General features: G+C 69.0%; 52 protein-coding genes and 9 pseudogenes (1 of these 61 only partly in view). 29 read left to right on the top strand and 32 right to left on the bottom strand.

Annotation, left to right across the window (positions count from 1 at the left end; genetic code table 11):
• Positions 1 to 1,382: 1,382 nt before the first annotated feature.
• Positions 1,383 to 1,658: a hypothetical protein gene (locus tag ACFY0D_RS28455; protein ID WP_390800878.1), complete on the bottom strand. Its 276-nt coding sequence runs from the start codon at positions 1,656 to 1,658 to the stop codon at positions 1,383 to 1,385.
• Between the two features lie 121 nt (positions 1,659 to 1,779).
• Between ACFY0D_RS28455 and ACFY0D_RS28460 the strand changes: the two genes are divergently transcribed.
• Entirely contained in the window at positions 1,780 to 1,986 is a 207-nt protein-coding gene (locus ACFY0D_RS28460; protein ID WP_390800879.1) for a hypothetical protein, read from the top strand.
• Between the two features lie 142 nt (positions 1,987 to 2,128).
• Here the strand turns inward: ACFY0D_RS28460 and ACFY0D_RS28465 are convergent, their stop codons facing one another.
• Complete coding sequence (locus tag ACFY0D_RS28465) at positions 2,129 to 2,566, bottom strand: hypothetical protein (protein WP_390800880.1); 438 nt, start codon at positions 2,564 to 2,566, stop codon at positions 2,129 to 2,131.
• A gap of 427 nt (positions 2,567 to 2,993) precedes the next feature.
• Between ACFY0D_RS28465 and ACFY0D_RS28470 the strand changes: the two genes are divergently transcribed.
• A complete protein-coding gene (locus ACFY0D_RS28470) occupies positions 2,994 to 3,344 on the top strand; it encodes a VOC family protein (protein WP_390800881.1) in 351 nt (116 codons plus the stop codon).
• Between the two features lie 165 nt (positions 3,345 to 3,509).
• Here the strand turns inward: ACFY0D_RS28470 and ACFY0D_RS28475 are convergent, their stop codons facing one another.
• Positions 3,510 to 3,734 carry a hypothetical protein gene (locus ACFY0D_RS28475; protein ID WP_390800882.1) on the bottom strand — a complete coding sequence of 75 codons (225 nt, stop codon included), beginning with the start codon at positions 3,732 to 3,734 and terminating at the stop codon, positions 3,510 to 3,512.
• Between the two features lie 255 nt (positions 3,735 to 3,989).
• Between ACFY0D_RS28475 and ACFY0D_RS28480 the strand changes: the two genes are divergently transcribed.
• A complete protein-coding gene (locus ACFY0D_RS28480; RefSeq protein WP_390800883.1) occupies positions 3,990 to 6,506 on the top strand; it encodes a Helicase associated domain protein in 2,517 nt (838 codons plus the stop codon).
• Positions 6,507 to 7,012: 506 nt separating this feature from the next.
• Here ACFY0D_RS28480 and ACFY0D_RS28485 read toward each other — a convergent pair.
• Both ACFY0D_RS28485 and ACFY0D_RS28490 read right to left on the bottom strand, forming a co-directional pair.
• Positions 7,013 to 7,888 carry a hypothetical protein gene (locus tag ACFY0D_RS28485; protein ID WP_390800884.1) on the bottom strand — a complete coding sequence of 292 codons (876 nt, stop codon included), beginning with the start codon at positions 7,886 to 7,888 and terminating at the stop codon, positions 7,013 to 7,015.
• A gap of 303 nt (positions 7,889 to 8,191) precedes the next feature.
• Positions 8,192 to 9,136, bottom strand: a complete 945-nt coding sequence (locus ACFY0D_RS28490; RefSeq protein WP_390800885.1) for a hypothetical protein — start codon at positions 9,134 to 9,136, stop codon at positions 8,192 to 8,194.
• Between the two features lie 259 nt (positions 9,137 to 9,395).
• On the opposite strand from ACFY0D_RS28490, the gene ACFY0D_RS28495 reads away from it, so the two are divergent.
• A complete protein-coding gene (locus ACFY0D_RS28495) occupies positions 9,396 to 9,854 on the top strand; it encodes a hypothetical protein (RefSeq protein WP_390800886.1) in 459 nt (152 codons plus the stop codon).
• Between the two features lie 99 nt (positions 9,855 to 9,953).
• Here ACFY0D_RS28495 and ACFY0D_RS28500 read toward each other — a convergent pair whose 3' ends face one another.
• Together ACFY0D_RS28500 and ACFY0D_RS28505 are read right to left on the bottom strand one after the other, a co-directional pair.
• A complete protein-coding gene (locus ACFY0D_RS28500; protein ID WP_390800887.1) occupies positions 9,954 to 10,340 on the bottom strand; it encodes a hypothetical protein in 387 nt (128 codons plus the stop codon).
• Positions 10,341 to 10,682: 342 nt separating this feature from the next.
• On the bottom strand, positions 10,683 to 11,135 hold the full coding sequence (locus ACFY0D_RS28505; protein WP_390800888.1) for a hypothetical protein: 453 nt from the start codon (positions 11,133 to 11,135) through the stop codon (positions 10,683 to 10,685).
• 399 nt (positions 11,136 to 11,534) lie between these two features.
• On the opposite strand from ACFY0D_RS28505, the gene ACFY0D_RS28510 reads away from it, so the two are divergent.
• The 4 genes and pseudogenes from ACFY0D_RS28510 to ACFY0D_RS28525 form a co-directional block, all read left to right on the top strand.
• The gene (locus tag ACFY0D_RS28510) at positions 11,535 to 11,801 is read left to right on the top strand and encodes a hypothetical protein (protein ID WP_390800889.1); all 267 of its coding nucleotides are present in this window, start codon (positions 11,535 to 11,537) and stop codon (positions 11,799 to 11,801) included.
• A gap of 45 nt (positions 11,802 to 11,846) precedes the next feature.
• Positions 11,847 to 12,532, top strand: a pseudogene (locus ACFY0D_RS28515) (DUF6192 family protein).
• A gap of 2 nt (positions 12,533 to 12,534) precedes the next feature.
• The gene (locus ACFY0D_RS28520; RefSeq protein ID WP_390800890.1) at positions 12,535 to 12,951 is read left to right on the top strand and encodes a RacP protein; all 417 of its coding nucleotides are present in this window, start codon (positions 12,535 to 12,537) and stop codon (positions 12,949 to 12,951) included.
• A 68-nt stretch (positions 12,952 to 13,019) separates the two neighbouring features.
• A pseudogene (locus ACFY0D_RS28525) lies at positions 13,020 to 13,821 on the top strand (IS5 family transposase); the annotation flags it as partial.
• A 724-nt stretch (positions 13,822 to 14,545) separates the two neighbouring features.
• On the opposite strand, the gene ACFY0D_RS28530 reads toward ACFY0D_RS28525, so the two are convergent.
• The 4 genes and pseudogenes from ACFY0D_RS28530 to ACFY0D_RS28545 form a co-directional block, all read right to left on the bottom strand.
• The gene (locus ACFY0D_RS28530) at positions 14,546 to 14,803 is read right to left on the bottom strand and encodes a hypothetical protein (RefSeq protein WP_390800891.1); all 258 of its coding nucleotides are present in this window, start codon (positions 14,801 to 14,803) and stop codon (positions 14,546 to 14,548) included.
• Between the two features lie 109 nt (positions 14,804 to 14,912).
• A complete protein-coding gene (locus ACFY0D_RS28535; protein ID WP_390800892.1) occupies positions 14,913 to 16,406 on the bottom strand; it encodes an NF041680 family putative transposase in 1,494 nt (497 codons plus the stop codon).
• A 272-nt stretch (positions 16,407 to 16,678) separates the two neighbouring features.
• The gene (locus ACFY0D_RS28540; protein WP_390800893.1) at positions 16,679 to 16,945 is read right to left on the bottom strand and encodes a hypothetical protein; all 267 of its coding nucleotides are present in this window, start codon (positions 16,943 to 16,945) and stop codon (positions 16,679 to 16,681) included.
• Positions 16,946 to 17,893: 948 nt separating this feature from the next.
• Positions 17,894 to 18,166 (bottom strand): annotated as a pseudogene (locus ACFY0D_RS28545) (hypothetical protein); the annotation flags it as partial.
• Positions 18,167 to 18,389: 223 nt separating this feature from the next.
• Here ACFY0D_RS28545 and ACFY0D_RS28550 point away from each other — a divergent pair.
• Positions 18,390 to 18,977 (top strand): hypothetical protein, encoded by a 588-nt coding sequence (locus ACFY0D_RS28550; protein ID WP_390800894.1) that lies wholly within the window; start codon positions 18,390 to 18,392, stop codon positions 18,975 to 18,977.
• A gap of 292 nt (positions 18,978 to 19,269) precedes the next feature.
• On the opposite strand, the gene ACFY0D_RS28555 is transcribed toward ACFY0D_RS28550, so the two are convergent.
• The gene (locus ACFY0D_RS28555) at positions 19,270 to 19,419 is read right to left on the bottom strand and encodes a hypothetical protein (RefSeq protein WP_390800895.1); all 150 of its coding nucleotides are present in this window, start codon (positions 19,417 to 19,419) and stop codon (positions 19,270 to 19,272) included.
• A 287-nt stretch (positions 19,420 to 19,706) separates the two neighbouring features.
• Between ACFY0D_RS28555 and ACFY0D_RS28560 the strand changes: the two genes are divergently transcribed.
• Entirely contained in the window at positions 19,707 to 19,898 is a 192-nt protein-coding gene (locus tag ACFY0D_RS28560; RefSeq protein WP_390800896.1) for a hypothetical protein, read from the top strand.
• Positions 19,899 to 20,244: 346 nt separating this feature from the next.
• On the opposite strand, the gene ACFY0D_RS28565 is transcribed toward ACFY0D_RS28560, so the two are convergent.
• Positions 20,245 to 20,550 (bottom strand): DUF6247 family protein, encoded by a 306-nt coding sequence (locus tag ACFY0D_RS28565; protein ID WP_390800897.1) that lies wholly within the window; start codon positions 20,548 to 20,550, stop codon positions 20,245 to 20,247.
• A gap of 249 nt (positions 20,551 to 20,799) precedes the next feature.
• On the opposite strand from ACFY0D_RS28565, the gene ACFY0D_RS28570 reads away from it, so the two are divergent.
• Positions 20,800 to 21,030 carry a hypothetical protein gene (locus tag ACFY0D_RS28570; protein ID WP_390800898.1) on the top strand — a complete coding sequence of 77 codons (231 nt, stop codon included), beginning with the start codon at positions 20,800 to 20,802 and terminating at the stop codon, positions 21,028 to 21,030.
• Positions 21,031 to 21,208: 178 nt separating this feature from the next.
• Here ACFY0D_RS28570 and ACFY0D_RS28575 read toward each other — a convergent pair whose 3' ends face one another.
• Complete coding sequence (locus ACFY0D_RS28575) at positions 21,209 to 21,505, bottom strand: DUF6233 domain-containing protein (protein ID WP_390800899.1); 297 nt, start codon at positions 21,503 to 21,505, stop codon at positions 21,209 to 21,211.
• A 124-nt stretch (positions 21,506 to 21,629) separates the two neighbouring features.
• Positions 21,630 to 22,451 (bottom strand): pentapeptide repeat-containing protein, encoded by an 822-nt coding sequence (locus ACFY0D_RS28580; protein ID WP_390800900.1) that lies wholly within the window; start codon positions 22,449 to 22,451, stop codon positions 21,630 to 21,632.
• Between the two features lie 607 nt (positions 22,452 to 23,058).
• Here ACFY0D_RS28580 and ACFY0D_RS28585 point away from each other — a divergent pair.
• The 3 genes from ACFY0D_RS28585 to ACFY0D_RS28595 all read left to right on the top strand — a co-directional run bounded on the left by ACFY0D_RS28585 (position 23,059) and on the right by ACFY0D_RS28595 (position 26,179).
• Positions 23,059 to 24,138, top strand: coding sequence for a tyrosine-type recombinase/integrase (locus tag ACFY0D_RS28585; RefSeq protein WP_390800901.1), 1,080 nt, complete (start codon positions 23,059 to 23,061; stop codon positions 24,136 to 24,138).
• Complete coding sequence (locus tag ACFY0D_RS28590; protein ID WP_390800902.1) at positions 24,135 to 24,461, top strand: helix-turn-helix domain-containing protein; 327 nt, start codon at positions 24,135 to 24,137, stop codon at positions 24,459 to 24,461. The genes ACFY0D_RS28585 and ACFY0D_RS28590 overlap by 4 nt, the downstream gene beginning before the upstream one ends.
• A gap of 293 nt (positions 24,462 to 24,754) precedes the next feature.
• Positions 24,755 to 26,179 carry a hypothetical protein gene (locus ACFY0D_RS28595; protein WP_390800903.1) on the top strand — a complete coding sequence of 475 codons (1,425 nt, stop codon included), beginning with the start codon at positions 24,755 to 24,757 and terminating at the stop codon, positions 26,177 to 26,179.
• A gap of 104 nt (positions 26,180 to 26,283) precedes the next feature.
• Here ACFY0D_RS28595 and ACFY0D_RS28600 read toward each other — a convergent pair whose 3' ends face one another.
• Positions 26,284 to 27,294: a quinone oxidoreductase family protein gene (locus tag ACFY0D_RS28600; RefSeq protein ID WP_390800904.1), complete on the bottom strand. Its 1,011-nt coding sequence runs from the start codon at positions 27,292 to 27,294 to the stop codon at positions 26,284 to 26,286.
• Between the two features lie 182 nt (positions 27,295 to 27,476).
• On the opposite strand from ACFY0D_RS28600, the pseudogene ACFY0D_RS28605 reads away from it, so the two are divergent.
• Positions 27,477 to 27,899: pseudogene (locus ACFY0D_RS28605) on the top strand (integrase core domain-containing protein); the annotation flags it as partial.
• 127 nt (positions 27,900 to 28,026) lie between these two features.
• Here ACFY0D_RS28605 and ACFY0D_RS28610 read toward each other — a convergent pair.
• From ACFY0D_RS28610 to ACFY0D_RS28630, 5 genes are all read right to left on the bottom strand, one after another.
• Positions 28,027 to 28,818 (bottom strand): DUF3052 family protein, encoded by a 792-nt coding sequence (locus ACFY0D_RS28610; RefSeq protein ID WP_390800905.1) that lies wholly within the window; start codon positions 28,816 to 28,818, stop codon positions 28,027 to 28,029.
• A gap of 483 nt (positions 28,819 to 29,301) precedes the next feature.
• Positions 29,302 to 30,726 (bottom strand): DUF6056 family protein, encoded by a 1,425-nt coding sequence (locus ACFY0D_RS28615; protein ID WP_390800906.1) that lies wholly within the window; start codon positions 30,724 to 30,726, stop codon positions 29,302 to 29,304.
• Positions 30,727 to 31,016: 290 nt separating this feature from the next.
• Positions 31,017 to 31,277, bottom strand: a complete 261-nt coding sequence (locus tag ACFY0D_RS28620; protein ID WP_390800907.1) for a hypothetical protein — start codon at positions 31,275 to 31,277, stop codon at positions 31,017 to 31,019.
• 543 nt (positions 31,278 to 31,820) lie between these two features.
• A complete protein-coding gene (locus tag ACFY0D_RS28625) occupies positions 31,821 to 32,078 on the bottom strand; it encodes a hypothetical protein (RefSeq protein WP_355414658.1) in 258 nt (85 codons plus the stop codon).
• Positions 32,079 to 32,116: 38 nt separating this feature from the next.
• A complete protein-coding gene (locus ACFY0D_RS28630; protein ID WP_390800908.1) occupies positions 32,117 to 32,458 on the bottom strand; it encodes a hypothetical protein in 342 nt (113 codons plus the stop codon).
• Positions 32,459 to 32,639: 181 nt separating this feature from the next.
• On the opposite strand from ACFY0D_RS28630, the gene ACFY0D_RS28635 reads away from it, so the two are divergent.
• On the top strand, positions 32,640 to 32,996 hold the full coding sequence (locus ACFY0D_RS28635) for a hypothetical protein (RefSeq protein WP_390800909.1): 357 nt from the start codon (positions 32,640 to 32,642) through the stop codon (positions 32,994 to 32,996).
• Between the two features lie 91 nt (positions 32,997 to 33,087).
• Positions 33,088 to 33,876, top strand: a complete 789-nt coding sequence (locus ACFY0D_RS28640; RefSeq protein WP_390800910.1) for a hypothetical protein — start codon at positions 33,088 to 33,090, stop codon at positions 33,874 to 33,876.
• A 72-nt stretch (positions 33,877 to 33,948) separates the two neighbouring features.
• Here ACFY0D_RS28640 and ACFY0D_RS28645 read toward each other — a convergent pair.
• Positions 33,949 to 35,113: pseudogene (locus ACFY0D_RS28645) on the bottom strand (IS110 family transposase).
• A gap of 715 nt (positions 35,114 to 35,828) precedes the next feature.
• Between ACFY0D_RS28645 and ACFY0D_RS28650 the strand changes: the two are divergent.
• Positions 35,829 to 36,272 carry a hypothetical protein gene (locus tag ACFY0D_RS28650; RefSeq protein ID WP_390800911.1) on the top strand — a complete coding sequence of 148 codons (444 nt, stop codon included), beginning with the start codon at positions 35,829 to 35,831 and terminating at the stop codon, positions 36,270 to 36,272.
• 165 nt (positions 36,273 to 36,437) lie between these two features.
• Here ACFY0D_RS28650 and tpg read toward each other — a convergent pair whose 3' ends face one another.
• Both tpg and ACFY0D_RS28660 read right to left on the bottom strand, forming a co-directional pair.
• Positions 36,438 to 36,992, bottom strand: a complete 555-nt coding sequence (gene tpg / locus ACFY0D_RS28655; RefSeq protein ID WP_390800912.1) for a telomere-protecting terminal protein Tpg — start codon at positions 36,990 to 36,992, stop codon at positions 36,438 to 36,440.
• 87 nt (positions 36,993 to 37,079) lie between these two features.
• A pseudogene (locus ACFY0D_RS28660) lies at positions 37,080 to 37,403 on the bottom strand (transcriptional regulator); the annotation flags it as partial.
• 55 nt (positions 37,404 to 37,458) lie between these two features.
• Between ACFY0D_RS28660 and ACFY0D_RS28665 the strand changes: the two are divergent.
• The 4 genes and pseudogenes from ACFY0D_RS28665 to ACFY0D_RS28680 all read left to right on the top strand — a co-directional run bounded on the left by ACFY0D_RS28665 (position 37,459) and on the right by ACFY0D_RS28680 (position 40,818).
• Positions 37,459 to 37,617: a transposase gene (locus ACFY0D_RS28665; protein WP_390800913.1), complete on the top strand. Its 159-nt coding sequence runs from the start codon at positions 37,459 to 37,461 to the stop codon at positions 37,615 to 37,617.
• Positions 37,608 to 37,946: pseudogene (locus ACFY0D_RS28670) on the top strand (transposase); the annotation flags it as partial. The gene ACFY0D_RS28665 and the pseudogene ACFY0D_RS28670, both read left to right, overlap by 10 nt.
• 457 nt (positions 37,947 to 38,403) lie before the next feature.
• Positions 38,404 to 39,765: a hypothetical protein gene (locus ACFY0D_RS28675; RefSeq protein ID WP_390800914.1), complete on the top strand. Its 1,362-nt coding sequence runs from the start codon at positions 38,404 to 38,406 to the stop codon at positions 39,763 to 39,765.
• A gap of 753 nt (positions 39,766 to 40,518) precedes the next feature.
• Positions 40,519 to 40,818 carry a hypothetical protein gene (locus ACFY0D_RS28680; RefSeq protein ID WP_390800915.1) on the top strand — a complete coding sequence of 100 codons (300 nt, stop codon included), beginning with the start codon at positions 40,519 to 40,521 and terminating at the stop codon, positions 40,816 to 40,818.
• Between the two features lie 369 nt (positions 40,819 to 41,187).
• Here ACFY0D_RS28680 and ACFY0D_RS28685 read toward each other — a convergent pair whose 3' ends face one another.
• Positions 41,188 to 41,616, bottom strand: coding sequence for a DUF4240 domain-containing protein (locus tag ACFY0D_RS28685; RefSeq protein WP_390800916.1), 429 nt, complete (start codon positions 41,614 to 41,616; stop codon positions 41,188 to 41,190).
• A gap of 870 nt (positions 41,617 to 42,486) precedes the next feature.
• Positions 42,487 to 42,891 carry a hypothetical protein gene (locus ACFY0D_RS28690; protein WP_390800917.1) on the bottom strand — a complete coding sequence of 135 codons (405 nt, stop codon included), beginning with the start codon at positions 42,889 to 42,891 and terminating at the stop codon, positions 42,487 to 42,489.
• Between the two features lie 305 nt (positions 42,892 to 43,196).
• On the opposite strand from ACFY0D_RS28690, the gene ACFY0D_RS28695 reads away from it, so the two are divergent.
• The gene (locus tag ACFY0D_RS28695) at positions 43,197 to 44,462 is read left to right on the top strand and encodes a hypothetical protein (protein ID WP_390800918.1); all 1,266 of its coding nucleotides are present in this window, start codon (positions 43,197 to 43,199) and stop codon (positions 44,460 to 44,462) included.
• Between the two features lie 227 nt (positions 44,463 to 44,689).
• Positions 44,690 to 46,273: an ISL3 family transposase gene (locus ACFY0D_RS28700; protein WP_390800919.1), complete on the top strand. Its 1,584-nt coding sequence runs from the start codon at positions 44,690 to 44,692 to the stop codon at positions 46,271 to 46,273.
• Between the two features lie 33 nt (positions 46,274 to 46,306).
• Here the strand turns inward: ACFY0D_RS28700 and ACFY0D_RS28705 are convergent, their stop codons facing one another.
• Positions 46,307 to 47,032: a DUF4241 domain-containing protein gene (locus ACFY0D_RS28705; RefSeq protein WP_390800920.1), complete on the bottom strand. Its 726-nt coding sequence runs from the start codon at positions 47,030 to 47,032 to the stop codon at positions 46,307 to 46,309.
• 604 nt (positions 47,033 to 47,636) lie between these two features.
• Here ACFY0D_RS28705 and ACFY0D_RS28710 point away from each other — a divergent pair.
• Positions 47,637 to 48,730, top strand: a pseudogene (locus ACFY0D_RS28710) (transposase).
• 98 nt (positions 48,731 to 48,828) lie between these two features.
• Here the strand turns inward: ACFY0D_RS28710 and ACFY0D_RS28715 are convergent.
• From ACFY0D_RS28715 to ACFY0D_RS28725, 3 genes are all read right to left on the bottom strand, one after another.
• Complete coding sequence (locus tag ACFY0D_RS28715; RefSeq protein WP_390800921.1) at positions 48,829 to 49,326, bottom strand: hypothetical protein; 498 nt, start codon at positions 49,324 to 49,326, stop codon at positions 48,829 to 48,831.
• Between the two features lie 272 nt (positions 49,327 to 49,598).
• Positions 49,599 to 50,492, bottom strand: a complete 894-nt coding sequence (locus ACFY0D_RS28720; RefSeq protein ID WP_390800922.1) for an IS982 family transposase — start codon at positions 50,490 to 50,492, stop codon at positions 49,599 to 49,601.
• 55 nt (positions 50,493 to 50,547) lie between these two features.
• A complete protein-coding gene (locus tag ACFY0D_RS28725; RefSeq protein WP_390800923.1) occupies positions 50,548 to 51,306 on the bottom strand; it encodes an alpha/beta fold hydrolase in 759 nt (252 codons plus the stop codon).
• Positions 51,307 to 51,407: 101 nt separating this feature from the next.
• Between ACFY0D_RS28725 and ACFY0D_RS28730 the strand changes: the two genes are divergently transcribed.
• Both ACFY0D_RS28730 and ACFY0D_RS28735 read left to right on the top strand, forming a co-directional pair.
• Positions 51,408 to 51,827, top strand: a complete 420-nt coding sequence (locus ACFY0D_RS28730) for a MarR family winged helix-turn-helix transcriptional regulator (RefSeq protein WP_390800924.1) — start codon at positions 51,408 to 51,410, stop codon at positions 51,825 to 51,827.
• Positions 51,828 to 51,864: 37 nt separating this feature from the next.
• A pseudogene (locus ACFY0D_RS28735) lies at positions 51,865 to 51,993 on the top strand (IS5/IS1182 family transposase); the annotation flags it as partial.
• 84 nt (positions 51,994 to 52,077) lie between these two features.
• Here ACFY0D_RS28735 and ACFY0D_RS28740 read toward each other — a convergent pair.
• Both ACFY0D_RS28740 and ACFY0D_RS28745 read right to left on the bottom strand, forming a co-directional pair.
• The gene (locus tag ACFY0D_RS28740; protein ID WP_390800925.1) at positions 52,078 to 53,070 is read right to left on the bottom strand and encodes a 3-oxoacyl-ACP synthase III family protein; all 993 of its coding nucleotides are present in this window, start codon (positions 53,068 to 53,070) and stop codon (positions 52,078 to 52,080) included.
• On the bottom strand, positions 53,067 to 53,978 hold the full coding sequence (locus tag ACFY0D_RS28745; protein ID WP_390800926.1) for an SDR family oxidoreductase: 912 nt from the start codon (positions 53,976 to 53,978) through the stop codon (positions 53,067 to 53,069). The genes ACFY0D_RS28740 and ACFY0D_RS28745 overlap by 4 nt, the downstream gene beginning before the upstream one ends.
• A 562-nt stretch (positions 53,979 to 54,540) precedes the next feature.
• On the opposite strand from ACFY0D_RS28745, the gene ACFY0D_RS28750 reads away from it, so the two are divergent.
• Both ACFY0D_RS28750 and ACFY0D_RS28755 read left to right on the top strand, forming a co-directional pair.
• Positions 54,541 to 54,741, top strand: a complete 201-nt coding sequence (locus ACFY0D_RS28750; protein ID WP_390801028.1) for a hypothetical protein — start codon at positions 54,541 to 54,543, stop codon at positions 54,739 to 54,741.
• 351 nt (positions 54,742 to 55,092) lie between these two features.
• Positions 55,093 to 55,161: the beginning of a hypothetical protein gene (locus tag ACFY0D_RS28755; protein ID WP_390800927.1), read on the top strand. The gene runs 435 nt beyond the window's last position; the window shows 69 of its 504 coding nt (coding positions 1-69); it begins with the start codon at positions 55,093 to 55,095; its stop codon lies beyond the right edge, outside the window.

Consider the following 55,161-nt stretch of genomic DNA (forward strand, 5'->3'; position numbering starts at 1 on the left):
CCCGCGGAGCGGGTACCTGAGCGCTGGCGCGCTCAGGAGTGACGCCCTCCGCTGCGCTCCGGGCGGGCTTCGCTGACGCTTCGCCAGATTCCCGCGCGAGCGCGGGAATCGACGTCCGCAAGCGAACGTCCAGGGAAGAGGCCGGCGCAAGCGCCGGCCCGGTGGTGCTGATGCGCCACCAGATGTCCGCGCAAGCGCGGACATCGAAGGGGTCTCCGCTGACGCTCCCACCCCTTCAGGTCCTTCCGGCTCCGCCTCCAGGACCAGGCCCGCTACCGCGGGCCGGCCAGCAGCCGAGAGCGCCTGGGGTCGGTTGTCGGGTGCAGGTCCCGGGGCTCTTCGCTGCCCCGGGAGGGGTGTTCGGTGTCGTCATGTCCGGGTTGGCTGAGCAGGACTCGGGAGGTGCCGGCTGAAGGACTGGGCTATAAATTGAACACGTTCGATATATGCTGTGGCGCGTACCGATCACAGGGGGCTTTCATTGAGTACGCCAGCAGGCCACGTTCCCAAGAGCCGGAGACCGGCACTGCTCAGCATTCGGCGCGTATCACCTGGCAGACACATCCACGGCGGTCCCGTGCAAGGAAGCCATAGAGTTCGCGATGGCCGAACTCCCCGAACGCGCCACCAACGCGAAGTGCGAAAGCTACAGCGCGACGGACCGCTCCCACAGGGGAACCTGGCAGATGCCACGCGCTGACGTGGACGCCTGGGTAACTCGATACTTCTCCGACCGCAAGCCCTCGCGAACTGCACGCACGCTCTGCGAAGCCGACCTCTGCGTGCTAGTGCAACGAGACCCCATGGCCCCAACCACAAAAGGTGCCTACAGCATCGGAATGGACATTCACTTCAAATCCGACGGAACCGCACACGTCAGCTACTCATCCACCGACTACTGAAAAGACAAGCACCAGCACACACTCCGCCGCGCGTAGGACTCCAGCCCTTCCCGGAGTTCACGCCCGCAGTCCGCTGGGCCCCCAGATCCTTCCAGCGCCACCTCCTCTGCCACCTCCGTCGGCTGCCCGCGGAGGGGGCAGCCGACGGAGGAGGCAGAGGCCGTCGCACCCCCTGGCTGTGAGGAATCACCCCGGTTCGAATCCGGTCCGCCCCGCCGCACGCCTTCAAAGAGTTGCTCCCCGTCCGCGTCCGCCCGCAGGGTCAACGGACCGGAGTTTCTGCACCAGCTGTTCGAGACTCACGTGCCCCCGAACCCGTCCCGCCTTGCTGTCAGCCGGCCCGGGGCAACTGTGGCAGTAGCCGAGAGTGCCCAGGGCGGCTGTCGAGTGCACGCCCCGGGTGCTGTCCTACACAGGGGGATGTTGGTGCTTCCCTCAGCGAGGACTCCCGGAGTGGTATCCGCTCCCTGGACTGAGGGCCTAACTGTTTCTGCCGCTGCGCACCAGCGCGGCGATAGCACCAGGCGCCACAACGATCGCTGCCCCGAGCGTCGCCAGCAACACAGGCGATGGCCCCTCATAGCCGATACCCACATCCGCCGAAGCACCGAAAAGAGCCGCGACCAGCACGATCAGAACAGAGACACCCAGGACACCCCTCCCCCACGCCCTACGGGCGGCAGGACTCCGCATCGGAACCAGCGCGATCAGTAACCACACCACCGCGAAACCCAGTACCACGGGCAGACTGCCCATTGACCCTCCCCAAGTCACCTACAAACAAGCTAGATGACGATGTCACGCTCCCCGCCCAACGTCACCACCACCGCTTAGGGGCTGAGCAGGCCCACCCCGGCTGGGAACGTATCGTGCCCCCATGAATAACGATCAGAGGGAAACCGCGGATGGACGCCTGACAGATGAGGAGGTGGAGCAGCTCAATGCTCTCCTTCGGCGCTTCTGCACATACGACCTCGACCAATTCGCACTCATCAAGACACAGACCCCCTACGGAGAGGCGTACATCGTGATGTCCAGAGCGCTGATCGCGGACACTGTGTCCGAGCAGTACTACGCCATCTGACCCACCGACAGCCCCGCCGGCCCGGTTGAGATCTCCACTCACTCTCCTGGGCTGCCCGCGCTCGCAGGCCGGCTGGCAGTGATGAGAGGGGTGCAACGCCCTTGGGCCGGACTTCCCCCACCAGGGATCCCACCATCTGAGTTCAGGGGGCAAAGTACCAGCAGTACAAGCCGCGTCCAGCCCTGACCGCCTCCCGGGCGAGCGCCCCAACTGCCTCAAGAATGCCCGCAGCCTCCATGTTCGAGACCTCGTCGTCCGCGCGTGACTCCAAAGCCGCCCACCGGTCGGCGATCTCCCCCAGTCGCAGCGCGCCAGCCCCGGCCAACAGGGTGCGCAGCGGCGGGCCCACCTCGAACACCTCGAAACCATCGTTCGCCATGGGAACCACCCTCCGCGGCTCCCCCTCGGCAATCCGGTCAATGGGCCTACCGGTGAACAGGGCCTCCCACTCCAGTACAGCCTCATCCGGGAAGAATCCCTCGACCACGACAGCCGGGAGGCCGTGATCCCGATACCGGGGACCCATCCCGGCTGCCGTCACATCATCCGGAGCAACGAAGAACGTGACGGTGATAGACATGACGAGATCATGCCAGGCATCAACGTGAGAGGACTCGGGTCAATCAGCCTGCCAGGACCCCAGACGCCGGCGCGCTCAGGAGAGACGCCCTCCACTGCGCTCCGGGCAGGCTTCCCTAACGCTTCGCCAGATTCCGCGCGAGCGCGGGAATCGACGTCCGTAAGCGGACGCCCAGCGCCACCAGATGTCCGCGTAAGCGCGGACATCGAAGGGGTGTCCGCTGACACTCCCACCCCTTCAAGTCCTTAAGGCTCCGCCTTCAGGACTGGGCCCGCTGCCGCGGGCCAGCTGGCAGCAGTGAGGGCCGGGGGGCCTGTCGGGTGCGGGCGGTCGTGCATCCGATGGAGTCGAAGGTCTTCTTGAGCCTGAGCGTGCCAGGATGCCGGGGAGCACGACCGTTAGCACGTCGACGGGACAGGAGCCAGCCATGATCAGCGGTGCACATGTCATCCTCTACAGCCAGGACGCCGAGGCGGACCGCGTCTTTCTCCGCGACGTCCTCGGTTTTCCCGGCGTCGACGCGGGCGGGGGCTGGCTCATCTTCAAGCTGCCCCCGGCCGAGGTGGCCGTGCACCCGACCGACGGCCCGCCGCAGCACGAGTTCTTCCTGATGTGCGGCGACCTTGATGCCCAGCTCGGCGAGTTCCGTGCGCAGGGTGTCGAGATCACCCGTCCGGTCAGCGAGCAGCGCTGGGGCAAACTGACTGCGATCCGGCTCCCCAGCGGTGCCGAACTCCCGCTGTACGAACCGCTGCATCCCGTCGCCCACAGTCTGTGACCCCCCAGCACTCGGCTCAGGGTGACGATTCTCAGGCTGGTGCTCGACGCTGGGACGGCTGCAGGTCAAAGCGCCGCAACCGGCTGACTTCGATGACACCGGACTACGCCTTCAGGACCTGGGGCCGCTGGCGCGGCCGCAGCAAGGAGGAGGGGGGCTTCCTGGCTACTCCCAGTAGGCAGTTTCGCCGATCCATATGCTTGACAGGGTGACGGTCCGTTCGTCGAGTGGCACGTCCCACCGTCCCGAGGCTGCTGTGTACGCGGCCTTCACCTCTTCGGACGGGCGGCAGCAGTGGGTTGTGGCCACCTCTTCCCAGACCATGCGGATCTTCGCCGCCTGCTCCACCATGTGCAGGAGGCCTGCCTGATCCTGTGCGCTGCGTTCCATGTCAGTCCTCCATCGGCGGGTTCGGCACTGCCATCGTCCACGGTGAGACCGCAGGGGTGGTAGAGGTCGCTCGTGTCCGGGTCAGGACTGGGCGTGCGCACGTGATGCGGTCCTTCCTGGGGTGCCTTCATGGTGGGTGTCGGGCGCGGTACGGTTGTCAGTGTGCATCACTCTGATGATGCGGTGTGTAGCATCCCGAGAATATTGCCACCCCTCCGGCTGGTTTTCCGCCGCTTGATTTCCGTGGAGTTCCGAATGCAGAAGACCGGGGATCTCGTGCTGCGGCCTCACCAGGAGGAGGCGGTCGAGGCGATTATCCGTGGGCTGGACATTCCGCCGGGGAAGCGAATTCCAGAGGCCGGTCTGCGCGCCACGGTGGTGGCGGCGTGCGGGACCGGGAAGACCTTCATGGCGGCCGCGGCCGCGCTCCGGCTCGCCCGGCACGGGCGGGTCCTGGTGCTCCTGCCGACCCTGGATCTCCTGACGCAGACGGTGCGGGAATGGCGGCTCGCCGGGCACACCGGGCCCGCGGTCGCGGTCTGCTCCCTGGAAGACGACCCGCAACTGTGGCAGCTCGGTGTCCGGACGACGACGTCAGCGCCGCAGTTGGGGCTGTGGCACGGGTACGGCCCGGTCACCGTGTACGCCACCTACGCGTCGCTGCCGGTCATCGCCGAGGCCCACGAAGGCGCCTACGGGCTGCCGATGGACATCTTCGACCTTGTCGTCGTCGACGAGGCGCACCGCACCTCGGGGTCGACTGGGAAGGCGTGGGCGGATGTCCACCGCCAGGAGGTGATTCCGGCGATGCGTCGGCTGTACATGACCGCCACACCACGGATCTGGATGGAACGCCCGCCGCGCACGCGGGCCCAGGAGGCGGAGATGGAGGAGGCGCGCCGGCTCGCAGAGGAGGAGCGTGAGGAGGCGGAGGCCGAGGGGCGGGTCTACGTCGGCAGGCCGCGCTGGGACCGGCTGCCGAAGGAGCTGGCGTGCTCGATGGACGACGAGAAGGTGTTCGGGCCTGTCGTCTACGAGCTGTCGCTCGCAGACGCCATCTCCCGCGGGCTCCTGGCGAAGTACCAGATCGTCGTCGCCGAGCTCACCGACCCCGTCGTCACCCCGGACCGGCTGGTGGGTGGAGGGCGGTACGAGGAGCAGCTCCGCGGTGAGCGGCTCGCCGCGATGCAGACCGCCCTCCTGGAGACCATGGCCGCGCACGGGCTGCAGACCACCATCACGTTCCACCACCGCACGATCGAGGCCGAGGCCTTCGCCGCCGGCCTGCACCGCGTCGCCGCCCGGCTTCACCAGGTGGATCCGGTCCGGCATCCCGAGCGGGTGTGGTCGGGATGGCTGTGCGGGGAGCACGAGGGAGCCCACCGGCAGTCGGTGCTCGCCGACTTCGGGCGCCGGGCCGGCCGCGCCGTACTCAGCAACTGTCGGGTTCTCGGTGAGGGCGTCGACATCAGAAGCGTGGACTCAGTCGCCCTCGTCGACCCCAAAGGCTCGGCCGTCGACATCGTCCAGGCAATCGGCCGCGCCCTGCGGCAACACCCCGGCCAGGGCAAGACCGCCACCTTGATCGTCCCCGTTTTTCTGGGTGCGGACGAAAAGCCCGAGGACATGCTCTCCTCGAACTCGTACCGCCCTCTCATTCGGGTACTGGAAGGGCTTCGGGCACACGACGAAAATGCCGTGGAAATGCTAGCTATTCCACAGGAGAACCAGAAAAGGGTCGTTAACCCGTCTCTGCCGGTCGGGAAGGCACCGGAGGAGGGCGAGGAGGAGTCCCGGCTCCTGCTCCGCTTCGCGACGCCGCGGGACCCGGCGCTCATCGCGAAGTGGATCACCTACCAGGTCATCAACACCGAACGCCAGGACTGGCGCCGCGGCGCCGAAGCCGCACTGCGCTACCGGCAGCGCGAGGGGCACCTCGACGTCCCCTACGACCATGTCGAGGCCGCAGGGGCGTTCCCGCTGGGGCGGTGGCTGTCCGACCAGCGGCGCACCTACCGGGCCGGGACCATGACCGGCGAACGCGCCGCCGAGCTCGAAGGCCTCGGAATCGTCTGGGACACCGCCGACGCCGGCTTCGAACAAAACCTCGCCGCCGCCCGCGCCTACTACGAGCTCCACGGGACCATCGCGGCCCCACGGGGCGCGACCATCCTCGACATCGCGATCGGGCAGTGGCTGACCAACGTCCGCCGGCCCGGCGGACTCGGGAAGGACGCTGTGCGCGCGGAGCGGCGGGCCGCCGCGATCGCCGCGATCGACCCCGACTGGAACCCGGGGACGCTGGGGTGGACGGTGGACTGGCAGCGGCACTACGCCTACCTCGCCCAGGTCCTCGCCGAGGGTGCGCGGCTGACCGCGATCGTGCCGGGGGTGACCCGGCACGGCGAAGACATCGGACGCTGGCTCACCACCCAACGACGCAACTGGGACCGGCTGAACACCGAGCAACAGGACCGGCTCGCCACGCTCGGCGTGACCCATGCCCCACGGGACCGCACGGCGGCGGCGAAGACCGCCACGGCTGTCGGGGCGCGCGCGGGCGGTACAGCGTTCCAGAAAGGCCTGGAAGCCCTCCAGCAGTACAAGGCGCGGGAGGGCGCCCTGCCGGGGCGGGCCGGTGTGCAGGAGATGCCGGACGGGGACATCCACCGCGTCGGAGTGTGGCTGGCCAACCAGAAGCAGCGCCGCGACAAGCTCGGCCAGGCGCAGCGCGCCGCCCTCGGCGAGCTGGGCGTGGACTGGGCCGGGTAGCGGGGCCGGGCGGCTGTTCCAGAATTCTGGAACAGCCGCTCCCGTCCGGGGCCGGACGCCCTGTCAGCGCCCGCGCCCGGCTCCCTTGGTGGGCGCGGTCTGCTGTCGGTGGGCGGGGACGGCGGCTTCGGCCGGGGCCGGCCCGCCGGGGGACGCGGTGGGGGTGGGGGTGGAGTGGGAGCGGGCCGCCATCGGGGAGACCACAGTCGGGACGCGGACGCGTGCGACGCGGAGGGCGGCGTGGTCAGGGCGTTCAGGGTCGCGTCCACGAGGCGGCCCACCAGGGCCGTGCCCGTGGCCTGCTTCCAGGAGGTGTCGACTGTCAGGCGGTTCAGGTGCCGGGCCACAACGTGTGTGCCCTCGCTCTCACCGATCTTGCGCATGCGGGCGGCCAGCAGCGGCCACTGACGTAAGCCGACCAGGAGACCGCCTCCCGCCGACGCACGTGACCGCGTCGTTGTCGTTGTCGACCCCGGCCTCATCCGGGGCTGCCCTGTGACAGATCCTCAGCCAGTGCCGCGGCCGGCCTGGACAATGTGAGTCCAGCCTGCGTCGAGCGTGTCGGGCTTGCTTGCAAGATTGGGGTCCTGCCAAATGGCGATCTCTGCTCGCCCTGAAGCTCTGTCGTAGAAGAGCCAGCTCTTCTGAGAGCCCACCACGTGCGACCAGGATGAGAATTCGCCAGGGCCCCACGTGCGGAGAGTTTTGAAGTCGGCACCGAACCCGAGTGCGGCGATGGCACCCGATCTATTGCTCCGGTTGTAGAACAGAAGGGTGTCTTTTCCTCCGACACCGGGGCCCACTGCCACGTGCGTCCAACCTTTGGCGAAAGTGCCTGCAGGCCAGACCTTGTCCGGCGGATCGAAACTTACAGCTCCGGCACCAGTATCAGAGTTGTAGAAGAATTCCTGCCCCGTGGCACGCCCGTAGACGATATGCGTCCATCCGGTACTGAAGGAGTCGCTGGAATCATCTGGGAATGTCTTTCTCGGCGGGTCGAAGCAGAGCGCTCCGGCACCGGAAATCTTGTCGTAGAAGAGAGTGCATCCCACCGTGGACCCCACGAGGGACAGAGCTTGGCGAGCAACGATATGCGTCCAGCTGCTGAAACTGCCGGGAGGGAATGACTTCTCTACGCCCAGGGCAAGGGTCGAAATTCCGCCGGGAAATATCTCGGTCTTGGCGCGCCCCTGCTCTGCTGCGCGTGTCGCGGGGTCGTAGAGGAGGAACTTCGGAGCGGAGCCAGACAGCGCCCACAGACCCCATCCGGTCGGGAAGAAGCCCGTATCATTGAAACTGTCCATACTGAATGAGTCCGAAGACAGAGTTCCGAGCCCACCCGAGCCGTCGTTGGAATTATAGAAGAGCAAACGATCAGGCATGGCTACCTCCGAGCGGGATAGCGCCCCGAGTTACGCCGTGATGGTTCCCCCTATTCAGGCATACCTCCGATCCGGCAAATTCGCCACCGGAGCGTCCACCTCCGACTACCAGCCACCTCAAGCACAGTGCAGTGGTGGTTCCAGCTCTCCCGGCTCCGTACCACGCCGGGACTGCCAGCGCCCCGGACCGCACACGCCACGCGGCCCGGGTGCGGGAGATCAGCTCTCGTCGCGGATGCGTACTGCACCAAGGTGACGCGGGATCACATCTACTTGTGATCAGCCCAGGGCATATGTGGACGTCTACCCTTGCCGCCACTTCGCCCTATCACGCTCATGGCGTCCCGGCGATGAACTGGTGAGCCTATCGGCCTTCCGGGCCACCGCCTCCGCCCGCCGCCGCGCCTTCGCGGCCGCCCGCCCCACATCCCGCAGCGCGGTCGCCGCGTCCGCACGCGCCGCACGCGCCGCACGCGCAGCCTCCAGCCTCTCCGTCGCGGCCCGTACGTCTTCCTCGGCTTCCGCTACCGCCGCACCAGCCCGGTCTGCCCGCTCCTGCGCGGCGGCGTGCTCCTCCTCCAGACGCTCCGCCTCCCCTTGGGCCTCGGCCAACGCCGTGCGGGCCGCCTCCACCCGCCCGTGCCGCGCCCGTCCCGCAGCGGCGTCCGCGTCCGGCGCCGGTTCCGGCTCTGCTGGTGGCACCTTCTCCGACCGGGATCCGGCCGGGCCGGGCTGCTTCCACCGTGGCGGTGCGGCGCCCGGCTCCGGTTCCAGGCCAGAGAAGCCCAGCACCGTGTCTGGGGCCTTCACCAGCCGGCCCTCCACCCACCGCTCGGCAACGTCAGGGTCGGAGAGGACCGCGTGGAGGATCTGCTCGACCTCGTGCAGCACCGGCTCACTCACCACCTGACCGGCCTCGGCGGCCAGAGCACGCGCCGTACGCGCAAGGTCGCCGATCATCACATGCTGATCATGCGACAGCTTCCGCAACTGTCCTGCGTCCAGCGTCCGGTGCGCGGCACGGAGCGCCTCGCCGAGCTGGATGAGGCTGTGCGCCTCCTTCGGTCGGCGGCGCGCCAGGAGACCGGCTGTCCACGCCGCGACCGTCGGCTTCCGCAACGCTCCGATCGCCGCGGCGAGCTGCCGGTCCCCGGCCTTGCGGGCCCTGGCCACGTACGCGTCCCGGACCTTGGTGAACTCCGACGGCCGCAGCCCGTACAACTCCACCGCCACCGACTCCACATCCATGCCCGGAAGTCTCCCGCCCGCTCCCCGGACCGCCCGGCACCTGCCAGGACACCGCGCGTCGACCGGCCTCACGGCGCCGCCGCCACGGACCCTGTTCCGTCTGGAGTCCGTGTCGTCGCCGTCCTTGTGCGTTCGAGTCGGTGCACAGCGGGGGTCGAGCGGCGTAGCGTGGTGGGGTATGAGCGAGGTCGTCGAAGCCAGGGGTCCGAAGGTTCCGCCGAGTTTTCCTCCGAAGTCGCCGCCTCCGCAGAATGAGCCGGTGGAGCCGCCGCGGCCGCAGCCCGTGACGAAGCCGAAATCGCTCACCGGGGTGCCGCCCCGGCTGGTCGTCACCAGCCGACGGGCAAGGGTGCTGGCCTTCCGCGCTGACCAGTGGGCGGCCAAGAAGGCTGCCGGGCAAGCCGCGCTCGCTGTTGCCGAGTGGGACTACCCGCTGCTCGACGAGCACGACTTCCTCAAGACGGTCCACGGCCTCGTCCACACGGCCGTGGCGGCCGGCGGGAAACGCGTCAGCGTCCACCTCGCCGACCAGGACGACAAGATCCTCGTCATGGTCCTCAACCACCAGACCGGCGAACAGAACGATGTGGGACCCGTTCCGGCGGAGGTCGCGGTACTGCGCACCGTCGACGCCTGCGGCACCCACACCGACCACGACGGCCACACCTGGTGGGCACTCCTCGACGCCCAACCCCGACCGAAGAAGCACCTGGCATAGCACCGGAAGTGGAGCTCACGCTGGCGTGGGCGCAGCAGCGGCGGCGGGAACCGGGCCGCAGGACAACGCCTTCTCCGCCTTCCCGTCCGTCCACCAGGCCTACTCGTACATGCCCTCCAGCCGCTCGTGCCCGCCTGGGATCTCGTTGCCATCGGCGTCGGAGACCGTAGCGAACCACGAAGTGGCCCAGACGGTGATGCGGTTCGACTCGTGGATCGTCTCGAAGGGGTGGTCGTCCCAGTGCCCGTACGACGTGACGATGAATGCGTCGCCGGGCCTCAGCCAGTAGTCCTGCCCGAACGGCTCCAGCCACAGCTCCAGCAACTCGTCCCCGTCGTTCGTCACGAGCATCGGCACGGGGTTTCCCAGCTTCTGGATGGCCTCATAGCTGAAGTCCCCGGCTTCTGGCATGTTCTTCATCAGCGGCGCGGTGAACCGCTCGGCCGGGGTGCGATCGGGCTTGTCCTGCTTCTTTCTCCTCCACATGGCAACGATTGTGCTCCCGACCCCGGACGGAACCCTGGGCAGGTTCATCTGCGCCGACAGGCGGCTGGTGCACTCCGACGCCGCTCCTTGCTCACCGTCGGCACCACCGGGAGCCGCAGGCCCGCATCCCGTGCGCCCGGGTGTTGTACTGCGCAACCCATCCGGCAACCTCGCAATAGCCGGCCGGCAGCATGGCGGTGCCGCGCACGAGGCATGCGGACCGGTAGCAGGACGAGATCGCGCGGCCGGTCCGGTGTCGTAGTCAGGCCAGCTGCTCCGACTGGGGCAACCGCACCACCTCGGTCAGTGAAGCTGTTGCTGAAGCGCAAGAAGAAGCAGGGCTCACTTCTTGCAGGGGAACGTCACCTGCTCGCTGCGGACGCTCTTCTTTTGGTCCGGCAGGTGGAGCGTGACGTACCCGGTCACCGCCTTGGCGTTCCTGGGTGCCGGCATGTCCACGACCTGAAGGGCGACTTTGGTAGAGGTGCCCGCGCCGAAGGCGAAGGATCCCGGGGAGACCCGGGCGCGGCTTGCGTTCACGGTCCAGTGGTAGCGGACCGTGCCCGGCCCGGTCGCCGTGATCTTTCCGTCGAAGGCCATGGCCACGGGGGTGCCGTTGCACTCGACGGTCTCCCCCGGCTTCAGCAGGGTGACCACTTCGACTTTGGTGACCTTCACCGCCTGCTTGACCCCGCTCGTCCCGGCGGTTCCGGCCTGCGCCACGTGGGCGGGGGCGAGGGCCACCGAGGAGGCGAGGAGGGGGGCTGCGAGGAGCACGAGGTATCGACGCCGCATTGTGCTGCCTTCCGGATGAGGAAAGCCCCCGATCTCGGTCCCAGGATATCGGCGGCCCGCCCGGGCGGCCCGGCAGCCGGCGGTCAGCCTTGCGAAGGGATCGGCGCTCCCGACACGGGTACCTCGCCGGGGTCTACGCCACCGACCCTCCGCAGGTTGGCCGGAGTGGGTCACTGAGGGGTTCGTCGCCCTGCCGCAGCGGTTGCCTCGGACCCTGGCCTACTACAAGATCCCCCACCCCCGGCACGTCCGTGCAGGCCTCCGGCCATTCTCGCTTTGGCCAGGTCTGTCGTCATCGCGCACAACGTCCACGGGGCTGTCAGGGTGTGCTGGGCAGACAGCGTTCCGTCACGGCAGGAAGATGGCCGTGCCATGGCCCGTGCTGGATGGTGACACACCATGCCCGAGGACAACGAGAAGATCGGAAGCGTCAGCCCGTCACGATACGAACAGATCGTGGCCGAGCTCCGCGAAGTCGTCGACCAGCAATCCCGAGGCCAGTTCACGATTGGTGACCGCGCCCTGGAGATCGAACCCTCCCGCCCCCGCGAAGGCTCCCTGCCCGAGGCCGGATGGACCGTCAAGGAGTCGCTGACACGGCTCGCCGAGGACATCGGCCTCAAATACAGCACCATCAACAACGCCCGCTGGGTCTCGTCCCGCTGACCGAAGGAGCATCGCAAGGCCGGCGTCTCCTTCACCGTCTACCGTATCCCGGCCAGCGTCGAGGACGAGAACGAACGATTCGCTGCCGTGAAACAGCCACCGGAGGGCAAGACCCGGTGGACCGCCGACGATGCCAGCCGCGTGCTCGGCCGGCAGGTCGAGAACCCGGTATCCAAGCAGGAGAAGATCAGCGCGATCCACGCCCTGGCCCAGGACGAAGAGGTCGCCGCAGTGGTCACCACCGACCTGCTGCGCCGGCCCACAATCTCGGCACACGTCGCCGTCGAGGACCGGGTCAGGGTGGTCGAGGAGTTCACCCGCGACGAGACCGTCGCCGCGACCGTGACCACCGGCCTGCTGCGGCGCCCGGACGTCGCCTTCAAGGCCATGAGCGACGACATCGCCTGCCACCAGGTCAACCACGCCCAGTCGAACGCGGCCGCCAGGCCCGCGAGAACTTCGAGCGGACCAGCCCCGTTGCGCCGGCGGTCAAGCAGATCAACCGCACGGTCGAGTTCCTCGACCTGGTCACCGCCTGCCACTCTTTCGTCGCCGCGGCCGGCCGCGCGGTCCCGGGCCTGCGGGACCGGCAGCTGACCGAGGACGAACAGGCCATCGTCCACCAGAACATCGCCAAGGTCAGGGCCACCCTCGACTGGATCGAGAACGCCGTCGACACCGGCAAGGTCGACTTGGACGACGAGCTCGCCGCCCTGCTCCGAGGCCAGTAGCCATGCCCCGCGCCTCACGGCGCCGGGGCGACGCCGCTCTGCGGCACGCCGACACGGTCCGCTTCGTGCTCTTCGAAGCACGCCCGGCCGGACTCCTCTTCCATCAGCTCACCCGCGCCAGCGACCTCACCCCCAACCAGGTGAGGTCCGGACTGGCCGCCCTCAGAGATGTCATCGCGGACCAGGGATGGCCCCCGCTGATCTGGACGCGGACCGACGGCTACCAGCTGGCTGAACGAGCCACCCTGGAGGCTTACGAACGAAAGGTGATCAAGGAGAAACTCACCGAGTTCCGCCGGTTCATCACCGGCACCGTCGCACCCCACGCCGCCGCCCACCCGGGCGACAAGTGGGTCCGCCACATCACCGCTCAGCTCAACTCGATCGAATCCACCCTCGACCTCGTCAACAGCTACTGACGCTCTCGCTGCCCGGGGCCCGGCCCTCGGCCGGGCCCCGGGCAGCACCGGCTTGAAGGCCCACCACCATGCGCCGACACCGCTACCCATCCGACACCACCGACGCCGAATGGGCCCTGCTCGAACCCCTTCTCCCCGTCCCGGCCTGCGAGACAACCACCGGCGGCCGACCTGAGAAGCACCACCGCCGAGAAATCGTCGACGCAATCCGCTATGTGGTCGACACCGGCTGCAAATGGCGGGCCTTGCCCGCGGACTACCCGCCCTGGCGGACCGTCTGGGGGTTCAGGGCCCGCTGGGCAGCCACCGGAACAGTCGGGCAGATCCGCGATGCCCTCTCCCAGCGGATCCGCCGCGAGATGGGCAAAGGCCCCCGCGCGGTCGCCACCGTCATCGACTCCCAGTCCGTGAAGGCAGCCGAGACCGTCGGCCGTGACTCGCGCGGCTACGACGCCGGCAAGAAAATCAACGGCCGCAAACGCCACCTCGTGGTCGACACCCGCGGCCTCCCCTGGCTCGTCATGGTCACCCCCGCCGATCTTCACGACAGCCATGCCGCCAAGGAAGTCCTCTTTCCGCCTCCGCCTCATGCACCCCGAGATCACGATCGTCTGGGCGGACTCGGCCTACGCGGGCAAGCTTGTGACCTGGGCAAAGAAGTACCTGAACCTGACGATCAAGACCGTCAGCCGGCCCAGGGACTCCTCCGGCTTCATCGTCCTGCCCCGCCGCTGGGTCGTGGAACGGACTTGGTCCCGGATGATGCGGGCCCGCAGACACGCACGCGACTACGAACGACTCGTTCAGCACTCCGAAACCCTCATCACCTGGGCAGCCATCACCCTGATGACCCGCCGCATCACCAAGTCCCGCAAGGCCCCCGAGCGGTTTCCACCCATGCTCTGACCAAGCACCTCAAGCTTCGGACTCCGCCTACCCAACGTCAGCGCCGCACCGCACCATCACGGCACTTGTCCTGGCGGCCTCACAAAGAGCCGCTTAAGTCGACAAGGAACGGCTGACCAGGCGCCCATTGAGGACGACCTCCAGCCAGGTGTAGCAGTCACCGATCCACAGCCCGACCTCCGCCCCACATCCCGCGCAGGCCAGATTCGGCCCCTGATGCCCGGCTGGCCCGCAGCAGCCGCCCCAGCGGCTCAGAATCTTCGTGGCACCGACCAGGTCGCCTGGACTCAACAGTAGGTCCACTCCTGGCCCGTGCCCCGCCCGGGACATCCCGAAGCCCTTGGGCAGTGCGCCCCAGGTGATCCGTCCCGGCTGCGGGTCGCGAGCGAAGGTGCCGGCCGCCATCCTGGGTGGGCAGGGATCCACGGGAGAGTCGAGCGGCGTCCAGGCCTCGTCCTCCGCCGGCGGGTTCACCTCGCGCACCGGCGCGGACAACCGGGCGCTGCACACAGTGCAAGAGAAGACCTCGGCACCAGCAATCCGCATGTCATCTCCCTTGCCTTTCGGTGCCAACGAAGCTACCCGACCTCGCTGACACACTCCCGCCGCTTCCGATCCGATTGCAAACAGGCACTAAGCTTGACGTTTATCGTCTGGCTCCGGCGGAGGGGATCGCGGCGAAGGACGTTCAGATCCAGTTGCCCCAGCCGAAGGTGGCGATGTAGGCCCGGCGGACGGCGTCCCAGCCACGGCCGCTGCCGATGTGGATCACCGCCAGTGCAAGAAGGAACCAGGCCGTGAAGGCGCCAGCAATGATCAAGGTCCATCGAGGGCCGGAGAAGTTGGCCACCACGATCAAGGCGATGACGGTCACGCCCATGCCCATGTGGGCGGCGGGCAGATCTGAGCGCAGTGCCTCACGCACAGACTGGCGTTCTTCCTGCATGTCCCGGGTGTACCGAGAAGCCGAGCCTTCGCCGTTCTCCCGCTCAGAGCTGTGCTCCATGAATGAGTAGCCCCCCTGTAGATCCAGCTACGACCGCAACCCGAGCAGCCTATTCCGTGCCGTGATCACGGCCATCATCGACCGTCCGGCGGGGCTTCGTCCCCTTCTTGTGGTGTGCGGGTCGGGTGTAGGACTCGCCGGTGGCGAGGACCCGTCCGACGTCGTAGCGGGTGGCGGGTTGCCGGTTCTTCGAGCCGAGCGGGCGGCCGGGGCCGGGGCGGGTGGGTTTTGGTGCACGGGCTGGCGTGCCCGTCTTCGCGTGCAGGTTCCTGAACCCTCGGCGAACCCGTGCGGGGGTGAGTCTGTTCGGTTCGGCCGGCCGTTCCCATGGCCGGCGCAGATCCCGCGCAAGCGGGCGGGCGAGGCGGAGTTGGGCGTGTGCGGCGAGCACGAGCCAGGTCCAGCGGTCGGCGGCCTGGGAGTCCCGCAGCTTCGGTCGGGTCCAGCCGAGTGTCTGCTTGAGGAGTCGGAAGGTGTGCTCCACGTCGAAGCGGCGGAGGAAAGCCTGCCAGCACCGGTTGACGTCACCCGTGGCGGCGCCGGTGCCTGACCACCACAGCCAGACGGGCTTGTTCACCCCGCCGCTGGGCAGCTTCTCAACCGTCAGCCGGATCACGGTGCCCTCGATGATTGGTAGTGGGCCCTCGTGGTCGAGCCAGGCGGCCCGGCGGGTCAAGCGGGGATGGAGCCGGTCCCACGCCTGCGCGGTCGCCGTCCCGTACCGGTCGGTGTTGGTGACGGTCACCGCGGTGACCTCGCCCCAGGTCTCGGGCCGGCCGAAGACGAACTCACCGCCGTGTTTGGGCGGGCGGCCGCCCTGCGGCGGGCAAATCCACGGCACCGGGACCGGTTTGCGCATGACCCGGTCCGAGCGCAGCCGGCCCAGCACTTCGACCGGCAGATCACTCAGGAGGTGGGCGATGCGGGGCGCGTCGTAGCCGGCGTCGAGGACGACCAAGATGGTCGGGGCCTCGGCCTGCCATTGGCCGGCTTCCATGAGGCGTTCGACGACGTCGCGGACTTGGTCGGCGGTGACCGCGGCCAAGTCGGCGCCGGGCTCCAGCCGGATCGCGTCCAGCAGTGCAGTCCACGAGGTGCGGCCGGTCTCCAGGGCGGCAACGATCGAGTAGGGCCAGCCGGGGACCATCTGGTGCTTGCCCAGGCCCCGGCCGAAGGTGTGACAGAAGGAGCGGTCCGAGCAGGTGTCGGCGTCCGGCCTCAGCCACGGGGAGACATCCACTGCCAGCACCAGGCGGCCGTCGCTCGCCCGGGGCAACGGCACACCCGCCAGTGCGCGACGGAGCCGAGCGACGTCGATCCGGCCCCGGTTGATCCCGGAGTACAGGGCGCCGTGCCCGCGTCGGTGTTCCGGCGCGAGCGCCAGGTCCACAAGGGTGCGAACCGGTCCGTCGGTGCACAGCAGCGAGTCACACAGGTCGAACAAGGCGTCCGCTCGCGACGTCAGGCACGCATACAGGTCGGTCCGGAACTCCGACACCTTCGTCAACGCGTCTCGTTGGACGCTGTGCTCGACCAGTCCCACGATCCCGGCCTCCGTACTGCATCAACCCTGAGCACAGGATCGGGGCCCGTCCTCTCACACGTCCGGTGAACTGGGGAATCTCCGAACAAGTTCGAGCCCAGTTCGACATCAGTGGATAAACGTCAAGCTAAGAGGGGTTGGTGCTCCTCGCGCTAGCGCTACCGGAGTATGGCTGGCCAGTCCGCCCCTGCATCAGCGTGGCCTGGCCGTCATCACACCGCGACCACACCCTCCCTCCGGCAACCGGAACGCCAGGCGCAGGCCGGACTCGGCTACCAGGGCGGCAGCGGCAGCCCCGCTGCGCGCCTCGGCTCCAGGAAGTCCGTGCGGAAGATCTCCAGGGAGGCCCTGAGCAACGGAATGCCTACCTCCGCGCCGAGGTGGACCAGCGTGGCCGTCTCCTCGTCCATCCGGAACTCCAACAAAAGGGCGCCACGCCCGGCCGCAGTCATCTCCACCACTTCCAGAGCGTCGAAGTCGTCGCTCCCGAGCACGGTGAGGGCGACGTACTCCCGGCCCTCCACGGAGAAAGCCCGCATGTCCGTCCCCCTCCCGTGACCGAACTCCGTCAGTGCCTCGTCCCCCGGGCATCGTACGGGCTGCTCACCGGCCGGGGGCCGCGCCCCTGACAGGGGCGGTCTGTTGCCTGTGGGCGGGGACGGCGGCAAGGGTAGTGGAGGGGGAGCGAGCCGCCATCGGGGAGACCCGGGGCCGGAAGGCGGCCGGTACTCCCGGCCAGGGAGGCTGGCGAGGACGATCCGATCGACGCGGCCGCACCCCCAGGCACTCGGACCGGCCTGTCCCCCGTGTCCCGCCCGACAGGAAAACCCCGACGAGACGGCGACCACATGTCGAAAGTGCCAGAGGTGTACCGCACATCAGACACCACACACCAGAGACCCCCACCACCAACCCGGCCAACCACCACCCCAGCCCGAAGACCACGGCCGCAATGCCCGCCGCCCGGCCTGCGCACACAGCAACGGGCACCAACCGGCCGCCCCCCGTCATGGCCTGAACGGCCTGCCGCCGTGGAGGAGATGGGGGCGCAGGACGGTCCGGCGGGTGACGGCCAGGGCGGTCGCCCACTCGGCGGCGGGCGGCGGTGCGGGATGCGGCCGGGAGGCGGGCCGGTTTGCCCAGGGCCTGGATCAGGTCGGAGGCGAGGGTGGTGTCGCTGGTCGTGCCCGGGCCGGGGCGGAGGGTGATGTGGCCGCTCTGCGGGGCATGGGCGGCCAGGTAGTGTCCCACGGAACTATGAGTGGATCATCGAACGAGGGGGCTGATCAGGATGGTAGACAGGCAGCTCAAGCAGCGAAGTCGCCGAGGTTGGTGGTGGCTCCTGCTCCTAGGCGCCGCAATCGTTGTCTGCGGGTTTCTCGGGGGGACCCGGTACTACGGGGATGCTGAAACGGAGGGCCTCGCAGACCTGGCCTTCTGGGGAATGCTTGCCGGCGGTTGCCTGGCCCTCGGCGCGGCCATGGAGCTCATCCAGCCCGCTCTGCGGCGTGGCCTGGCGCGACTCTTCGCCGGCATTGCGCGACGGAGCCGGGACAGGCAGTCAGCAACACAGAACGCGAACCCCGGTCGACGGAATGCCGCCTGACCTCAACGACCAATCGGAACCGACACCTTCGTCTCCGCTGCCGGACCAGCCACTTCCCGACCTCCATCCCGAGGACGGTGACCCCGGGCAGGACCTCCGCCGGGCCTTCCTCGTCGCGTACGAGCTCACGCAGCGCAGCGTAGGACCGCTGCCACTCCGCCGGCCACGACTCCGAAGTTCACCGTCTGAACCAAGGACCGTGCACTGCTTACGGGAGAGGCCAGGCTCTCCACCCGAGAGTCCGGTGAACCGGTCATCCTCCGGCCCGTCCCCGGCAGTTGAGACGCACCGCCGAAGCGTACAAGCGTGCGTAGGATCGCAAATGATCATTCTGTAGAGACACAATGCTGCACAGCGAGGATGGAGACAGCGTGCTGATGGCTACGCGATCACAGGTTGCGGCGATCGTCTTGTTGGCGGCCTCCCTGACACTCACCGGCTGCACGAAGGACGGCGACCAGGCCAAGCCCGGCTCCCAGGACACCGCCTCCGCCTCGCCGTCCCCGTCGGCCGCACCGTACGCGAACGCGCCCTGGCGCCTGCAGGTCGTCAACCTCCTGGAGGCCCTGCGCACCCCGCAGGACGGCACCTACCGGACCTGGATGTCGGACGACGCGACCTACTGGACCCAGACCTTCATCTACACGCCGCGCAGCGCGAGCGAGCCGGGCTGGGACAAGCGCGACTACGAGGGCACGGTCGTGACTTACCCGGGCAAACTCACGCCGGCGGAGAAGGACGCGTTCTTCAAGTCCCTCACCCGGGACAACCGGACCATCGCCTCCACCCTCACGGTGGTCCGCGCCGAGCAGCAGCCGGACGGGACCCGTCAGGACTACAAGTTCACCTTCAAGGTGCAGACCAGCGATGGTGACTGGCTCACCGGCATGGCCATGGGCGCCCAGCGCGACGAGGCCGGCAACGGGAAGGTCACCCGCCTCACTTACGACGTCAAGCCGTCGTAACCGAACAGCGCTGCCGTTCGGCACGGGATCGCCCTCCCCCTGCCGACGGCACCGATGTGCTGCGCTGGTGAGCCTCCGCTGGCCGGCCGGGACGGGACGCCCTTTCCCGGCGCCCGGAACGCGCAGCGCGGTCAGGATGCCGGGGTCTGGCATCACCCGCCCGAGGTTCCTGGCGGTCAGCATGAGAATGACGTGGCCTTTCGTCACCCATCTCAGCAACAGGTGAGCAGTCACTGTCAGTGGCAACCACCAGGTCGCTGAGCCTGCGCCCCTGACACTCAGATGACGATGTTCAACTGACACGCCCCCGCAAACCATCAAGGATGTCCATGACCAGCGACACCATCTGCGAGTGCGCGGCCGGGTGCACCTTCAGCTGCTCCAGAGCGCGGGCCCGGTCACCGAGGCCGAGGTAGCGGGGGACGTCCAGACCTTCGGTCAAAGGTCCCCAGGAGTGCTTCGCGTCCGTACTCGCGGGCGCAGCCCACAGATCGGCGGCGTCCCGCACCCGCGGCGCAGCAGCGGGAACGGCGGGCGCGGGCGCAGCAGCCGGAGCGGGCGCCGGAGCGGGGACTCCGCGGGCAGGCGCGGCCCAGGAAGCGTCGGCCGCACCCATGCGCTCGGCGAGCGCGTCCCTCCCCGGTGCCGCGGTACCGGGGACCGGAGCGGGCGCGGCGCCGGGGCATCCGGCACACGATCCCGGAGAAGACCAACAGCCAGGCCGCCCGCGTGCGCAAAGGCTCACGCGGCGGACGACCACCCGGCTTCGACGAGGACCGGTACAAGAAGCGCAACACCGTCGAACGGGCCATCAACCGGCTCAAGCAGCACCGAGCCGTCGCCACCCGCTACGACAAACGCCGTTGCGTCTACCTCGGCACCACGACCGCCGCGGCCCTGACCATCTGGCTCCGAACGTGACCGACCAGACAAGCCCTGGCGACGGACTCCGCGTGCGGAAGGAGCCCCGACGGCTCCGGGCCCCAAACCGATTGCCCTCGGCACCCGGCACGGTGTGACATGTGGGCATGAGCAGAATGGCGCAGGTCATCGTGTTGGCGCGATACGAGGACGAGGTGATGGAGCCGCTGACGCGGCCGGACGAGGCTCGCACCTGGCACGGCTGCTTCGTGCAGATCCCCTGGTTCGTAGGCGGCTGGCACATCGAGTTTGAGCGGTGGAACCGGCGCCGCGGCGTGCTCAAGGACCTGGAGTCCCTGCCGTGGAACGAGCCCGCCTGCGTGCAGGTCCCACGGCTGTTCTTCCGTCACGGGCGGCCGCCGAGCACGTCGTCCAGGTCCACGAAGTCGGCGTCGTCCTGGCCGGAGTCCATGAAGGCGTCGACGTCCGGGGCCGCGGCGACGCGCAGCTGCCAGGTGCGCACCACCTCGTGCAGAGGGGTGAGGCTGAAGGCGTGGCGGGCGTCCTCCAGGGCCTTGGCCCAGTCCCGCTCGAACGCCGGCACCCACTGCTCGGCACGGCGGTCGGCCCGGAGCCGGGCGAGGAGTTCGGCCGCAGCGCCGGGCGCGGGCGCGTACGGGGCGGCGGGGGTGTGGTCGGGCCGGGCGCTCATCGGCTCCTCCTCGGCGGGGTTCTACCGGACACGGTAGAACGACAGGAGACGGGCCGTGGAGGTTCGGGCGGACGAGGAAGCCCGAACCGCCGTCCCGGGCAGCCGCAGCGCAGCGGCCCCCTTCGCCGGGTACAGCGGGCACCGCGGTATCACGCGTTCCGGCGAGCCCGGCGTGCGCGCTGTACGAACCGGGCGCAGTCTGTCCGCGCCGGGCAGCCACAGCGGCAGCCCACGGACGCTGGAGGCGTCATGGCCGACAAACCGGATGAGAGATCACGCAAGAGCATCGAGGAGATGTACGACTACACCACGAGCATCCTGGCCGGCTCGGAGGACTACACCCTCATGCACAAGGGCGTCTTCCCGGGCTGGTACGACGCCGACGGGAAGCCGTACACCATGCGGAAGTACAAGTTCGGCCCGGGCGACGCACCCGTACCCCGCGACCCCAACGAGCCCCCGCCCGTCCACCGACCCTAGATGTTCTGTCCCAGGAGGTTGTGGACGGGTGAGCCAGGTCTCGGCTGAGGGATCTTGTGTGCGACATCCCGTGAGTTCTCCTGAGCCCCGCCGAGTCGCTACCTCCGTGGCCAGGGGGTTCTTCCTCCTTCGTGTGCTCTGCGACCTTGTGACGTAACTTCAGGATCCTGAAGCGTTCTCATCTCGTCCGACCAATCCACAGTCGGGCCGAAGGCGAGGAGGCTCGGATTGGCGGCGCTGGCAGTCGTGCCAGCGCCCGGCGCGCCTGCTGCTCATCGATCGGGGCGCAGCGCTTTCCCGTGTCCCAGCACTGCCCCGCATGGACGCGGACCGGCAGCCGCCCCACCCCAATCCCCCGCTCGACCAGCCAGGCTGGCGAATCCGGCCGCGGCCGCCGACTCGCCGCCAGAGCTTTCCCCTCCCCCCGCCCGCGGACCCGCCCATGAGCACTCCCGCCCCGCCCCGAGCCCGTCACCTGGCCGTCGAGTCAGACCGGCTCCTGTGCACGGTGACGTGTTGACTGCACGTTTCTGGTGAATGGGTTGCCGCGCAGGCTGCCCAGCAGACTGCGGCTTTCCACCCGGCCACTCGGGCAGTAGTCATAATTGCTTGCACGAGGGGTTGTTTCCCCAACCCATTTCCTGCACCTTAGGATCCTTTGCTAGATGTTCGGGAAGCGTTGCACCGTCGATGTTCAGGGCAGACAAGACTTGATCCAAGGTGATACTCCCCGCTGTCCCCCGGTTTTTGAGGTGCGCGCTGTGGAGATCCGCGCAGGTGAAGTCTGCGGAGTCAAGCAATGCGTCGCTCAGGTCCGCGTATGACAGGTCTGCATTTCTCAGGGATGCCTCTTGCAGATTTGCGTCCCTGAGGTCAGCGTTGTTCAGGTCAGCGTCGTGCAGGTCCGCAGCTGCCAGGACTGCGCCACTCAGATTGGCGCTGCTCAGATTGGCGCTGCTCAGCTGTGCGCGATCCAGCGGGAGGTCGTGCAAGTCAGCGCCCTGCAGGTCCACGATCCGCCGCAGATTCCGCAGGTAGCGGTCAAAGTACGCGTCGCCCTGAAAAGCCGGGCTCCCGATGCCGTCGTTGCGGCTGTTTCTGGAGATGAGAACTTTGACCGCTGCGAAGACGTCGTTCGACACAAGAGCCTCGCCGCCCTTCGGCTTCGGTTCATTGCTGTGGCCTCGAATGAAGGAAGTAAGCACGTTGATTACAGTAGGCTGGTCACGCGGCGAGTCCTGCATGATCCGTTGGAGCGCATAGATTCCACCGAGACGCACATCTTCAGAGCCCTTGTTGCCGAGGTTTCCCACGGCGGCGTTATAACGATCGGTGATCTGCCCTTCTCGGGCAATGTCCTGTTCACTGGATACCTGCGTGATCGATTTCCAGGTGAAGGCGGCAACAGCGATCGCACTCAAGGTTGCGAGGAGAGTGACGGATCGCTCCAGCCGCGTCCACAAGCTCGTACGGTCGCTCGGGGCGACACTGGTGCCAGGTGCGCCAGAGGGGCCCTGCGACCGTTCGGCTGCCCGATGACGTTGTCCCCGCTGTCGCGACCCCAACGGAGCCCGCACTCGGCACCGAAATGGCTGCCCCTTACGTTGTGCGATCCGCTTCAGCTGGTTGCTGCGCACCCCCGCACGGGGTGTCCCGGTCGAAGCCATAAGGCAATCTTGCCGAGGCGATGTCAGCGGCGCGCGCCAAGGCAGCCCAGCCGGGTGCAGAAGGCCGCCAGTCGTGCAGAAGGTACAGACATGGGGGAGCCCCCTCTGCAGTGCCTGCCAGCTTGACCTGCAGGCCCGCCGAGGCGAGACGGCGACCAAGCGCGCGTGAGGGCACACCCCCGTCCGTCTGAAGAGGCGGCGCGTGAGTTCCCCTGAGCCCTGCTGAGCTCCCGCCCCCGTGGCCAGTGGGTTCTTCCTCCTTCGAGTGGCCTGCGGCCCTGTGACGTAACTTCGGGATTCTTGAAGCATTCTCACCTCGTCCGGCCGATCCGCAGTCGGGCTGAAGGTGAGGAGGCTCGGGTTGGCGGCGCTGGCAGTCGTACGGGACCTGCGTGAGCACTGGGCGCCCGCGTCGGCGGAGGAGCTGGAGCGGTTCGAGACCGACGTGCTGTCCGGGTTCGTCCTCGCGCGGGCCTCGGCAGGGCTGGCGGACGGCACTATCCGCGGCGACGTCGGGCACCTGGAGCAGATCCGGACCTGGTTCGGCCGGCCCTTGTGGGACATGGAGCCCGCCGACGCCGACGCGTACTTCGGGATGGTGCTGAGGAGCTCACCCAGCGGCACCCGGCTGGCCCGGTCCCAGGCGCTGACCACGTACTTCATGTTCCTGGAGCTGCGGCACAAGGTCGAGCTCCACCGGATGACCGGCCGTGTGGCCGAGTGCCCGATCGACGAGATGAACCGGCCGCGCGGAGCCAAGGACGCAGCTCTACGGATCCCGCCGAGTGAGCCGGAGGTCGGGGTCCTGTTCACCGGTTGGGGCAGCGAGCTGGCGACCTGCCGCAAGTTCGCCCCGACGGCCCGGAACTACACCGCGGCGAAGCTGATGTCCCAGGTCGGACTGCGGGTCAGCGGGGCCTGCAAGCTCGACCTTGACGACATCAAGTGGAACCTGGGCCGCTTCGGCAAGATCCACGTCCGCCACGGCAAGGGCGCCCGCGGCTCCGGGCCGCGCGAGCGGATGGTGCCGCTGATCAACGGCGCCGACCGCACGCTGCGGTGGTTCATCGAGGATGTCTGGGGCCAGTTCGACGACGACCACGCCCGGCCCGGCGCCCCGCTGTTCCCCTCCGAGCGCAGGAACACAGACGGAACAGCCCACCGAGTGGGCGACGATGCCCTGCGGGGCGGGCTCAGGAACGCGGCCAAGGCGCATCTGCCGGGCTGGGGCGAGCGGCTGACGCCGCATGTCCTGCCGCATTTTTGCGCGTCCCAGCTCTATGAGAACAGGCTGGACCTGCTGGCAATTCAGGAGGTTTTGGGACATTCCTGGATCGCCACAACGATGCGGTACGTCCACGTCCAGCAGACCCGGGTCGAGGATGCCTGGGCCGCCGGGACCGAGCGGGCCGCGAAGCGGCTGGAAGGGCTGATCCGATGAGGTGGAACCTGCGGCTGACCGCCGCGAACAAGGGTATCTGGAAGGTGTCCGAGCTCCAACGGGACCTGGCTGAGCACGGGTTGGTGATCTCGGCGGGGAAGATGTCCGGGCTGTGGTCCGGCCAGCCGGTCTCCCTCAAGCTGGAGGACCTGGATGTCATCTGCGTCGTCCTCGGCTGCGAGATCGGCGACCTGTTGATCCCCGAGCCGGACAAGGTCGCCCGCCCTGGCGAGGAGGCCGGCCAGCAGGCTGCCGCTGTCGGCGCCCCCGCCCCGGCGGTGGTCCCGCGGCGGCGGGACGGCCGGTCGTTGCCGCCGCAGTGACGATGCGCTTGGTGCGAGGGCGGTGACTCCATGCTGGAGCCGAAGAGCTGTCCGCACTGCCTGAGCTGGGGACTGCTGTTCATGCGGCGCTGCGGAGGGTGCTCCTCCTTCGCCCGTCCCGGTTCGGACGGCCGGTGCGTCGGCTGTTCTGGATACGGCCCTCTGCGGAAGGGGTACTGCCGGCTGTGCTGGTGCCGGGCACGTAGGGATGCCGCGGCCACCGGGGCCAGGGCGGAGTCGTTACTGCCGGAACTGCGGCATCACCAGCTGTTCTTCGCGCACATGGCTCCGTTGTGGGAGCGGGTCCCGCGGCCCCGGCCGTCGAAGTACGAGCGGCGGGGACGCCCCCGCAAGCTCGACCCGTTCCCGCGTCACCACCCGGCGGCTGGCTCCAGCCCGCTCTGTTCGAAGTCTGCCGCGACTTCACCCGCGTCGACCCCGACCAGCACACAGGCCCGGACAACCCGTGGCTCGCCTGGGCGAGGCACACCGCCCACCGCCTCGGCGAGGCCCGCGGCTGGCCCCGCAAGGTCCGCTTCAGCGTCGACCGAGCTCTGATCATCCTGATGTCCCGGCACATCGGGGGCGATGCCGTGCGCCATTCCGAGCTCTATCCAGCCCTGCGGCCACGTCGGCTGAACATGGAGCTGACCATCGAGGTCCTCGACCACATCGGCGTCTTCCTCGACGACCGGACACCGTCCTTCGAGCACTGGCTCCAGCGCAAGCTCGACGGCATCGCCCCCGGCATCCGCCGCGACGTCGAACACTGGATCCGGCTCCTGCACGACGGTGGCCCTCGATCCCAACCCCGCGACGAGGCCACGGTCTGGAACTACCTCAACCGCATCCGGCCTGTGCTGATCGACTGGTCCAGCCGCTACGACCACTTGCGCGAGGTGACCCGAGACGATGTCCTCGCCCAGCTCGACGCCCTGCACGGCAGTCAGCGTCAGCACACCCTCATCGTGCTGCGGTCCTTGTTCGGCCGGGCCAAGAAGAACGGCACCATCTTCAAGAACCCGACCGGCCGCATCCGCGTCGGCCAGCGCGAGAGCGGCATCATCCAGTCCCTGGATCCCGAGCACATCGACAACTCGGTCGCCTCGGTCACCAAGCCGGCGGACCGCCTGGTCCTCGCCCTCGCCGCAGTGCACGCGGCACGGTCCGGCGCCATCCGCCGCCTCCAGCTCGACGACCTCGACCTCGGCAACCGGAAGCTCACCATCGACGGCCGTTCCCGACGGCTGGACGACCTCACACTGCGCGTCGCCCGCGAGTGGCTGGAGTTCCGGCGCCACCGCTGGCCCGACACCGCCAACCCGCACCTGCTGATCAACAAGATCACCGCCCTGGCGCCGGCCCGGTCAGCCAGGTCTCCCTCACCGCACCGCTTCGTGGCCAGGCCGCCACCCTGGAACAGCTCCGCGTCGACCGACAGCTCGAAGAAGCTCTCACCCACGGTCCCGACGCCCTCCACCTCGCCGAGGTCTTCGGCCTGGACGAGAAGACCGCGATCCGCTACGCGAACTCCGCCCGCGCTCTCCTGGAACAGCCCCTGGAAAGTGACCCCGCGACTTCACCACGAACCCGCGGGTCCACCCCCCAACGTCAGGGCACCAGACCCTCGGGTTCCCGCTGAAGCACCTTCAGTTTTCACGAACTCGCGGGGGTCAAGGGGTGTGACCCAGATACGCCAGAAACCCGCCAGAACTTGATCTTGGCCTGCTGAGTGCCTGACGCTGTCGGGGATCTTGGCGATGGCGGTCGGCCATGCCCTCGACATCTCAGTCTCCAAGATCCCCGACCTCGTCACCCGCGATCAGCTCTGCGTCTCCTCGCGGCGTCCAATAGCGGCCGCATCGGGTACGACGAGCAGCTTGCCGGTGGTACGCCGAGCCTCCAGATCGCTGTGGGCCTGGGCGGCCTCGGACAATGCGTAGCGGCCCGTTACGGTGACCTCAAGCGCCTTGGAGCGCACCCACTCGAACACATCGGCGGCCCGTCGGAGCAGTTCGGACCGATCGGCGATGAAGTCCCCGAGGCTGGGCCGGATCAGGGTCAGCGAACCGCCGTGGGCGAGCCGAATCGGATCAAACGGAGGCACGGCACCACTTGCCGCGCCGAAGAGCACGAGATGGCCGCGGGTTCGCAGGCTGGCGAGGCTCGCATCGAAGGTGTGCGCGCCGACGCCGTCGAAGACAACCGGCAGTCCCTGACCGCCGTTGAGCCGCCTCACCTCGGCTGCGAGATCGTCGACTGCGGAGGAAAGGATCACCTCAGCGGCCCCGGCACGCTTCGCCAGCTCGGCCTTCGCCGTGGTCGACGTCGTGCCGATCACCCTGCCGCCGAGATGGGTGATGAGCTGGGTCAAAAGCAGCCCCATGCCACCAGCAGCCGCATGCACGAGCACCGTGTCGCCCCCCTGAACCGGGTAGGCGTCCTTGACGAGATAGTGCGCGGTCATACCTTGCAGGAGCACGGCGGCGGCGGTCTCGAAGCCGATATCGTCGGGCAGCGGCACCAGCCGGGAGGAGTCCACGACGGCCCGCTCGGCATACGTGCCGGGAATCTCCACCCAACCGACCCGGTCCCCGACTGCGACGTCAGCGACGCCGGGTCCCACTTCGACGACCGTGCCGGCGCCCTCAGCGCCCGGGGTGAAGGGCAGCGGGAGGCTGTACCGGCCTTCGCGGTGGTAGACGTCGAGGAAGTTGACCCCGGATGCGGCGACCTCCACGACCGCCTCGCCCGGACCCGGCCGCGGCTGGTCCACCTTGGCCTCCTGCAGCACCTCGGGACCGCCCACTTCGTACACCTGAATCGCTCGCATGGCTCTCCAATAACGGCTCATCCCCCACCAACCCCGTTGATGGCGATTAACGGCTCATCCCCCACCAACCCCGTTGATGACGATCCAATTCCCGGCGAGCAGACCAGCCCGCCGCCCCCGCCGAGAGCTGAGACGCCTGCTTTGCACCCCGGTCTGGGACAGGAGACCGAGGCCGTCAAGGGGTCGACGACCACTCCCGCCTCGCCTACAGCGAGATCCACGCGGACGAGAAGAAGGAGACCGCCACCGCCTTCTGGCAACGGGCCCACGCCTTCTTCACCGGCGCTGGGATCACCGTCGAACGGGTTCTGACCGACAACGGCTCCTGCTACCGCTCACGCGACTGGCGCGACAGCCTGGCGGCGGCCGGGATCACCCACAAACGAACCCGGCCCTACCGGCCCCAGACCAACGGCAAGGTCGAACGCTTCAACCGCACCCTGCTCGACGAATGGGCCTACGCCCGCCCCTACCGGTCAGACATCGAACGCCGCGAAGCGTTCCCCGGCTGGCTCCACTCCTACAGTCACCACCGCGGACACACCGCACTCGCAGGCAAACCACCCGCAAGCCGCGTCCCCAACCTAACGAGGCGATACACCTAGAACGACCCTGCCGTGCGGCCCCGCCTGCGGCGACTCGTCAGTCAATGACGACCGGACCGCATGGAAGCACCGCGCCGCCTCACTCCGTGGTCCAGAGTGAGGCGGCGTCAGGGACCGGCCCGGGACGCTATCCCCTCTTCGGGGCGATCAGGTGGGATCCGTTCCAGTCCTTGCAGGCATTAATGGTCTTGCTCAGGCTCAGGCTCAGACCCGCACGCGCAGATGCCACGCCGATCTCGCTGGTCTCGACGTATCCGTCCCTCCCGGTCTTCGGGGTGAGGAGGAGGATCGGGCTGCCGCCTTCCATGTATGCGGCGGCATCGGTCAGCGCATCGCTGAGGTCCCCCTCGTCACTGCGGAACCACAGAAGCACCGCGTCGGCGACGTCGTCGTCCCGAGCGGCCAGCTCCTTGCCCGTTGCCTGCTGGACGGCCTGGATGCTCCGTTGCGCTCGTTCCCGCCAGCGTGCCGAGCGTGCTCCGTTCAGTGCTGCCCGACCAGCGACGGCCGTGAGGCCACGTGCCGGGACAGATCGGTGCAACGGATCCCGCCGCCGGGGTGCCTCCAACACCGGCCCCGCCGTGTCCCCGGGCTCGGCGCACCTGGAGACCGGGACCCCGCCGCCGCAGTCGTGCTGCGCACACACGCAGGCCTCGCCCGGACCCGCGTACGCGATCCCGTGGCGGACCACCCCGCCCGCCGGCCCCGAGGTGGCGGTGCCGCGCAGTCCGGCAGGCCAGGCCAGCGTCAGGCGCAGGCCCCCCGCCCCCGACCGGAACCGTTCGATCACCCGCACCTGACCCGGCACCGCCAACGGGCCGGCACCCGGCGCGGTCAGCCGGCGCAGCGACGCCCCGAACTCCCCGCCCGCCAGGGCGGCCAGCGCGTCGGCGTCCTCGTCGGTGGACCAGCCGGACAAGCAGTCCTCGCCGGCCGCGTCGTCGGCCAGGGCCAGCCACGGGTCATCGAGGCGGAACCGGTGCGTGGCGCCTCCAGCCCCGGCGACGACCAGGGCGGCGGACGGTGCTTCCGTGGGGACAGCGATCTTGCCGTGGGCCAGCAGTCAAGCGACCACCTTGGCGCGGTCGAACTCCGGGCTCGTCTCCGTACCGCCCACCGGGCCGGGAAGTCGTCGTGCCGGCGGCGCCAGTTCACCACCGCGGCCCGGCCTACCCCGGCAATCCGCCCCACCTCCGCCAGCAGCACCCGGTCCTCGCCCGCAACGAGCGGGGTGAGGGCGGCGAGCGGAGAACGGCGCCCAGGCCGGGCCGTGGCCACCGCCTGCCAGTCCACCAGCGGCCGGACGACCGGCAGCAGCGCCACGTCGACCGCCGATTCCCACAAGTCCAGCGTGTTGATACGAGGTTGGAGTCAGGACTGTGACGTTGGCCAGGAGTCCAGGTCAGGGCTTGTGGATCTGCTGGACTCGGTAGTACTTGGCGGTGCACGGCGCGACCCAGTCCTTTCCCTCATGACGGGAGAAGTAGGGCTCGGCGAGGGATCCGATGGGCATCGCCTCGTAGGTCACGCTGCCAGCTCCTTCGGTGACCTCGTCGCGGATACGGGTGTCTTGGGCGTCCCAGCGCAGTGCCCGGGTGACTGTCTGAGAGGTGAGTTGCTGGGTGGCGGGGATCAGGGCGGACAGGGCGGACAGGGCGGCGAGAGTGAACGTGCCGGCCAGTGTGGCTGCTGCCCGCGGGAGGCGTGGCTTGTCGGGCATGTGTGCGCGTTGTCCGGCCCAGTGGCCGAGGAGTGCCCCGTACAGGGTGAGGGTGGCCAGGTAGGGGATGAGGAAGCTGGTCCAGGTGCGGGCGTAGGTCCAGCCGTTGCCGCCGTATCCCAGACGCAGGCCGTGAGCGACGGCGAGGGACGACAGGATGAGGACGGGGATCGGGAGGATCAGCAGGAGCCGTGCCGCCAGCGGCGGGAGACCACCCCGGCGGGTGACGGGTGGTTGCGGTTGACTGGAGGTGAGGGTGAGAGCGACGCCGAGGAGTACGCCCGCGGCAGCGGCGCCCAGGTAGGCCCACTGGCTGAGGATGGTGTCCCAGATGTGGACCCAGTCGCGTGCCAGGCGCCGTGCGCTGAATTCTCGTGGCGGGCGCTGTGCGCGGCGCCACGCGGCGCCGGGCGAGGTGTAGAGCACGGCCAGGCCGACGGTCAGGCCCACGCAGTACAGGCTGGACCAGGCGAACGGGTACCACGTTCGCGCGAGCCGTAGTCCCAAGGGCAGCCGGGGCAGGGTCAGGAGCGCGGCGGTGGCTGCGGTCAGGCCACTGACGGCGAGAAACGGCTCGCTCAGCGTGCCGATCGCGAAGCCTGTCACCAGGGCGCCGACGAGAGCCGCCTGCTGCGGCCGTCGCCTCGGGCTCCGGCCCGCGCGGATGGCAGCGAGGAGGGCCCAGATACCCAGGACGCTGGGCAGGATGTGCGAGATGGCGGCCGGGGCCCACAGCATCTGGTAAGTCCGGGTACCGCCGAGGAACAGCAGCGCCTCCACCACCAGCACCGCAGACGCAAGGAATACCAGAGGTGCCCGCATGTCCAGCGCACCGAGCACTTCACGGGCCAGCACGTACAGGCCGAGCCCGAGGGCGATGATCAGGACCGTGGAAAGCACCTGCGGGCCGAGCATGCCGTGGGAGTAGACGACCCCGCTGAGGAAGGCGTTGGTGATCCGCCCGTTCTGTGTCAGGTAGAAGTCGGACGTCACGCCCAAGACGCCCAGGTCCCGGGTCTTCCACGCCATGCACCAGTCATCGGAGGTGGGCCGCAGGAAGGTCCCCAGGAAGCCGGCGACGCCCAGAAGCCCGCCGGCCGCTGCCATCAGAACCCCACCGGTTCCGCGCAACAGCCCGGCGCCGGCACTCTTGCCCGGCGGACTGGCAGGGCCGGGTCCGGTGCCGGCGGCGCTGGTTTGGCGGGCCGGCCCCGCGATCCGCTTCCTGGCCTGCCCCGGTAGTACCGCCGCCCGGTCAGGCAGGTCCCGTGTTGGGCTCCGTTGGGTACGGTCCTGCGCGTCAGAGGTTGTCACGGGTTGCAAACGAGTCGCGGCCGACCAGGGGAGCGGTCCGGCGACGTGCTGTGGTCGTGCGTACGACTATGACTCGATCCGTTTCAACACGCCGATCCAACAGGGAAGGCGGAGAACAGCGGGACGACCCTAACGCCGCCCTGCCGCTTGTAGTCGATCTCCACCGTGCCGACCGGGGAGAGGAACCCGAGCCGCACCGCGGCGTCGAAGTCGACCCTGCGGACGCCGAGCCGGCGGGCGGCCTGGTCGGGGCCCAGGGGGACGTGCCGGTCGAGCGGGCAGGTCCCGACGGCGGGCGAGCGTGTCGACCTGGTCGGGGTGAAGGTCGGGGAAGGCGAGTGCACCGCCGAGGCGCCTCCGTCAAACGGTCCGCAGCCCACCCCGCCCCCGCCGGGCCCCGCAGCGCGGCCCGTACGGCTTCGGGGTCGGCGGCCTCCACCACCGCACGCGACCACCGGCCCGGCCCGACGTCCGCGGCCGGGACCAGACCCGAACCCGTCGCCCACCGCCCACCGCCCACCGCCACGCCGCAACCGGCACCCGCAGCCTGCCCCTCGTCGAACACCTCACGCACCGAACGCACCATGAACCCGACTCCAATCCGCACACGAGCAGCCCGACGACCAGGCCGCGCCCGAAACATGCCGAAAAACCCCGTTTGCTGCCAATAGCCATGATTTCAGGGTGAGTTGGAGGCGCACCGCACAAGTCGCCTACGCGTACGCGAGGGAAAAATTCACCCCTGCGGGGGCGTTCGGGGCCGGCCCCGGACACACGACAGCGCGGGCCGCCACCGAGTGGTGGCGGCCCGCGCTGGGGATCGTCGAGGGTGCTCGCTCAGGCGGTGCAGGACGGCGGTCGATGCCGTCGGCCGTCTCAGGGCTTCTTCACTGCGGCTGTGGGTTGCTCAGGTTGTTGACCAGGTCAGAGAGGGCCCCCGGGTCGCCCGTCTTCACGAGGTGGCGGTTCGAAGACGCGTGACCACCACCGCTGTCCCCGTCCGTGCCGTCGGCGCCGAATCCGAGCGATGAGCTGCCTTGCCCGATGGCGCCCTTGTTGGCGCCGGGGGTGTCGTCGGCCGAGGCTGGAACGGCGGCCAGGAGCAGGGCCGCCACAGCGAGTGTGGAGGAAGCGAGGATCTTCATACCCGGCCAACGAGGAGACCGGGTGCAGGGTGCGCCGGTCAGCCGGCCGGCGCAGCCGGACCCGGCCCGAACCGGGGCACGTCCTCGGCCGTGATGTCCAGGCGCTGGAAGCGGAGCGGGTGGCGGTAGATGCCGCCGTGGTCGATGGCGCGATCCGCGCTAACCACGGTGGGGTGGACGAGGGTGGTGTCGAGGACGCCGCGGCTCCCCCACGTCGCGGAGAAACGCACACCCTCCCACGGGTGCCCGGGCGCGGCCGCGGCGAGGCGCTCGGCGACCTGCCGGGCGGCGTCCGGGCGCAGCGGTACGGTGCGGCCGACCGCGCGCAGCCGGCCGTCCTGGTCGTGGCGGCCAGGGACGAGGAGCTGCGGGCGGGTCAAGGTGCCCGTTTCGCTGGTCCCTGCCTCTGCTCCTTGTCGCGCTGCTCGCGGCCCCGGGATGTGTCACCGTCCATCCCGCACCCACCCGGCCCGCCGGGGCCTCGCCGTCGCGGTCTCGGAAGACCACAAGCACCCCGTCGCCCCACGGCCCGCACGACCGGACGCGCTACCCCTCTCCCCCATGCCCGAGTCTGCGGCCGCACCTCCGGCCGGCGCCGTTCCCGAGGCCGGCCGTACTCCCGCCCGTCCCGCGCCCGCGGCCCGTGAGGCGGCTGCCGAGACTCAGCCCGCCCGGCGGGCTCCCGACCGCAGGGCCGAAGGCCCGGTACGGCCGCGCCGGACGCCCCCGCCCCGGCCCGCCGTGCGCCCCGCCGCCAAGCCCAGGAAGGCGAAGGGGCCGAGCCGTACGCCCGCACCGCACCGTCCGGTACCCGCCCCAGGGGCGGGGGCCGCGGACATGACGCAGCTGTGCCGCGCCGCGCACGGCATCACCGGCCCCGCCGTGGCCGTGCTCTGCCACCAGACCTACCGTGACTGATTCCCAATCATGTTTGTCAAGGGCGGCGGGAACGTGGTGGAGGCTGGGAAGTGATCCCGGCGCTCGCCGCAGCGGGTGAGATCCTGAACAGATGAACGAGACATCCGCTGCTCTGGCGACGGCCCGGTGGCCGCTGACCGAGGCTGGGGAGACTGACTGGCTGCGGGAGCTGGCCGACGATGACGGGCTCACCGGCTTTATGCCGCCGGCACTGCCCGACGCCGCCTGGGTGCTCCACTCCATGTACGAACACGAACTCGGGCCCACCGACATGTCCTATGTCGCGTATCAACGAGCCGTGCTGAATGGCGGCGGGCCCGAGGTTATCTCGGGCCTCGACCCCGCGGACGTGTTCGGGAGGATGCCGGGCGAGCCCCGCGGCCCCCGTTGGCGCCGGCTGCGCTGGGCGGAGCTCTCGCGGCGGACCGGTGATCCCGTGGCGCCCGAGGGGCGGCTGCCTTGCTACCGCTCTTTCCCCTCGCTCCGGGAGCCGAGTGGCTGGCCGGTCGGCATCGCGGGGCCGTCCGAGGGCAGCCTGGACCGGACCGACTGGAACCGCCTGGTCGACGTCCTCACCGATCACAGCCCGCAGGGCGCGGAGACCCGCTGCATGGCCTACTACAACCCGCTGTTGCAGAGGGCTGAGGACTTCGACAACCTGCACGTCCGGGCCGGCACGCTCGCGGATGCCAAGGCGCTGTACGACCACCCGGAGGAGGACGGTTGGACCCCATCCAACCTCTGGGCCCAGGACCGGTCCTGGGTACTCTGCACGGACTACGACCTCTGGGCCACCAAGGTGGCGGGCCCCGGCCCGCTCGTCGAGGCCCTCCTGAACGACACGGAGATCGAGGCCCTCCGACTGCCCTGGGCCCACTGATCCCGACCGCCTGGCCCGGGAACGACCAGGTGTGGCCGAGAGGCCAAATGAAGCGCACGGTCACCAAGGGCGCTATGCCGAGGTGAGAGCGGGGTGGGGCGGCTCGGTAGTGAAGGTGCGGTGGTCGCGGATGAGAGCCCACAGAACGTCGAGGCGGCGGCGAGCCAAAGCGGGGATCGCCTGCTTGTGGCTCTTGCCTTCGCCTCTCTTGCGGTCGTAGAAGGCCTTCGAGGTGCGGCAGAAACGGGCAGCGATCTGGGCGGAGAGGTAGAAGACCCGCAAGAGCCGGCGATGGTAGCGGTGTGGCCTGCGCATGTTGCCGCTGATGCGACCGGAGTCCCGCGGGACCGGTGCGAGGCCGGCGACTCCGGCGAGTCGGCCCGCGCTGCCGAAGGCGTCCATGTCACCGCCGGTGCAGGCAATGAACTCCGCCCCCAGCAACGGGCCCATGCCGGGCATGCTGAGAAGCACTTCCGCGTCGCGATGTCCCCGGAAACGGACCGCGATCTGCGCGTCGATGTCAGCGATCTCATCGTCCAGAGCCAACACTGCCCTGGCCAGGGTGTTGACCACAGCCGCGGCAGTTCTCTCCCCCAGCCACGGCGGTGTGCTGGGCCTGCGCCGCGGCGACGGCCGCATCGGCCATGGCCTGGGCGCCGCGGACTCTCCGGTTCTTCAGCCAGGTCGCGAGCCGACTCGGACCGACCCGGCGCAGGCCGGCTGGTGTCTGGTAGCCGGTCAGCAGGATGAGTGCGGACTTGGAGGCGGCGTAGTCGAAGGTCCGTTCCAGGGCGGGGAAGTACTCCAGCAGCTGTGCCCGCATCCGGTTGATGGCCCGGGTGCGGTCTGCGGCGAGGTCGTAGCGGCGGCCGGTGAGGATCTTCAGGTCAACCGCGATCTCGTCCCACTCCTGCAAGGGCTGCAGGTCCCGGCGCATCCGTGCCTGGTCGGCGATGACGTAGGCGTCCTTCGCATCGGTCTTGCCGTCTCCGCGGTAGCCACGGGAGGCGTGGTGGACGGTTCGGCCAGGAATGTAGAGCAGCCGCTGACCATGGCTGGCCAGGAGAGCGATCAGCAGAGCGCCCCCGCCGGCGTTCAGGTCGACGGCCCAGGTCACCGGGCCGTCCTCGGCCAGTGCGAGGACGTCGCCTATCAGCTCCAGGAGCTCGGGCTCGTTGTTGGGCACCCGGCGCGAGAGCACCTTCGTCCCGTCCGTGTCGATCACCGCCCTGGACATCCTGCACCTCCTGAAGAGCGCGAACGCGCCTGTCGGCCTGTCTACGCTCGCCCGCGTGGGTGGCGGACAGTGCGCGGGCGGCTTGCTCCAGGTCCTCGTGGGCGTGGGTCATGCGGGCAGTGAAGCAGTAGGCGCCGGCAGCCCGCAGGCCGTGTCACCGGGGGTTACCCGAGCTGTGGTCGTGGGTGGCGGGACAGAGGCCAGAGCCGGGCTGGATGCTGTCGACCGGGGCGGTGACCGGCGACGTGTGACGGCAGCCGGACCTGCCCGCGGTCGACAGCGCCACGGGGGCCGGGAGCAGCCCGTCCGAGGGCGGCTCCCCGCAGTGGCCATTGCACCCCTCTTCCGGGTGAGGCCCGTCTTTGACGCGCTGATACGGGTGTGAGCCGTACCCGGACAGATTGCTCGCGTCCGGGTGCGTGTGCCGACGCACGGCAGGTGGCACCAGCGGCAGCTGTCGACCTGCGCTTTCGCGCTGGTGAGGAGCCGTAGTTGTCACCAGTTCGGCACGCCACCCGTCACCGGCCATGGGATCCGCAGAGCAACGGCCACCGGACGGAGACGGTCGAACACCGGGACGCATTCGCTGTACTCCTGAAGGGTGACGCAGAGCCTTTCCGGCCCTCTGTCGAACGTTGGCAGGGAAGGGATTCGCCTGGCCCAAAAGATCAGCGGCGACCCTCGCGGGCGCCGCACGACACGAGTGGAGTCGGTCATGGCACCCGTACCGAACGGCACCTACACGATCACCCGCCCTCCCGAGCAGCTGCTCACGCTGTTGGACGGGGCATCGGAACCCAAGACACCCGTTGTCCTGCTGCCGCCCACCGGCAACCCCGGCGATCAGGAATGGCAGCTGGAAAAACTCAGCAACGGCAACTACACGATCCGCAACCTCCGCAGCGAAACCTACGTCTCCTACGACGGTAACCCGGAGATGAACAAGCCGGTCGTCGGATACCCCGAGCCCCGCGAGTGGGCGCTCTACCAGAGCGACCAGCCGCACACCTTCCACGTCGTCGTCCCCGGAGGCCCCGTCGACGGCGAGGAGCTGGCCCTGGACCTCAGCCTGCTGCGGATCTTCCCGCCCCGTATCGCCCTGAGGCCACTCGACGTCAGCAACCGACGCCAGGCATGGACCTTCCAGTTCATGGAGTAGAGACGTGGACCGGGTGCCCGGGCCGGCAGCCGGCCCGGGCACCGGCCCCTAAAGCACGGCCCCGCCCACACCAGCCGCTCTCCGGATGACAACAAGCCCGCTTCTGTGTCAACTTTCGTGCTTCGGCTCAGTGCGGCGCTGCCGGGTGTGCCCCGGCGGTGGGGTTCAGAAGGAGACGTCGAAGTAGTCGATGTCGGTGAACTCGACCCGGAGCTGGTCGGCCCGGGTTCCGCCGTCCTTGAAGTAGATCTCCTGCAAGCCCTCGGCGACGATCGCGCGCAGGTCTCGGTCGGCGGCGCCCTGGGCGCGGGTGTCGAAGAGGCGGTGGGCGTAGGTGGCGGGGAGGTGGACGGTGAGGCGGCGGACCCGGCCGTCGTCGGTGGTGCCGACGGGGGCGGTGTAGCCGAACCGGGCCCGGGTCTCGACGGTGATCCCGGTGGTGGTGGCGGCCTCCTTGCGGCGGCGGCCACGCACCAGAGGCTGCCATCGGGCCCGTACGGCCGTATCGATGCGGTCCGCGACCTGATTGGGCGGGGTCTTGCGGTCGCCCTTGCGATAGCGCTCGACCGACCGCTGGCTGACGCCGAGCTCGGCGGCGACCGCGCTGGTTGTCTTGAGGTGCTTCAGCAGGAAGTTGATCCGGCCCTTCAGGGTCTTGGGCGGGTCCTTGGTGAAGGCCTCCTGGTCGGCGCGGACGATGGCGTCCTCGATCTCTCCCACAGCGGTTCAGCTCCTCAACACAGAAGTCCGTACGTGACCTGTCGGTCGTGGCCTGCGGCTGGGGGTGCCGCAGGCCACGGCCTGGTGTTATTCGCCGTCGTCGAGGACGGCGTCGCCGCCCTCGATGTGGCGGGCGGGGTTGAGGCCCTTCTCCGTCAGGTCCACCGCCCACGCCGTCTCCTGCACGCCTTCCAGCTTCGCCAGGCCCGGGGTGGGGCCGAGGCGGAAGCCGCCCATCAGCGGCTTGCCCGAAGCGGCGTACGGGAGGAAGCCGAGCGGGCTCGGGCCGGGGCTGGGGTAGACGACGCAGTCCGAGAGAACAGCGAGCGGGTACAGGCCGGTGAGCTTCACCGTGTTGGCGAGCTTGCGGTGCATGTTGACGCGGGCCTTGGAGATGACGGCTGCGCGGATGTGGCAGCTCGGTGCCCTGGCAGGCCGGACGAAAGCGTGATGGAGGGACCTGCACGTGATCGACACTGGCGACATCGACGTCTTCCTCGGCCTGGACGTCGGCAAGGGCGAACACCACGCCACCGCCGTCACCCCGGCCGGGAAGAAAGCCTTCGACAAGCGGCTGCCCAACACCGAGCCCAAGCTCCGCGAGCTGCCGGAGGCAGGATCCTGATCGAAGTCGGCGACGGCAGCACCTTCCCAACCGCCGGTCACCTCGCCGCCTACGCAGGACTCGCCCCCGCGACCCGCAGTTCCGGGTCCTCAATCCGCGGCGAACAGCCTTCCAGGAGAGGAAACAGGCAGCTTGAACGGGCCTTCTTCCTCTTCGCATTCGCCGCCTTGGGCGACCCGGCATCGAGGGCCTGTTACGACAAGAAGACCGCCCAGGGGAAGCACCACACGCAGGCCCTGCTCTGCCTCGCCAGACGCAGGGCCGACGTCCTGTTCGCAATGCTCCGCGACGGAACCTTCTACGAGTCCCGTCCCGCCGCAGCGACTTGAGACCTTCTTGTCCTGCGGACAGGTACGTGATCAGCTTCGGAGATGGGGGCCGAGGATTCCGAGCACATGAAGGTCGTCCACCGCTGGCTCGCTGGCGAGATGGTCGACAACACCGTCGGCATCAAGGTGACCGGCGGCCCGTTCGACGGACGGACCAAAATCGTCCAGCTCGACCAGAACGGGCTTCCGCCCGCACGCCTTCGTGCCCGCAGCGGCTGGGGCAGCCACCTGGAAACCCTGCTGCCTGGCACATCTACGAAGCCGTCCCGGCCCCCGATACTGCCGTCGGCTGGACCTACGAATACGCCGGAGCCGACACGACTGACGCTTCCACCGAGGGTCCCTCAGACGCCCACACGGCTTGACCAAAGGGATAGGGGCACCCCCCGGGCCTTCGCCGTGCTCTGTGGCCCCGGGAGTGCAACACTGGCGCCCCGGATGACCGTGGGCCAGGCGGGTGGAAGTCATCTCCGGCATCGGCTTCCTCGCGCCAGGCTCCACCCACGTGCGGACCCGAGCGGCCCGGCAGATCGCGGTCGTGTTCTGTCACGGCATGCCGGGCCCGGTCATGCTGATCGAGGGCGATCAGTGGACCCTCGGCGAGGTGGACGGCGAACGGGCCCGCTGGGATTCCGCCCATCCCTGGTGGCCCGAGATGCCCGAACCGCTGTTCGCCGGAAGCCGCTTGGCAACGGGACCACATCCCTTTCGCAGCAACGTCCAGGGCCCCGAGCTCGTGCCGCCGGCCGTCTCGTCGGAGCCGCAGCTGCCGCGGCAGAGGGCAGCCGTGTTCGACAAGCCGGCCCACAGGCTCATGGTCGGGGACTACCTGCAGATCCATGCCCTGCGCCACCCGGAGTGGGACATGCGCATCGACGAAGGATTCCACCGCGTCGAATGGATCGGCCACCTCACCGGGGACGCCCTCGCCGGAGCGCTGAACGATCCTGACGGGGCGCGCGGCCGCCTCACCCTCGCCTCGGTCCACGGCCTGTCCGGCATCCTCGTACTGCCCGAGGTCCCGGTATCCGTCCTGATCCAGCCCAACCCGGAGCGTCGCCGCTCCGACAAGGACGAGGCCTGGCACGAAGGTCCCTTCTACGAGCTGACCGGTGTCACCGAACCCGACCTCACCGAGCAGCAGCACGCCGATGCCGGTCTACGGCCGGAGCCGCCTGGGTCCGAGGCCGCGCTGTACCCCAGCAGGTTCAGCAGCCCCGCCCAGCGGGCTCTGCACCTGGACGGCAAGACCGGCATCCGCCCCGTTGCGGCCTCCCGCCTTCCCTGGCCGCATGACCTGTTCAAGTGCCCCTACGGTGAGCGGGCGAAGGCCCTGGCTGCCACCTACCCCGACGGCCACGGCAAGACCGCCCGCGCCGAGCTGTTCACCCGGCTCGACGAGCAGGCCTTCGCCGCCTGCCCCTACCAGCAGGCCGACGACTGGAGGGCCATCGCCGAGGCCGTGCTCACCTTCGCCCGCGCCGAGCCCGACAGCGACGAACAGGACCGGCTCTACCACGCCACGCACCTGAGCGACCGCGACCGCGCCTGGTTCCGCTCCCTCATCGGAGGGGGTCACATCTGGTGGGACACCGGACGCCAGAACCTGACGAACGGCCAGCACCGCCTGTGCGCACTGCGTGCCGCCGGCGTCGCAGTGATTCCCGTCTACGGCCGGCACCTTCCCGACCACGACGAGACCACGACGAGACCACGCCGTCCCAGGACGCTCAGGCACACGCCAGGCGCACCGTGGAGGACTTCTGGTCCGCCCGCGTCACCGCCGTCCTCAAGCCGGGCCTCCTCGGCACCCACCTAGCCTGGCTGCTCGCCCGCTACCTGCGGCTGCGTGCCCTGCTGTCGAAGAGCGAGTAGCGCGCTACGCCCCGGGCGGCGGATGAACGCGTGGTGGCGGGTTTCCTGGCCGAACGGGCGGCGGCCGGTGGCCAGGCCGGGTCCGGCGGAGTGTGCCCCCGGACGCAGCGCACGGGGGGACGCGGCGTCCAGGGGGACTGCCCGCCAAGGTACCGCGCCATCCAGTCGCTTATCGCACATATCGGGGAATCGGGTCGCGTAGCGGGGCGCAGCGCGGATCGTGCGCAGTCTGTCCGCGGAGTCGGTCACGAGGACGCCGGATCGGCCACGACGGACCTGGCGCCGAGGACCACGAAACCCTGTCCGCAGTGCTGCGGTACGCCGAGGACTTGGACTGGGGCAGCATCGACGTGAACGAGGACGAGGAGGATGCGGCCGAGCGCGTGATGTTGAAAATGGTGTGCGCGGCGCTGCCGATCTGACGGGTCGCCCAGGCCGGAACGCCGCCGTGACGCGCACCAATGCGGCCGCCCCAATGAGTTCTGCAACTGAACCGGCAGCTACTAGACCGAGCACGCACCAATGCGCCCTCCCTCCAGGGATGCTGTGGGTGAACCGGCGAGGGTGAGGGCCTTGGCGACGACGGCCTGTGCGACCCCGTCGGGGGTGCGCGGGCCGTCGTCGTGTCTGTGGGTACCGGGAAGTGAGCTACCCGGGATCTCCGGTGACGACAGGCCCTCAAGATCGTTGGCAGGGTATGGACAACATCAAGCGCGTGACTGCCGCCATCGCACTGGCCGGCGCGGCCCTGTCCCCGTCCGCTACCGCCCACGCTGCTGAACCTCCCCCCTTCTTCGAGGAGAGGAAGTTCGTCGAGACCGAGGTCATCCAGGATGATCACGTGGGTAACGGACACCACTCGACCCACTCGCGTATCGAAGAGATCGTCGATCCTTTCCGCGGAGAGGCGATCATCTTCGACGACGAAAACGGCAAGAAAACGATCGAGGAGTTGCCCGACGGTGAAGTAGTGCGGGAGGACTTCAGGATCAACTAGGTGGCCGCCTGAACCCTGCTGGAGGCCGCCACGGCGATCCGGGAGAACACCGAAGCCCGGCCGTTAAGGGAGCCGGGACGGTGTCACTGGGTCGACCCCGACCAGTTCGAGAACGACGACCTGGCCCGCACCATCGTGCGGGCGCTGGCCGAGGCGCAACTCCACCAGGAAGAATTCGACCTGCACGCGAGAGGGCCAGACGCAAGTACCGACGCGCTCCTGAAAGTCGGCAACACGGATCCCGCCGCCGGCGGACCGCTCTCGGCCCTGATCAATAGGCGCTGCTGGCTCTCGGTTCTGGCACACATTCCGTGAGGATGATCAACGGCGACAACGCTGGAGCTGGTCACCATCCGCAGGCCATGCCGTTCAATCAGCCCAGCCCTCGGTGTTCGAGTACGACTCGTAGGAGTAACGCGTGTCGCGGTCCCACTCCTCCCCGGTGATGCGTCTGTAGGCCCGGTCTGGTGTGTAGAGCAGGCTTTCGGCCCAGATGAGGTCGGTGGCGTATGGAGTGAAGGCCGCAGGGTCTTCGAGGATGCTGTCGAATTCGGTGCGGCCGGCGGCGACGACCGCGGCACGGGTGTAGAGAAAGGCGTCTCCGCCCAGGTCGTGCCCGTACTCCTTGCGGTCCAGCCGGTAGAGCGCCCATGACAGTTGTTCGGCAAAGCCGGTGACCAGCGACAATGGAGACTGGGCAAGCCGCTCGGTGAGGGTGTCTGCAAGGAGGTCGGCGTCCGGATCAGGATCCGTTGGCCTGCAGTCCTCGATGAGCTGCCAGAAGGTGTCTTCGTTCATGCTGGTGAGCATGTCGCAGGGGTCTGACATTGATACTCGTAGCGGGTTCCGGTGGTCGTGGCTCAGGGTCTGACTGACGTCCTGCTGGGCTGTCCTGCGACTGTTCTGTCCGGCTGCCGGGACCCGCTCTCCATGGCTCCGGCCAGGTGGAACATGACCTGACAGGAGCTTGGCCAGAGGCCTCCTCAATGTCCTGTCTGACCCACCCGGTCGGCGTCACCGCAGGCCCGGGAAGGCAGCTGACAGGATGACAGTGACGATCACGCCCGCCACCGAACTCTCGAGGCGACCCGCTCCCCGGCGACGACGGCGTACTGCCGACGGGCGGTCGCCGGATACGTCGCTCCCGTTGCCAATCCAGTGGCGGCCGAGGTCGAGGGATTCCGCATGCAGGACGTCCGGCCCCGGGGCGGTGTTCGACTCCCGGCCGACCAGGTTCGGCTAGGGGTTGAGGAACACCGGAGGGCTCAGCGCACGTCTTGACGTCTCGATGTTCGTCGTGCCCTGACCTGCAACGCCTCAAATCTGCAAGGGCGCTCTGCCGGATATCTGTACGCCCCTCCGCGAGCGGCTCCTACGCTGGATCACCTGCACCCACCCGACACAACGGACACCGATGGACACCCTGAGCAAGCGCCAGCAAGCGCCAGCAAGCGCAACCTGGATTGCCGACCGGCTCGCGCCGGATCTGGCGCGGCGGCCGCCTGCCCGACTGAGGTTCCCCCACCTGCCAGTGGAAGGGCAGCAGCCGCGCGCCCGGACAGCGCGGGCGACCGCCTGTACCGGGTCGGTGAGGCTCGGTGGGAAACGGTGAACCGGACCCCTGAACTCCGCGGCAGCCACCCCGGCCTGGCCGGACGGGGCCCAGGACTACTCGTCGTTGTTCAGGCGGGCGATGTCCGCGGCGTACGCGGCGGTGCGGACCGCCGCGGTACCCGACACGAACAGGCCGGCACCTCCGATGGCGAAGGGGAGAGAGAGCAGCAGGCCGGCGGTGATCGGGCCCCAGTCGCGCGCGCCGTCGCAGGTGTCGCCCTCGTCCACGAGGTAGGACTCGCGGAGGTATCCGGTCTCGTGGAAGGCGCGGGACTTGCACTCGACAGCACCCCGGTGGCCGTCGACGCTGAAGGGGAACACGAGCAAGTACCCCAGCCACAGCCAGATGAGTACGGCGACGGCCATCAGGCCACGGCCCCAGCCCTGTTCGCGCAGCCCCCGCACCCGGAACTCCGTGTCGTACGCCTGGGCCGCTGAGTTCATAGGGGTGACGTTCATACGGGTGAATCTAACCGAACGGTTGACCTCGACTTCGGGGTGACCCACTGGGCTCCTGGTCCAGGAATCCTGAGCGCCTGGCTTCCGATACCGTCCGACGAGGCCCATGCCGGGCCGGACAGCGGCCGAGCGGATCGGCGTGAGCGTGACCACCGTGAGGCGGTGGCGCAGCAAGGCATCCCCGCCGCCTTCCCCGGGGACGTGACCCGGCTCCTGGCGAGACCGCAACTGGTGCCCGGACACCGCGTATTCTCCGAAGTGATCTTCCCCGTCCGCCTGACCCGAGCGAGGTCCCTTTGCGTCCTGTGCGGCCGTTAGCGTTCGCCCTGTCCCTGGCCGTCGGCCTGCTCGCCGGATGCGGTCCAGCGCCCGACGACGCGAAGTCGAAAAGCAGCACCTCCCCGGGGGCCGCAGCGCCTTCGGCTCCGGCGAAGCGCACCCTGACACCACACGACCCTCCGCAGTGGTTCGACGCGCGCGGGCAGGTGCCCCTGCCGGAGGCGGCCACGAAGGGGCGGACCAACCTGGCCGGGCAGGTTCGCGGCGGCGGCGAGGACCTGCCGGTGCTCCTCCACGAGGCCCGGGCCTTCGTCGTCTCCCCCACAGGCGTCCAGGTCGTCGACCTTGCCGACGGCCGTACGGTGGGCGAGGAGGCAGCCGGCGGCCAGGTTCTGCGCCAGGACACCGACGGGTTCATCCTGCCGCCGGTCCTGGCCGGCCGCGAAGTCCTGGTTCCGTTCCTGCTGACGGTGCCCGCCTCCGGCACCCACACCGCGGGCGCGATGATCGAGCTCGTCGCGGTGAGCACTGCGCCCCCGTACAAGGCCGCCTGGCGGACGACCGTCAAACTGCCCGAGTGGGCACTCAACTCCCGCACGGTGCAGGCCGCGGCCATCGGTGCGGAGAACGGCACGGCCGTCGTCACCGTGACGGGCGGCGACGACGCGGTGTCGTACGGCATCGACACCGCGGCCCACTCGGTGCGCTGGACGCAGCCCGGACTGGAGGCCGTCCAGGTCGGTGCGGGCACGGCGGTGGGCCTGCTCCACATCGAGCCGCTCACCTCCGCGCCGCTCGGGGTCGATCTCGTCACCGGCACCGAGAAGTGGCGCGGGGGGAAGACCTACGCCGCGATCATGAACAGTGCCGGGCCCGGCACGGTCCGGGTCGCGGGCCCGCAGGTCGGCGAGAAGGGCGACCAGCTGCTGGACGTGACCAGCGGGAAGGCCCGTGCTCTCATGCCGCCGGGGATGCGCGCGGTCGACTGCGCCTACGACCGCGCCGCGACGCTGGTGTGCACGAAGGGGTTCGCGGTCGTGGCGGTGGACGCGGCCACCGGCACTCTGCTGTGGTCCCTCAAGGACGGCGATGCCGGACGCACTCCCCCGACCGTGACCACGGTGTGGCACGGACAGGTCTACGGCCGTGGAGCAGGCGGCCCTGTCGTCCTGGACGCGAGGACCGGCGCCGACATGCCCACCAAACCGGAGGCCGTACCGCTTCTCGTCAACGAATACGTCGGGCTGGTGCTCGACGACAACCACCTGTTCAGCTATCCGGCCGGTGGCTGAACGGCCACGGCTGCTGGCGCCCCTGCGGGCCTGGCTATGCCGATGAGTGAGGGGTTCTGGCACAGATCTTGGGGAGTCATTGCGGAGCGTCACCTCATTGTTCGATTGCGAGGGAATGGTTCGGGTGAGACCGCGTACGCCTTGCCCTCCGACAGCCGTAAGTGACGCTCCCTCAGGTACCTTCCGGACGCTGCTCAGGTCGGTTGTGGACGGTGATGGTGCTGGTCATGCAGACCGATGCACCGTTCTGGGACTTGCTGGTGTTCGCCGGGATCGACGATGTGGACGTCGAGGCGGTGAGGGCCACGTTCGGCACAGTCGAGGTGGTAGCGAGAGGCCGCTCGACCGGCTCTACCTGTCCGGACTGCGGCCGCTTCTCAGAGCGAGTCCACGACCGGTACCAGCGCAGGCTGCAAGACCTTCCCCTCGCTGAACAGGGCTTCGTGATCCGGCTGACGGTCCGGCGCTTCATCTGCGGAGGGGCGGACTGCCCGCGCCGGACGTTCGCCGAGCCGTTCTCGCGGCTTGCCGCTCCGCACGCACGGTTCACCATGCGGCTCAACCATGCCCTGGAGCGAGTGGGGCTCGCGCTGGCCGGGCGGGCCGGGGCTCGGCTGGCTGCCCAGCTGGGCTTCGGTGCGGGACGGATGACCTTGTTACGCAGGGTCATGGCATTGCCTGATCCGCAGTTCAGCACGCCGCGTGCGCTGGGCGTGGACGACTTCGCGATCCGCCGCGGTCAGACCTACTCCACGGTCTTGACCAGCGTCGAAGACCATCGCGTGGTCGATGTGCTCCCGACCCGTGAAGCCGGGCCGCTGGCCGCCTGGCTGATCCGCCACCCCGGCGTGGAGATCATCTGCCGGGACCGGGCCGGCGCCTACGCCGAGGGCGCACGCCGCGGCGCCCCCAACGCTCTGCAGGTCGCTGACCGGTTTCATTTGTGGCAGGGCCTCGGCCGGGCCGTTGAAACCTGCGTCGCCGCCCACCGCGACTGCCTGCGCAACCCATCGCCAAGCGGCATGCTGCCGGAGGCCATTCCCGGTCGACCACAGGACGACTCGGAGCCCGTCGGTCGACGCGCCGAGCGGAAGAAGGCAGCACACGCCCTGGTTCACGAGCTCCTTGCCCAGGGCCACTCACGCCGCGCGATCGCCCGGCACCTGGGCTGGGGCCTCAACACCGTCCTCCGGTACGCGAACGCCGCACGCTGGCAGGACACCTTCCGCGAGAACCGAACCCGACCCAGCAGGCTGGATCCCTACAAGTCCTACCTGGAGAGGCGATTCGCCGAGGGATGCGCGAGCGTCACCCACCTCCACAGCGAGCTCGTTGCCGACAATGCACCCGTTACCTACCAGATGGTCCGGTCCCACATCGCCACCCTGCGCGTGACTCCGGCCGGCGCACCGCCGCGGCCACCGACGGTGCGGCAGGTGACCGGTTGGCTCACCCGACACCCCACCGCGCTGAGCGAGGACGACCGCGCGGGCCTGAAGGATGTCCTGGCACGCTGCCCCGAACTGGACACCGCAGCCGGACACGTCCGCGACTTCGGCGAGATACTCACCGACCGCCTCGGCTCCACACTCCCCACCTGGATCGATGCCATCGACGGCAGCCAACTACCCGGCCTCACCGGCTTCGCACTCCACCTGCACCAAGACCTCAACGCCGTGATGGCCGGGCTCACTCTCAACTGGAGCTCCGCCAGCATCGAGGGCGCCGTCAACCGCATCAAGAAGATCAAGCGCCAGCTCTACGGCCGAGCCGGATTCGAACTGCTCCGCAAGATGATCCTGCTGCAGTAACGCCTTGCAGAACAAGCAGAGGCAGCAGCTGCATCAGGCTTTGGTGCCCGGCATACCGCTGGTGACGACGATCGCGGCCACGTCGCCGGTCGCGGTGCGGCCCAACCAGACGATGCCGCCCGACTCGGCCCCGAACGTGACCAGATCGGCTTGTTGCGACTCGTCGCGTACCCGCTCGCACCATCCGGGCAGCCGTTCGGTGTCGCGCGGCACCGGAATGCCGTCCTTGAATGCGCGAAATGGCGCGGACAAGGTCGTCCACGCACCTGCGTCGGCGAAACAGCCGACATTGGCGTCGGAGTAAAACTGGGGTTCCTTGCCTGGCTGAATCCGGTCGATGTCGTCTTCGACCCCCAGGCCCATCTCCCACCCGATCACAGGGTCGTCGCTGAGACGCAGGCGCGTCGCGGCACACTCAACGCCATCGAAGTACTCGCCGAAAAACTCGTACGGGCCCGCCGTCCAGGCGATCTCCACTCGGTAGACGCCCGGGGGAATGCTCACCGCCAGCTCCCGCGGGGGCCTCGTCGGCAGCCCTCGTTCATATCTCGAGACGTCGTCATCGTCGAATGGAGCATCGACGACAAGACGGCCGCTGGGTACACGAATAGTGGTCACCTCCTCGATCCCTGTCACAACGATGGGCGTTGTCGGATCGTCGTACACCGTCCCCAGGTAAGCACCGGGGGTGAAAGCCGTCTCCAGGTACCAGGCGGCCTCAGGCCCAGCTGCCAGCCGCGCGTCCCCAACCCACTTCATGTCTCACCCCTCCTCGCCGCCCGGCCGGGCGGTCAACCGAAACCTACGTGGGCCCGCTGACATCGGCACTTCGCCTATCGTCCTCGCGAGTGCCCTGCAATCGAGCGAAACCGTCACGGTTCGTGATCGCTCCCCAAGATCTGTGTCAGAACCCCGAAAAGGAGGACATAGCCACCGGTCCTAATTCGCATCTAGCAGCACCGGTCCTCTCAGCCGGCCGGCGTGTTGTTCCAGTGCCGAGGGTGAGGATGCTCCGGCATATGGCGTGGTGACGGCCGGCCGGAGTCGGGCGGAGACCTATGTCGTTTCGGGTCCTGGAGGCCTCACCGGAGACCGGGTCACGTTGATCTGGCCGGTCGTCATCACTCAGCTCTCGTTCACTCGTTGGTGTTTGTGGTGCGAGCCCGTCGCAGGGTGACCTCTTGATCTGTGCGAGCCCGTTGAGCTCCCGCAGCAGACCGAGGCCCGCGCGGTGCGCTGGTGTCACGAACAGCTGGTGAGGTGGCGGTCCGGCCCTCATGGCCGAGGCCTGCAATTAGAACGCTGCGTGGCCAGCATGCGCTCGTGACCAGCGCAAACATCGAGCCTTCCGGGGAGGGACCACTTGATCTACTGCGGAATCGACTGGGCCGAGAAGCACCACGACGTCGTTCTGGTAGACGAGGCCGGCCCGTTGCTGGCCAAGAGCCGAATCACCGACGATGCAGTCGGCTACCGGGTGCTGCTGGACCTGCTTGCTGAGTACGAGAACGTCCAGGACGAACCCGTCCCGGTCGCGATCGAGACCAACCGCGGATTACTCGTCGCTGTCCTCCGAGCAGGTCCACGGCAGGTCTACGCGATCAATCCGCTGGCCGCCGCCCGCTATCGGGACCGCCACTCTGTCTCCCGGAAGAAGTCCGACCTCGGCGACGCCCTCGTCCTGGCGAACGTCCTCCGCATGGACCGGCATGCTCACCGGCCTCTGCCCAACGACTCCGACCAGGCACGCGCGGTCGCCGTCCCAGCCCGGGCCCAGCAGGACGCCACTTGGAACCGCCAGCAGGTCGGCAACCAGCTCCGCTCCCTGCTCCGCGAGTACTACCCCGCGGCCCTGACCGCCGTCGCGCACTGGAAGAACGGCCTCTTCCGGCCCGAAGCCCTCGCCCTGCTCAAGGCAGCTCCGACCCCCACCGACGCGGCCCGCCTGACCCGCCCCCAGATCGCCGCAGCGCTCCGGCGTGCCGGCCGCCAGCGTGGAATCGAGGCCGAGACCGAACGGCTCCGGGAGATCTTCCGAGCCGAATGGGCCCACCATCCGACGCTCGTAGAGAGCGCCCTGGGACAGCAGATGCTCGCACTGCTCGTCCAGCTCGAAGCCGCCTGCACCGCAGTGGACGATCTCGCGCAGGCAGTGGAGAAGGCCTTCCTCCAGCACGAGGACGCGGAGATCATCCTGAGCTTCCCCGGGCTGGGAACCCAGCTCGGAGCCCGTGTGTTGGCCGAGCTCGGCGACGACCGAGACAGGTTCGCCGAGCCCGCGGCCTGAAGGCATAGGCGGGGTCGTCACCCATCACCCGGGCTTCCTGCAAAAAGTCCGGCATCACCCGCCGCCCGATCAAGAACGACCGGCTCCACCACTGCCTCCAACACCGAGAACGGTTCGACGAACACACGGCCTTCGCAACCGCGGTCGTGCAGGTCGCACAGGCAGCGTGAGGCGAGAGTCAGGGACCGTATTCAGCGAGAGTTGGCATTGGCCTTGGCCTTTCTCGACAATGCGACCCTCGACGACGCACACGTCGGCCTAACGATCATTACCGCTTTCCCCGCCGGAGTCCGAGGTCGGCGACGCTCTGTTCGTACTGGGCCGCGGCGGCAGCGTCGCGGAAGTCCACCTTGTGCCACCGCGCAACGTCATAGCCGTCGCTGTCATGCCAGGAGCGTAAGGCTTCACACAGGGTGTTCCAGGTGTCACGGATCCGATCGAGGCGCTGTTCGTCCTGCGTGCATAGCTCGGCCTCAGACGGCGGAGCCCATACGAGAACTTCCATAGGGCCCGAACGGCTGCGGTAGGGCTTCCGGAAGGGGGCGCGGATGTCCCATTCCAGTTGAAGAACGAGGCGGGACATCACCCGGGCAAGCGCCCCAGCCGTACGGTGCTCTTCAGCCTCAGCACCGTGAGCGGCCTCCTGTGCTTCCAGCCGCGGCATCAGGAACTCGAAGATCGCCCAGGCGTCATCTTCCGTGATGTCGGAGGCGTGGTGGAGCATGCGCTCCGGCATGCCCGCCGGATCGTCCTGCTTGATGGTCATCTCCGCCGCGCCCCCAAGAGGAACACTGACCCGCACACGCCAAGGTGCTCCGGAGCAGGTTAATCGTCTCGGCTCCGATCAGGCTATCCGAGGAGTTTCGACGGGGCTGGGCGCCGTCGGAACGACCTTCTTGGCGCCGCATTCGTCGCCGCCGGACGCCGTCAACTTGGCGCCTGGCTTCGTGAGGTGTCTCCGGTGAAAGGTCGCGCCCGCCCGGGTGATGCGCTCGCGGTTTCCCTCCCTGGCCTAGACGAGCAAGTCCGAAGTCCTGGTCAGTGGTCGTAGGCGATCAGTGACCGTGCGATTGGTGTGCCGTTCCGGCGGTTGTGCCAGATGGCTGGGGTCAGGGCGAGGATGCGTTGTCCGACGCGGGCCAGGACTCCGGCTGGGGTTCTGGCTCCGTGGCGTTCGAGGTCGGGTTGGCCTTTGAGGGTGTCGTTGACCGACTCGGTCAGTTGCCTGATCGGTTTGAGCAGGTGTTCGCCGGGCCGGGGCTTGCGGTTGCGGTAGCTGGGCCGTAGCAGGGTCAGGCCGTGTTCGGCCATGAAGGCGTCCAGGTGCCTGGAGACGTAGCCCTTGTCGCCGATGACCGTCTGCCCCGGATGGGTGGCCAGCAGGTCGACGTCCTGGGTGAGCATGCCTGCCAGGAGGTCGCGTTCGTCGCTCTTGGGGTTGGCCGGGGCCCAGGCGATGGGCAGGCCGCCGGGTGTGCAGATCAGGTGCAGGCGCAGGCCCCGGAAGAACCGTGAGCGTGAGGGGCGGTAGGAGTAGGCGGCCCAGCCGGCCAGGTCGGAGCGTTTGACGGTGGGCCGGGAGCGGGCGCACTCCACGGGTGTGGAGTCCACGATCCAGACGTCGTCGTGCCACAGGTCCGTGTCGCGGGCGAGGGTACGGATGAACCTGCTGATCAGTGTGTTCGCTGCCCGCAGCCGCTTGTTGTAGCCGGACTGTTCGGGCAGGTAGGGGAACTCGGCCGCCAGATGGGCGCGGGCGAACCGCAGCCAGCGGGCCTCCGATACGAACCCCAGAACGGCCTGCATGACCGCGAGCGTCAACAGTTCGGCATCCGTCAGCCTCGGAGGACGCCCTGATCGCCGCGTTCCTGCCGGAGAGTCATCGACCCTCACGTACAGTGCAGTCGCGAGGGTCTCCAGGTTTGTCGTCACAAACGAACCAACGAGACCCTCGCTTCATGCGCCCGAAGACTTCGGACTTACTCGTCTAGGGCGTGGTGAACTCCGCGACGGCTGCGAGCACCGTCTCCGGCGTCTCCAGTTGCGGGAGGTGTCCGGTGTCGGCCAGCGGTCGGAAGACGGCGCCGGGGATGGCGGCTGCGTACGCCTCGCCGTAGCCCAGCGAGGCGATCCGGTCGGCGGCGCCCCAAGCCACCAAGGTGGGCACGCGGGTCGCCGCCAGCCGCCCGGCCAGCGTCGGGTCGGCCATCTCCCGGCCCGCATAGGTCGACAGTGTCTCGCGGTTGGCGGCCATCGTGGCGCGCTGGGCCTGGGTGAACCGGTCGGCGGCGGCGAGCGGGGAGCGGGCCGGGTCGTGGAAAGAGAGCGCGGCCACCTCGTCGGGGCGAAGCGCGAAGAAGTCGGCGAGCGGGTGGCCGGGCACGGTGATCCCGACGCCGTTGAGGATGACGGAGGCGGCGATCCGCCCCTCGTCCAGCAGGCCCATCTCGGCGGCGATCCAGCCGCCGATCGAGTTGCCCACCACGGTGACCCCGGTCAGCCCGCGCTCGGCCAGCAGCGCGGTGTACGCAGCGGCCAGCGCGCGGATGCCGTCCAGGGTGGCGGGGCGTGGGGTGCCGTCGAAGCCGGGATGGGTGGGGAGCAGTACCCGGGCGGAGTGGCGTTCGGCCAGGAGCGCGGCGAACGGCCGCATGGAGGTGGGCCCGGCGCCGCCGTGCAGCAGCAGGACGGGGCGGCCGGAGCCGGTCTCCTTGGCGGTGAACGGGACGGAGGCGGTGGCGTTCATGGGGTCTCCCGGGGATAACTGCGGCCACGCCGCTCACTAATCAACATGTTTATATAAGCAACCTTAGATCAGCAGGCTGGGTTTGCGCTAGCCTGAATCCCGTGACCCGGACCCCGCAGCAGGTCGCGCTCGCCGTGAAGCGCCTCCAGAACCGCCACCACCGCGCGCTGACCGCCGCCCTCGCCCCGCTCGGCGTCTCCCTCGTGCAGTGGGACACCCTCCGCCATCTGCACGCACACCCGGACGCCTCGCTGCACGACCTGGCTCAGCTCACCTTCCAGACCGACCAGGCGTTCGGCACCCTCGCCGCCCGGATGGCGGCCCGGGGCCTCATCGAACGCGTCCCAGGCCCCGGCCGGGCGGTCCGGCATGCCCTCACCCCGCACGGCGAAGAGATCCGGCAGGAGGGCGAGCGCCGGGTCGCCGCCGAGGTGGACCGCTCACTCGCCCCCCTCGCAGAGGCCCAACTCGACCAGCTCGGCGCGCTGCTGGAGCAGGTACTCGCGGCCGGGGAGAGCTAGCGCGTGTCTCTTTGACGGGTTGGTCAGTCGATCGGATATGTCTGCTCGATTAGTGATCACTGATGCGATGTGGGACCGGATCGAGCCGCTGATGCCAGCCGATCCGGGCTGCGGCCGACGGTGGGCCAACCACCGCCGCACCCTGGAAGCCATCGCCTGGAAGTACCCCGCGGGGGACAGCAGCACCCGTTGGGGAGCCGCTGTCGGGCCGGCGCTCCGGCCCGCTTCCGGGCATGCGAAGAGCCCCTTGTCACCAGCGCAGGAGCATCACTGCGGCGCTGGCTCCGCTGGCGAGGCCGAAGAGGGCGACCGTGTCGCCCGGTGCCAGACGGCGGTGGCGCACTGCCTGGGCGAGTTGGAGGGGCAGGGTCGCAGCGGCGGCGTTGCCGGTGTGGGGGAACGTGGGGATGATCTGTGCGGGTTCGATGTCCATGCGGGTGCGGACGGCCTCGACGAAGGGCACGGACGGCTGGTGGACGCAGACGAGGCCGAGCTCGCGGACGTCGACGCGCTGTTCCTTGAGCCACTGGGCACCCTGGGCGTCGAGGTCGTGGAAGGAGCCGAGCAGGGTGTCGGAGTCGATGTGGAGACCCTGGGGGTGGTCGGGGGCGTGGTGGGGGTCGTAAAGGGTGGCGGCGGGCCATCCTGCGGAGTTGGCCAGGAACACCGATCCGGTGATGCCCGGGGCAGGCGAGGCCTCCACCAGCAGGGCCGCCCCCAGGTCGGCGCCGGTCAGCGAGGTGAGTCCGGTGCGCAGTTGGTCTCGGGTCAGCTCCCAGCGGGAGAGGCGGGTGAGGGTTTCCCCGCAGGTGATCAGGACGCGGCGGTGCTGGCCGGTGCGGATGAGGGCGTCGGCGACCTGGAGGGCGTTGAGGACTCCGTTGCAGGCGTTGCCGATGTCGAAGGCCGGGCAGGTCATGCCTGTCTTCGCCGCGACGATGTGGGCGTTGGCGGGTTCGCGGACGTCCGCGCTGACGGCGGCGAACAGCAGCAGGTCGATGTCGGCCGGGGCCAGGCCGGCGGTGTGCAGGAGGCGGGCGGCGGCACGGGCGGCGAGGTCGGAGGGCAGATCGTCGGGGTCGGCGACGGCGCGTTCGTGCAAGCCGAAGGTGCGCTGAAGAAGGCCGGCGGGGAGGTTGAGGGCCGGGCTGCGCCGGCGGAGGAGTTGTTCGATCTCGCTGACGTGCTGGCGTCGGGCGGGCAGGTGGACTGCGGCGTGGGTGATGCGGCTGTAGGGGTTCACGCCGTCTCCTTCACGCGCCCGGGCCTTTCGCCAGGTTCGGGTTCTGGTGATGTGGCGGGTGCGGGGGTGCAGGGGTGCGGGGGTGCGGGGGTGCGGGGCAGTCCGGTGATGGTGTGCTTGAGGCGGTCGGTGAGGGTCAGCGGAAGCAGGGTGTGGAGGGGGATCAGGAAGCGGGCGTCGCGGCCGACGACGTAGCGGGGACGCGGCCGGCGGGCTGTCAGGCATGCCTCGACGGTGCGTGCCACCGGTTCGGGGACGGGCACCCGGCGGTCCACGGCGGTGAAGAGGCGTGTGGTGTTGTCGTATCCGGGGTTCGCGGGGTCGCGGAGGGTGTCGAGGTCGGTCAGGGCACGGCTGAGCATGGGAGTGGAGAACGCGCCGGGTTCCACCAGGCTGACGCGGACGCCGAGGTGAGCGGCCTCTACGCGCAGGCAGTGGGTGAGGGCCGAGAGGGCGTGCTTGCCCGCGCTGTACCAGGCACCCATCGGCCAGGGGACCCGGCCCAGGCCGGAGGAGATGTTGACGATCCGGCCGCCGCCGCGGGCGGCCATGGCCGGCAGGACGAGCCGGCACAGCCGAGCCGGACCGAGCAGGTTCACCTCCAGCAGGTGACGGGCCTGTTCGTCGTCCACGTCGGCGACCGCGCCTGCCTGCGGGATGCCGGCATTGTTGACCAGCGCCCACGGACCACCACCGGTCATCTCGGCGCACTCCTGCAGCGCCTGGCGGCAGGACGCCTCGCACGCGACGTCCAGCTGAACGGTGCGCAAGGCCAGGCCCGCCTCGGCGGCATCCGCCACGAGGCTGCGGGCCTTGGCCGTGTCGCGTGCACCGGCGATCACGTCCCAGCCCGCGCCCGCCAGACGGAACACGATCACCCGGCCGAACCCACCCGTCGCCCCCGTCACCAGCACACTCCGCCCACCCGACCCTGCCACCAACACCCCACGCCCTTCCCAGCCCGACTCGCTGCGCCTCGACCCGCAGGCCGCGCCGCGCCCCGCACCAGGACAACGACACGTCCCGGTCGGGGTATCGGTGGTCGGCGTGCGTGCGGCGCGGTGATCGTCATGCGCCGCTGGTCTCGCCGAGCGCGGCCACGCCGGCCCAGTGGCTGTGGTCGCGGTCGGGTAGGTGCCGGTGCCCGCCCCGCTGGAGGTGGTGTCCTCCAACCGGGCCTCATCAAGCTGGGGAAGTCCCGCTCGATCCGGCGCCTTCGCGGGACGACCACGTTCAAGGGGTTGGGGTCGTCTGACTGGTGGGGCGAGGCTGGGGGGGGCAGGGTGCGGGCGAGGAGTGCGTGGGCGGGTTCGGTACTTGCGGCCGCTGCGGCGGTGGCGGCTGCAGCGTCGGCCGTGGTGACGAACTGCGTGACGGACGTGGTGCCGGGATGGGCCAAGGAGCCGTGGGTGGTGTGGCCGGTCTTCAAGCCGGCTTCTTCGCCAGCTCCAGCGAGGCACCGCGGGCCGGATCCGCAACCGGCGCGTCAACGAGCGCACAGACGACGAAGTCGACCTCAGGGAGATCGTCAAGAGCTACGACACCCGCAGCGAGTACCTGATCGTCGAGCCCGGGGAACTCGACGACACCGCACCGGGGCGGTCCAAGGGCCTGGAGGGGTATGGCCAAGATGCGAGCCAAAGGGGCAATGAATTGATCTTGAAGCCATGAGTGCCCCGTCCCGTCACCCGTTCGGCTCGGTGTCGTTGGTGTGGGCCCTCCGAGGGCCGCCGAAGACGACGAACGACGATGACCACCCGACGGCAGGTGAGTCAGGTGTGTGGCCCTCGGACCAGGGGCGGAAAGCGGGCCCGCAGACCCAGGGCAAGACGTAACACTCCTGCACGAAGAAAGCTCCCTACCTGCGGTTTCCCCACAGCCATGCGCTTTCGTTGCTTGCATTCAGGCCCGATCCATCCTGTCAAGTCACGGCTTTCAGCGACATGACGGGATAGGTCACCATGGCGCCTGCTTGAGGAGAACGAGGCCCCCTCGCCGGACACGAACCTTCAAGGAGCAGTCATGTCGCACGACCTTCACATTCAGCCCGCCGTCCGCTCCAAGCGGCGGATCTCGCGCTTTGTGATGGCC

Origin of the sequence: Streptomyces sp. NPDC001502 (assembly GCF_042894785.1) — a bacterium.
GTDB classification, from domain to species: Bacteria; Actinomycetota; Actinomycetes; order Streptomycetales; family Streptomycetaceae; genus Streptomyces; species Streptomyces kutzneri.

What these genes read in the sequence shown, in the direction of transcription:
- ACFY0D_RS28455 (WP_390800878.1), bottom strand. Translation starts at nt 1,658, where the DNA reads ATGGGCAGTCTGCCCGTGGTACTGGGTTTCGCGGTGGTGTGGTTACTG.
- ACFY0D_RS28460 (WP_390800879.1), top strand. Translation starts at nt 1,780, where the DNA reads ATGAATAACGATCAGAGGGAAACCGCGGATGGACGCCTGACAGATGAG.
- ACFY0D_RS28465 (WP_390800880.1), bottom strand. Translation starts at nt 2,566, where the DNA reads ATGTCTATCACCGTCACGTTCTTCGTTGCTCCGGATGATGTGACGGCA.
- ACFY0D_RS28470 (WP_390800881.1), top strand. Translation starts at nt 2,994, where the DNA reads ATGATCAGCGGTGCACATGTCATCCTCTACAGCCAGGACGCCGAGGCG.
- ACFY0D_RS28475 (WP_390800882.1), bottom strand. Translation starts at nt 3,734, where the DNA reads ATGGAACGCAGCGCACAGGATCAGGCAGGCCTCCTGCACATGGTGGAG.
- ACFY0D_RS28480 (WP_390800883.1), top strand. Translation starts at nt 3,990, where the DNA reads ATGCAGAAGACCGGGGATCTCGTGCTGCGGCCTCACCAGGAGGAGGCG.
- ACFY0D_RS28485 (WP_390800884.1), bottom strand. Translation starts at nt 7,888, where the DNA reads ATGCCTGATCGTTTGCTCTTCTATAATTCCAACGACGGCTCGGGTGGG.
- ACFY0D_RS28490 (WP_390800885.1), bottom strand. Translation starts at nt 9,136, where the DNA reads ATGGATGTGGAGTCGGTGGCGGTGGAGTTGTACGGGCTGCGGCCGTCG.
- ACFY0D_RS28500 (WP_390800887.1), bottom strand. Translation starts at nt 10,340, where the DNA reads ATGTGGAGGAGAAAGAAGCAGGACAAGCCCGATCGCACCCCGGCCGAG.
- ACFY0D_RS28505 (WP_390800888.1), bottom strand. Translation starts at nt 11,135, where the DNA reads ATGCGGCGTCGATACCTCGTGCTCCTCGCAGCCCCCCTCCTCGCCTCC.
- ACFY0D_RS28510 (WP_390800889.1), top strand. Translation starts at nt 11,535, where the DNA reads ATGCCCGAGGACAACGAGAAGATCGGAAGCGTCAGCCCGTCACGATAC.
- ACFY0D_RS28520 (WP_390800890.1), top strand. Translation starts at nt 12,535, where the DNA reads ATGCCCCGCGCCTCACGGCGCCGGGGCGACGCCGCTCTGCGGCACGCC.
- ACFY0D_RS28530 (WP_390800891.1), bottom strand. Translation starts at nt 14,803, where the DNA reads ATGCAGGAAGAACGCCAGTCTGTGCGTGAGGCACTGCGCTCAGATCTG.
- ACFY0D_RS28540 (WP_390800893.1), bottom strand. Translation starts at nt 16,945, where the DNA reads ATGCGGGCTTTCTCCGTGGAGGGCCGGGAGTACGTCGCCCTCACCGTG.
- ACFY0D_RS28550 (WP_390800894.1), top strand. Translation starts at nt 18,390, where the DNA reads ATGGCTACGCGATCACAGGTTGCGGCGATCGTCTTGTTGGCGGCCTCC.
- ACFY0D_RS28565 (WP_390800897.1), bottom strand. Translation starts at nt 20,550, where the DNA reads ATGAGCGCCCGGCCCGACCACACCCCCGCCGCCCCGTACGCGCCCGCG.
- ACFY0D_RS28570 (WP_390800898.1), top strand. Translation starts at nt 20,800, where the DNA reads ATGGCCGACAAACCGGATGAGAGATCACGCAAGAGCATCGAGGAGATG.
- ACFY0D_RS28590 (WP_390800902.1), top strand. Translation starts at nt 24,135, where the DNA reads ATGAGGTGGAACCTGCGGCTGACCGCCGCGAACAAGGGTATCTGGAAG.
- ACFY0D_RS28600 (WP_390800904.1), bottom strand. Translation starts at nt 27,294, where the DNA reads ATGCGAGCGATTCAGGTGTACGAAGTGGGCGGTCCCGAGGTGCTGCAG.
- ACFY0D_RS28615 (WP_390800906.1), bottom strand. Translation starts at nt 30,726, where the DNA reads ATGGCAGCGGCCGGCGGGCTTCTGGGCGTCGCCGGCTTCCTGGGGACC.
- ACFY0D_RS28625 (WP_355414658.1), bottom strand. Translation starts at nt 32,078, where the DNA reads ATGAAGATCCTCGCTTCCTCCACACTCGCTGTGGCGGCCCTGCTCCTG.
- ACFY0D_RS28635 (WP_390800909.1), top strand. Translation starts at nt 32,640, where the DNA reads ATGCCCGAGTCTGCGGCCGCACCTCCGGCCGGCGCCGTTCCCGAGGCC.
- ACFY0D_RS28640 (WP_390800910.1), top strand. Translation starts at nt 33,088, where the DNA reads ATGAACGAGACATCCGCTGCTCTGGCGACGGCCCGGTGGCCGCTGACC.
- ACFY0D_RS28650 (WP_390800911.1), top strand. Translation starts at nt 35,829, where the DNA reads ATGGCACCCGTACCGAACGGCACCTACACGATCACCCGCCCTCCCGAG.
- ACFY0D_RS28680 (WP_390800915.1), top strand. Translation starts at nt 40,519, where the DNA reads ATGGACAACATCAAGCGCGTGACTGCCGCCATCGCACTGGCCGGCGCG.
- ACFY0D_RS28685 (WP_390800916.1), bottom strand. Translation starts at nt 41,616, where the DNA reads ATGAACGAAGACACCTTCTGGCAGCTCATCGAGGACTGCAGGCCAACG.
- ACFY0D_RS28690 (WP_390800917.1), bottom strand. Translation starts at nt 42,891, where the DNA reads ATGAACGTCACCCCTATGAACTCAGCGGCCCAGGCGTACGACACGGAG.
- ACFY0D_RS28700 (WP_390800919.1), top strand. Translation starts at nt 44,690, where the DNA reads ATGCAGACCGATGCACCGTTCTGGGACTTGCTGGTGTTCGCCGGGATC.
- ACFY0D_RS28705 (WP_390800920.1), bottom strand. Translation starts at nt 47,032, where the DNA reads ATGAAGTGGGTTGGGGACGCGCGGCTGGCAGCTGGGCCTGAGGCCGCC.
- ACFY0D_RS28715 (WP_390800921.1), bottom strand. Translation starts at nt 49,326, where the DNA reads ATGACCATCAAGCAGGACGATCCGGCGGGCATGCCGGAGCGCATGCTC.
- ACFY0D_RS28725 (WP_390800923.1), bottom strand. Translation starts at nt 51,306, where the DNA reads ATGAACGCCACCGCCTCCGTCCCGTTCACCGCCAAGGAGACCGGCTCC.